This window comes from Marivirga aurantiaca (assembly GCF_016679925.1).
Taxonomy (GTDB): domain Bacteria; phylum Bacteroidota; class Bacteroidia; order Cytophagales; family Cyclobacteriaceae; genus Marivirga; species Marivirga aurantiaca.
Map to the genome: position 1 here is coordinate 1,153,427 of NZ_JAEQBW010000001.1, position 57,671 is coordinate 1,211,097.

At 38.1% G+C, this 57,671-nt stretch carries 37 protein-coding genes and 1 tRNA gene (2 of these 38 running past the window's edge); 31 read left to right on the top strand and 7 right to left on the bottom strand.

Annotation, left to right across the window (positions count from 1 at the left end; all coding sequences use genetic code 11):
* The 7 genes from ku to JKA74_RS04875 form a co-directional block, all read left to right on the top strand.
* Positions 1–425, top strand: the 3' portion of a protein-coding gene (ku, locus tag JKA74_RS04850) for a non-homologous end joining protein Ku (protein ID WP_201430019.1). The gene continues 349 nt to the left of window position 1, outside the view; the window shows 425 of its 774 coding nt (coding positions 350–774); the start codon falls outside the window, past its left edge; it ends in the stop codon at positions 423–425.
* A gap of 3 nt (positions 426–428) precedes the next feature.
* Positions 429–2,888, top strand: a complete 2,460-nt coding sequence (ligD, locus tag JKA74_RS04855; RefSeq protein ID WP_201430020.1) for a DNA ligase D — start codon at positions 429–431, stop codon at positions 2,886–2,888.
* 112 nt (positions 2,889–3,000) lie between these two features.
* The gene (locus JKA74_RS04860) at positions 3,001–3,450 is read left to right on the top strand and encodes a KTSC domain-containing protein (RefSeq protein WP_201430021.1); all 450 of its coding nucleotides are present in this window, start codon (positions 3,001–3,003) and stop codon (positions 3,448–3,450) included.
* 474 nt (positions 3,451–3,924) lie between these two features.
* Positions 3,925–4,053, top strand: a complete 129-nt coding sequence (locus JKA74_RS20855) for a hypothetical protein (protein WP_262895919.1) — start codon at positions 3,925–3,927, stop codon at positions 4,051–4,053.
* Between the two features lie 10 nt (positions 4,054–4,063).
* Positions 4,064–5,242, top strand: coding sequence for an HYR domain-containing protein (locus tag JKA74_RS04865; protein ID WP_201430022.1), 1,179 nt, complete (start codon positions 4,064–4,066; stop codon positions 5,240–5,242).
* On the top strand, positions 5,224–6,507 hold the full coding sequence (locus JKA74_RS04870) for an HYR domain-containing protein (protein ID WP_201430023.1): 1,284 nt from the start codon (positions 5,224–5,226) through the stop codon (positions 6,505–6,507). Before JKA74_RS04865 ends, JKA74_RS04870 begins: the two co-directional genes overlap by 19 nt.
* Positions 6,508–6,510: 3 nt before the next feature.
* Positions 6,511–7,449 (top strand): PorP/SprF family type IX secretion system membrane protein, encoded by a 939-nt coding sequence (locus JKA74_RS04875; RefSeq protein WP_201430024.1) that lies wholly within the window; start codon positions 6,511–6,513, stop codon positions 7,447–7,449.
* Positions 7,450–7,613: 164 nt separating this feature from the next.
* Here the strand turns inward: JKA74_RS04875 and JKA74_RS04880 are convergent, their stop codons facing one another.
* Both JKA74_RS04880 and JKA74_RS04885 read right to left on the bottom strand, forming a co-directional pair.
* Positions 7,614–8,348 carry an SRPBCC family protein gene (locus JKA74_RS04880; RefSeq protein ID WP_201430025.1) on the bottom strand — a complete coding sequence of 245 codons (735 nt, stop codon included), beginning with the start codon at positions 8,346–8,348 and terminating at the stop codon, positions 7,614–7,616.
* Between the two features lie 41 nt (positions 8,349–8,389).
* A complete protein-coding gene (locus JKA74_RS04885) occupies positions 8,390–9,130 on the bottom strand; it encodes an SRPBCC family protein (protein ID WP_201430026.1) in 741 nt (246 codons plus the stop codon).
* 544 nt (positions 9,131–9,674) lie between these two features.
* Between JKA74_RS04885 and JKA74_RS04890 the strand changes: the two genes are divergently transcribed.
* From JKA74_RS04890 to JKA74_RS04940, 11 genes are all read left to right on the top strand, one after another.
* A complete protein-coding gene (locus JKA74_RS04890; protein ID WP_201430027.1) occupies positions 9,675–11,531 on the top strand; it encodes a patatin-like phospholipase family protein in 1,857 nt (618 codons plus the stop codon).
* Between the two features lie 338 nt (positions 11,532–11,869).
* Positions 11,870–13,888, top strand: a complete 2,019-nt coding sequence (locus tag JKA74_RS04895) for a tetratricopeptide repeat-containing sensor histidine kinase (RefSeq protein WP_201430028.1) — start codon at positions 11,870–11,872, stop codon at positions 13,886–13,888.
* 113 nt (positions 13,889–14,001) lie between these two features.
* Positions 14,002–14,757, top strand: a complete 756-nt coding sequence (locus JKA74_RS04900; protein ID WP_201430029.1) for a LytR/AlgR family response regulator transcription factor — start codon at positions 14,002–14,004, stop codon at positions 14,755–14,757.
* A 771-nt stretch (positions 14,758–15,528) separates the two neighbouring features.
* Entirely contained in the window at positions 15,529–20,541 is a 5,013-nt protein-coding gene (locus JKA74_RS04905; RefSeq protein ID WP_201430030.1) for an Ig-like domain-containing protein, read from the top strand.
* 92 nt (positions 20,542–20,633) lie between these two features.
* Positions 20,634–26,726, top strand: a complete 6,093-nt coding sequence (locus JKA74_RS04910) for an Ig-like domain-containing protein (RefSeq protein ID WP_201430031.1) — start codon at positions 20,634–20,636, stop codon at positions 26,724–26,726.
* A 42-nt stretch (positions 26,727–26,768) separates the two neighbouring features.
* Positions 26,769–28,301 carry a PorP/SprF family type IX secretion system membrane protein gene (locus JKA74_RS04915; protein WP_201430032.1) on the top strand — a complete coding sequence of 511 codons (1,533 nt, stop codon included), beginning with the start codon at positions 26,769–26,771 and terminating at the stop codon, positions 28,299–28,301.
* A 607-nt stretch (positions 28,302–28,908) separates the two neighbouring features.
* Positions 28,909–28,979: transfer RNA gene (locus JKA74_RS04920), tRNA-Gln, on the top strand.
* Between the two features lie 643 nt (positions 28,980–29,622).
* Positions 29,623–30,723: a slipin family protein gene (locus JKA74_RS04925; RefSeq protein WP_201430033.1), complete on the top strand. Its 1,101-nt coding sequence runs from the start codon at positions 29,623–29,625 to the stop codon at positions 30,721–30,723.
* Between the two features lie 160 nt (positions 30,724–30,883).
* Positions 30,884–31,423, top strand: a complete 540-nt coding sequence (locus tag JKA74_RS04930; RefSeq protein ID WP_236587503.1) for a tetratricopeptide repeat protein — start codon at positions 30,884–30,886, stop codon at positions 31,421–31,423.
* Positions 31,405–32,826 (top strand): RtcB family protein, encoded by a 1,422-nt coding sequence (locus JKA74_RS04935; protein WP_201430035.1) that lies wholly within the window; start codon positions 31,405–31,407, stop codon positions 32,824–32,826. The genes JKA74_RS04930 and JKA74_RS04935 overlap by 19 nt, the downstream gene beginning before the upstream one ends.
* A 601-nt stretch (positions 32,827–33,427) precedes the next feature.
* The gene (locus JKA74_RS04940) at positions 33,428–33,895 is read left to right on the top strand and encodes a pyrophosphohydrolase domain-containing protein (protein ID WP_201430036.1); all 468 of its coding nucleotides are present in this window, start codon (positions 33,428–33,430) and stop codon (positions 33,893–33,895) included.
* Positions 33,896–34,500: 605 nt separating this feature from the next.
* Here the strand turns inward: JKA74_RS04940 and JKA74_RS04945 are convergent.
* Positions 34,501–36,465 (bottom strand): DUF3352 domain-containing protein, encoded by a 1,965-nt coding sequence (locus JKA74_RS04945; protein ID WP_201430037.1) that lies wholly within the window; start codon positions 36,463–36,465, stop codon positions 34,501–34,503.
* 328 nt (positions 36,466–36,793) lie between these two features.
* Here JKA74_RS04945 and JKA74_RS04950 point away from each other — a divergent pair, with 328 nt between their 5' ends.
* Positions 36,794–37,237 (top strand): hypothetical protein, encoded by a 444-nt coding sequence (locus tag JKA74_RS04950; RefSeq protein WP_201430038.1) that lies wholly within the window; start codon positions 36,794–36,796, stop codon positions 37,235–37,237.
* A gap of 60 nt (positions 37,238–37,297) precedes the next feature.
* On the opposite strand, the gene JKA74_RS04955 is transcribed toward JKA74_RS04950, so the two are convergent.
* From JKA74_RS04955 to JKA74_RS04965, 3 genes are all read right to left on the bottom strand, one after another.
* Positions 37,298–37,639 carry a zinc ribbon domain-containing protein YjdM gene (locus tag JKA74_RS04955; protein WP_201430039.1) on the bottom strand — a complete coding sequence of 114 codons (342 nt, stop codon included), beginning with the start codon at positions 37,637–37,639 and terminating at the stop codon, positions 37,298–37,300.
* 506 nt (positions 37,640–38,145) lie between these two features.
* Positions 38,146–38,520 carry an endonuclease domain-containing protein gene (locus tag JKA74_RS04960; RefSeq protein WP_201430040.1) on the bottom strand — a complete coding sequence of 125 codons (375 nt, stop codon included), beginning with the start codon at positions 38,518–38,520 and terminating at the stop codon, positions 38,146–38,148.
* Positions 38,521–38,769: 249 nt separating this feature from the next.
* Positions 38,770–40,809, bottom strand: a complete 2,040-nt coding sequence (locus JKA74_RS04965; protein ID WP_201430041.1) for a glutamine--tRNA ligase/YqeY domain fusion protein — start codon at positions 40,807–40,809, stop codon at positions 38,770–38,772.
* 229 nt (positions 40,810–41,038) lie between these two features.
* Here JKA74_RS04965 and JKA74_RS04970 point away from each other — a divergent pair, with 229 nt between their 5' ends.
* From JKA74_RS04970 to JKA74_RS05005, 8 genes are all read left to right on the top strand, one after another.
* Positions 41,039–42,415: an NAD(P)/FAD-dependent oxidoreductase gene (locus JKA74_RS04970; RefSeq protein ID WP_236587504.1), complete on the top strand. Its 1,377-nt coding sequence runs from the start codon at positions 41,039–41,041 to the stop codon at positions 42,413–42,415.
* An 827-nt stretch (positions 42,416–43,242) separates the two neighbouring features.
* On the top strand, positions 43,243–43,557 hold the full coding sequence (locus JKA74_RS04975; RefSeq protein ID WP_201430042.1) for a DUF2442 domain-containing protein: 315 nt from the start codon (positions 43,243–43,245) through the stop codon (positions 43,555–43,557).
* Positions 43,558–44,388: 831 nt separating this feature from the next.
* A complete protein-coding gene (locus tag JKA74_RS04980; RefSeq protein WP_201430043.1) occupies positions 44,389–44,640 on the top strand; it encodes a hypothetical protein in 252 nt (83 codons plus the stop codon).
* A gap of 347 nt (positions 44,641–44,987) precedes the next feature.
* A complete protein-coding gene (locus JKA74_RS04985; protein ID WP_201430044.1) occupies positions 44,988–45,425 on the top strand; it encodes a DUF2267 domain-containing protein in 438 nt (145 codons plus the stop codon).
* Between the two features lie 449 nt (positions 45,426–45,874).
* Complete coding sequence (locus JKA74_RS04990; RefSeq protein WP_201430045.1) at positions 45,875–46,918, top strand: S8 family peptidase; 1,044 nt, start codon at positions 45,875–45,877, stop codon at positions 46,916–46,918.
* Entirely contained in the window at positions 46,915–49,101 is a 2,187-nt protein-coding gene (locus JKA74_RS04995) for a hypothetical protein (protein ID WP_201430046.1), read from the top strand. Before JKA74_RS04990 ends, JKA74_RS04995 begins: the two co-directional genes overlap by 4 nt.
* A gap of 26 nt (positions 49,102–49,127) precedes the next feature.
* Entirely contained in the window at positions 49,128–50,021 is an 894-nt protein-coding gene (locus tag JKA74_RS05000) for a hypothetical protein (RefSeq protein ID WP_201430047.1), read from the top strand.
* Between the two features lie 504 nt (positions 50,022–50,525).
* Positions 50,526–51,503: a hypothetical protein gene (locus JKA74_RS05005; protein ID WP_201430048.1), complete on the top strand. Its 978-nt coding sequence runs from the start codon at positions 50,526–50,528 to the stop codon at positions 51,501–51,503.
* Positions 51,504–51,891: 388 nt separating this feature from the next.
* Here the strand turns inward: JKA74_RS05005 and JKA74_RS05010 are convergent, their stop codons facing one another.
* A complete protein-coding gene (locus tag JKA74_RS05010; RefSeq protein WP_201430049.1) occupies positions 51,892–52,299 on the bottom strand; it encodes a TonB family protein in 408 nt (135 codons plus the stop codon).
* Positions 52,300–52,595: 296 nt separating this feature from the next.
* Here JKA74_RS05010 and JKA74_RS05015 point away from each other — a divergent pair, with 296 nt between their 5' ends.
* The 4 genes in view from JKA74_RS05015 to JKA74_RS05030 are tightly spaced (at most 2 nt apart) and all read left to right on the top strand, a layout consistent with a single transcriptional unit that may run on beyond the window.
* Positions 52,596–53,054, top strand: coding sequence for a very short patch repair endonuclease (locus tag JKA74_RS05015; protein ID WP_201430050.1), 459 nt, complete (start codon positions 52,596–52,598; stop codon positions 53,052–53,054).
* Positions 53,051–54,277, top strand: coding sequence for a DNA cytosine methyltransferase (locus JKA74_RS05020; RefSeq protein ID WP_201430051.1), 1,227 nt, complete (start codon positions 53,051–53,053; stop codon positions 54,275–54,277). The genes JKA74_RS05015 and JKA74_RS05020 overlap by 4 nt, the downstream gene beginning before the upstream one ends.
* Entirely contained in the window at positions 54,277–56,472 is a 2,196-nt protein-coding gene (locus JKA74_RS05025) for an ATP-binding protein (protein ID WP_201430052.1), read from the top strand. Before JKA74_RS05020 ends, JKA74_RS05025 begins: the two co-directional genes overlap by 1 nt.
* Before the next feature lie 2 nt (positions 56,473–56,474).
* Positions 56,475–57,671: the 5' portion of a hypothetical protein gene (locus JKA74_RS05030; protein WP_201430053.1), read on the top strand. Its footprint extends 99 nt past the window's final position; the window shows 1,197 of its 1,296 coding nt (coding positions 1–1,197); it begins with the start codon at positions 56,475–56,477; its stop codon lies beyond the right edge, outside the window.

Sequence of the window (57,671 nt, forward strand, 5' to 3'; positions counted from 1 at the left end):
GAAATAAATCCTATAATTTATTGCGTGATGCACTTAAAAAGACCAAAAAATTAGGTGTTGCCACTTTTGTGATGAGACAAAAGGAAAACCTAAGCCTGATAGGAGTATATGAAAACGCACTGGTATTACACGTTATTCGTTTTGCAGATGAGATAAGGCCTACAAAAGAGTTAAACCTCCCTGATACCAAAGTCTCTAAAAAAGAAGTTGACATGGCTCAATCATTAATTGATCAGCATACCACATCATTTGATTTTAAAAAGTATAAAGATGTGTATAATAAGCAGTTAATGAAGATCATTGAAGCTAAGTCAAGTGGTAAAAAATCAAAAGCCAGGAAAGTGGACAGCAAACCCACACCGGCCAAGGATCTTATGGCACAACTAAAAGCAAGCCTGGAAAGGAAAAAATCAAAAGCATCTTAATATATGGGGCTTGAGGAGTATAATCTTAAAAGGAAATTTGATAAAACACCTGAGCCTAAAGGTATTGGTAACAAAGAGAATGCCTCTCGTTTTGTGGTTCAAAGACATAAAGCTTCCCGCTTACATTATGATCTAAGGCTTGAAATAGAAGGGGTGTTAAAAAGCTGGGCTGTTCCTAAAGGCCCGTCCATGAATGCTTCAGATAAAAGACTCGCCATACAAACAGAGGATCATCCTGTGAGGTATTTAACCTTTGAAGGCACTATTCCCAGGGGAAACTATGGAGCAGGAGTAATGCAAATTTGGGATACCGGCATTTTTGAAGTGACCAATGCCAGCACAGAAAAAGAGCTGATTGAACAATATGAAAAAGGAGATTTAAAAATCACTTTCCATGGGGAGAAAATAAAAGGGGCCTTTGCTTTGGTTAAAACCAACAGGTCCGGCAAACAAAACCAATGGCTTTTGATTAAAAAGAAGGATGCATTTGCCACTGATCTGGAATATGATGCCGAATGGTTTACTGATGACAAAGCCACTAAAAGTAGTGAACCTGATAAAAAATCGGCTAAAAAAAAACTTGATCCGGGAAGTTTCATCAAGCCGATGCTGGCATCACCTACTAAAGAAATATTTGACAGCCCGGACTGGATTTATGAACTGAAGTGGGACGGATATAGGATTTTGGCACATATTAGCGAAGGAAAAGCCAGTTTATACTCCAGAAATGGCCTCAATTACAGTCAAAAATTTAGGCCCATTACCTATGAGCTAAGCAGTATCCCTCATGAGGTAGTGTTGGATGGAGAAGTGGTGATTGTGAATGAAGAAGGGCTTCCCGACTTTCAAAAACTACAAAATTACGATCCGGAGACTACAGAAGGGACCCTTAGGTTTTATGTATTTGATTTATTACATCTCAATGGAATGGATGCCATATCTCTGCCGCTGACTGAGCGAAAAAGCTTGTTGCCGGAAATCCTGGAAGACCTTAATCGGGTAATTTATTGTGATCACTTAAATGGCATGGGAAGTGTTTTTTATAACAGGGCAATAGAAGCAGGTATGGAAGGTGTTATCGCCAAAAAAGCTGATTCCACCTACAGTCCGGGCTATAGAAGCGAAAATTGGCTTAAAGTGAAATCTGTGGAGAGTGTGGAAGTATTAATCTGTGGCTATACAGATTCTGTAAAAGGAGGCTCTTTATTTGGTTCACTCATTTTGGGGACATACCGTGAGGGAGAACTAAAGTATGCGGGGAATTGTGGATCAGGCTTTTCCAATGAGGAACAGCGAAAGCTGCTGGACAAATTCAGCAAGCTTGAAACAGAAAAAAATCCATTTGGCAAAAAAATTAACCTGAAGGGAAGGAAACCACATTGGGCAGAACCAAAAATTATCTGCGAAGTGAAATATTCAGAAATAACCAAAAGTGGTTTGATGCGCCATCCCATTTATAAAGGAATCAGGAATGATAAAGACCAGGCTGAATTAGCTCCTCCCGAAGAGGTGGAAAGTCAAGAAAATGAGCTAAATACCACTAAGAATACGCAAGCAAGTGGTGGAAGCCTGGAAATAGGAGGACAGCAAATTACATTAACCAATCTGGAGAAAATTTATTGGCCGGATGAGGGATTCAGGAAGTACGATCTCATTGATTATTACTTGAACATATCTGAAATAATTTTACCTTATTTAGTGGATCGGCCACAGAATATGCATCGGCATCCTAATGGCATAAAAGGAAAAAGCTTTTACCAAAAAGATAATGAAACATTGCCGGGTTGGATTGAAACTTATCCCATCTACTCTAAATCTACCAGAAAAGAAATTGAGTATATGCTCTGTCAGAATGAAGCATCACTTTTATATATGGCCAATTTAGGCTGTATAGAAATTAACCCATGGAATTCCCGGGTTCAGTCTTTGGATTCGCCTGATTTCACTGTGATTGATGTGGACCCCACTGATAAAAACACTTTTGAAGAAGTAATTGAAGTAGCCATGGCAGCTAAAGAAGTACTTGATTTAGCTGGAATAGAAGGTTATTGTAAAACGTCCGGTTCCAGCGGCATGCATATTTATATTCCCTTAGGAGCAAAGTATAGTTATGAGGAAGCAAGAGACTTTACCAAATTGCTTTGTTATTACATACATGCACAAACAGATCCATTAACAAGTATGGATCGGGCAGTAAAAAACAGAAAAGGAAAAATCTATCTTGACTATTTGCAAAACCGGAGAGGACAAACATTGGCCGCTCCCTACTGTGCCAGACCAAAGCCCGGAGCTACAGTTTCTGCTCCGCTTTTATGGGAGGAAGTAAAGCCTGGTTTGGATAGGAGGGATTTTACCATTTTAAGCATGCCTCCAAGAATCGAGGAAAAAGGTGATTTGTTTGCAGCTGTTCTGGAAAAAGGTATTGATATGGAAAAGGCATTGGCAAGGCTGGAGGACACTTGAATGAAACTATAAAAGACGTTGCTTAAACCTTTATTATCCAGTGAATTAAATAAATCTGATAAAGTATGATATTTAATACCTACCTTTGCGCTCGAATTGAAAAGCACCCTTTATGAAGCGTATTAATGAATACAAGAAGTTGTTTAATATAGAAACCACTATTGAATTAAAACAACTCAAAACCACCTATCGAAATTTAGTAAAAGAATGGCATCCTGATAAATTCCAGGCAGGTGATGAAAGAGCTGCCGAAGCAGAAGTGAAAAGTCAACAGATCATTGATGGGTATCATTTTTTGGTGAGCATAGCTCCTGAAACCAAAGCTGCTAATTTGGCCGAATACACGCTTACTACTACAGAATCAGGCATACTGGATTTTAGGCACAAAGGCTTATTATTAGAAGTATCTTTCCAGGATGGAACCACTTATGAGTATTTTGGGGTCAACAAAAATGTATATTCAAAACTTTTGAATTCTGACAAACCTTATCGTTTTGCCAAAAGGAATATCTTCAACAACTTTCTCTATAGAAAGTCTAAAAAGGCTTTGGAAACAGCCTAATTCAAATAATTTACAATATTGACCGGGAATTGATTCTGCTTTCAGGATTAACTCCCGGCTTTTGCCAACCATTTAGAAATCGCCTATTGCTCTTTATCTCCCATATTTGAGCATTTAGCCATAAAGGCTTTACCCTGATTACACATTTCTACAGTCTCAGTTATTATTAAATTTTCGCATTCCATCTTTAAAGATTAATAGTCTTGAAGTAAATCTATTGGCACAACCAATCCGAGAGAAACTCACTAAATTTTCCCATTTAAAAGATGGGGGGCTATTGCAAATCCCATTTAAAATCTGTAAATTAAAGATTGGAATATACGTTATACCATCTAATATAAGGGATATTTTCATCTAAATATGGGATTAATATAAATACTAAATAAAATTGTGTAATAGTATAATAAATAACATGCTTTAAATTTCAATTTTAACTATACCAAAACCTAACAACAAATTCTAAATTTTGGCTCTATGAAAATAATTTACCACTCCGATAGCAGCTTATTAACAGCTTCGCCTTATCATTCTGAAGATTACATCAATTTTCCTGTCAATAATTATTTTGATGTTTCATTCCCTGTAAAAGAAGTAATAAGTTGATTTCCTAATCATGACAATTTCTATCCATAGCTTATTTTTAGTTTATAGAAATAAGCCATTCCTTATTGTATTATTACTATTTTTTGTATATAACTGGTCATATGGTCAGTCCTGTAATTGTGAAAGTCCACCCAGTTGTGGGCCTTGCGAAGGTGGCTTGGTCAGTATTACATTTCAATATACTGGTCCGGATATTGCCCATAGATATTTGGCTTCTGATGAAAGTGGCACTTTGGCAAATGATTTTGTCGATAACAACATTTTTGTTGTCAACAGTAGTGGGAATGGGGCGTTTGCTGGTGATTATCTGACAGTGAATGTAGTTATTCTAGGAAGTGAAAATATCACAGAAATTATTAATGTATCATGTGATGATCCCATTTATCAAGGCAGTGTATTTGGAGATTTGACAGTACTTGCCGGTGAAAGTTTAAATGGTGGCCCACTATGTTGCAATAGCAACGCAATTGACGATGAACCACCTATAATATCCAACTGTCCTTCTGATATTGATTTGACTTTAGATTCAGGCTGTTCAATACCAGCTAATTGGACTGAACCTGAGGCTACTGATGAATGCGGTATTGTTTCATTTGTAAGTTCTCATACTTCCGGAGATGTTTTTCCATTGGGCACAACAGAAGTTGTGTATACCGCCACCGATGATGCCGGTAACACTTCCACTTGTACTTTCAATGTAACTGTAAAAGATGAAACGATGCCGGTTTTCTCCGGCTGTCCTGCAGATATCAGTATTTCCACCACTTCCTCTTGTGAAGCCACAGTAGACTGGACTGAACCTTCTGCCAGCGACAATTGCAGTACAGAGCTTACAGCCACAGGATCGCACAGCCCCGGAGATGTTTTTCCATTGGGCACAACAGAGGTTGTGTACACTGCCACCGATGAAGCCGGTAACACTTCCACTTGTACTTTCAATGTAACTGTAACAGATGAAACAATGCCGGTTTTCTCCGACTGTCCTGCAGATATCAGTATTTCCACCACTTCCTCTTGTGAAGCCACAGCAGACTGGACTGAACCTTCTGTCAGCGACAATTGCAGTACAGAGCTTACAGCCACAGGATCGCACAGCCCCGGAGATGTTTTTCCATTGGGCACAACAGAGGTTGTGTACACTGCCACCGATGAAGCCGGTAACACTTCCACTTGTACTTTTTCAATGTAACTGTAACAGATGAAACAATGCCGGTTTTCTCCGACTGTCCTGCAGATATCAGTATTTCCACCACTTCCTCTTGTGAAGCCACAGTAGACTGGACTGAACCTTCTGTCAGCGACAATTGCAGTACAGAACTTACAGCCACAGGGTCTCACAGCCCCGGAGATGTTTTTCCATTGGGCACAACAGAGGTTGTTTATACTGCCACCGATGATGCCGGCAACACTTCCACTTGTACTTTCAATGTGACTGTAACAGATGAAGCGATGCCTGTTTTCTCCGGCTGTCCGTCAGATATCAATGTTTCCACCACCTCCTCTTGTGAAGCCACAGTAGACTGGATTGAACCCACTGTCAGCGACATTTGTAGTACAGAACTTACAGCCACAGGATCGCACAGCCCCGGAGATGTTTTTCCATTGGGCACAACAGAGGTTGTGTACACTGCCACCGATGATGCCGGCAACACTTCCACTTGTACTTTCAATGTGACCGTAACAGATGAATCAGCACCTAAGATTGAGGACTGTCCTTCTGATATTGTGTACAATACCACCACTTCCTGTGAAGTGAAAGTAAATTGGGACGAACCAACTTTAGCCAATTGTAATAACACGAGTGAACTTACAAGTAATTATCGGCCGGGAGATGTATTTCCTGTAGGTGTAACAGAAGTAGTCTATACAGCTACCAACGAAACAGGAAACACCTCCTGCAGCTTTAATATTACTGTGAAGAATAACAACGAGACAATTATTTCCAACTGTCCAAAAGATGTTACCATACAAGCGGATCAGTCAGGGGAGGTGAGCGTTGATTGGGAAAACCCTACTCTAACAGTAGGGTGCAAATCCATTGTACTTAATGGTTCCCATGAACCCGGGGATATATTTCCGATAGGAACTACAGAAGTGGACTATACTTTTATTGATGAGAGAAACAGGAGTTATAGTTGCTCTTTTAATGTAATTGTTACCTATGAGAATATGGAATTTGGAATTCAAAAAGTATTGACCCCTAATAATGACGGATACAATGATGTTTGGGAGTTAAAGGATATTGGAAAGTTTAAAACCATCAAAATTGTGATTATTGATAGGTGGGGGAGTGAAGTATTTAGCATTTTTGGGAACCACCATGCCAGGCTGGTGTGGGATGGAACCAATCAGAATGGGAAAATGGTATCCGCAGGGACATATTACTATTTCATATCAGTAAGTTATGCTTCTTCAGTGGTAGAAAAAAGTGGATTTATAGAATTAATACGTTAGTATATGGCTAATTCAGGAGGAAAGTTTACCAAGGTAATTGTACTTACTGCCCTTATTTGTACAAGTGTTTGCCTGCAAGAAAGTAAAGGGCAGCAGAAAGTGCAATATACTCAGTATATGTTTGATGGAGCACTAATAAATCCCGCCTATGTGGGGGTTGATGAAGTACTCAGTCTCACTTTTATTCATAGAAACCAATGGTCTGGTGTAGAAGGAGCTCCGCAGTCCCAAACCTTGTCCGGACACACCTTATTCAAAGAGAAACAACTCGGTATGGGATTGATGGTCAATTACGATGTAGTAGGTATTCATAAAGCTGTAAATATATCCACCAACTATGCTTACCATCTAAAAGTAGGAAGAGATCAATTTCTTTCTTTGGGTTTGCAGGCCGGAATTCATAATCGTAATTCAGATTATGCTTCTCTTTTAGTAAGTTCAGGCAATGATCCCAGTTTGGTCAATATCCAAAATTCGGATACCTATTTTGATTTGGGATTGGGCTTATATTATAGGAACCCTAAATTGCACATTGGATTTTCTGTGCCGGAATTCATCCCTCAAAAATTTTCCATTAATGACACAACATCCGTCCAACGTTATCAACTAAATCAGTTTTTATTTACAAAATATAGAATTGTGGTAAATGATAACATAGACCTGGAACCAAGTGTTTTACTTAAATATTGGAGTGGTGTTCCCTTATCATACGACCTCAATTTAAATGCTACTTTTAAGAAAGTTATAAGTGCGGGCTTTTCTTACCGAAGAAGTGAGTCAATAGATTTTCTATTAAGGCTACAAATAACTCCTCAACTGCAGTTTGGATATTCTTATGACTATCCTATTGGCCACCTTGCCAGGTTTGCAAATGTCTCCCATGAAATAATGGCACGTTACATTTTTAAATTTAAATATTCGGATGTTTCTTCGCCAAGATGATATATCAGTAATTATTAGGAAAGTAGTTAGTAAAACAAAAGCCAGAAACACCTCTTATACCTCCAGACTTTCAAGTTGTCGCCAGTGGTGAGCTATTCAGTCAATAGTTTTTCATCTGCTAGTGACCAGGTATTCGATCTTAAGCCTTATTTAAGACAAATAAACTATGCCTTTAAATTTTCTTTTTTAGAACTGGATTTCCCTCTTTCCATGATTTCTTTGAATCTGTCTAAATCATCTTCCACCATTTGTTTAAAGACTGGATTTAACATTTTGGCAATATTGGCGCCTAATTTTCCTTCAGGTGCGCGATAGGAAATAGTAGTTCTTACCACTGTGCCATTCCCCTCAGGGTCATCGTGAAATCTTACCTCTCCGGCATTATCAATTTCCGAGCCTGGTAAAGAGCCCCAAATAATGAATTGGTTCTCTTTTTCTTCAATTATTTGAGCATCCCATTCAACATGAGCGGGAAAAGCTGCTTTCCAATGCGATTGCATTTGATTGGTTTGAGTCACCTCTTCCAAATGTTTCATAAATTTGGGTAAGTTCTCAAGCTTTCTCCAATAGGCATATAATTCCTTTCGAGGTTTATCGATAGTCGAACTGCTTTGAAGTACGATTGAATCTGCCTCTTTCTTAGCCGTGTTTATGCCCAAATATTCATTAAGTCGGCTGTGGGCTGTAATACCTCTATATAGCAATGAGGCACCTGCAAGAGCTAAAGCTACTCCAGCTACCGATTTTTGTTTAATGCCATACCAGGTAAGAAAAGCGCCACCCGCAGCGGAAAGTATTCTATCAATGGTGCCCACATTAATATGGGCTGACTTATTATTTGACACTGCAATTCCGCTGGAATTTAATAGCTTACTTAATGTTGAATTAAACGAGTCCATAATATTTTTAATTTATTGTAATAAGAGATTTTGAATGTGTTTTAAGAAGGTTGTCCATCATGAGGAATATTCTCAAGTGTTTCCATCAACGTTTTGAATCTATTGAGATCTTGTTCTACCATCTTCTTAAAGAAAGGGTTCAGGAGCTTAGCCACATTGGCGCCTAATGCTCCTTCCGGGGCACGGTAAGAAATTGTCGTTTGTACAAGCGTGGTTTTGCCGGGAAGGGTATCCTTAAACCTTACTTCGCCCGCATTGTCAATATCGGAATCGGGTAATGATTGCCAGGCAATCAATTCATTTTCTTTTTCTTTGGTTACTTTAGCATCCCATGCCACTGTTCCTAAATTCCCCGGAATGGGAGCCACCCAATGCGATTGTTTTTCATCAGTTTGCTTTACCTCCTTCAGATGCTTCATAAAGTTGGGGAGATTTTCGAGCTTTCGCCAGTAGGCGTATAATTCCTGACGAGGTTTATTGATCACAAGATTACTGCTCAATAAAATGGATACACCTTCCTTATCAGCCGTATTGCGACCCAGGTATTCATTAACAGGGCAATAGGCTGTTACGCCTCTGTATACCAAATTGGCACCAACTAAGGTCAAAACAAGGCGAGGGATAGAAATTTTTCTTAATCCATACCAGGTAAGCAAGGTACCACCTGCGAGTGAGATCACCCTTTCTGTATTTCCCACATTAATGTGGCTGGAGCCTGAAATCGGAGTGGAAATCCTGGCTGTTCTTAATAATCTTTTGAGCGTTGAATTGAAGGAGTCCATAGTGATAGTTTTAAATTTCTGGTTCAGCTTTAGTTAGCATACTGATTGGTAATTACTTCTATTCCGGCCTCTATTTTAGGCCATTCATGCATCAGTATCATAGTATAGCCATAGCAGTTTTAACGCTGCCACTAAATAGGTGTTACGATTAACTATTTAATTTTTTTATCCTTGCGGGATTGGATAGAGCAATTATGGACAATGCTCTGCTTAAATTGTATTCATCAATTCAAATGCAGAGAGCGAGATCAGTTATTGTTTTGAAATTCAAACTTTTTTATACTTCTTTTAAGAAGCTTTGAGATAAAATCAATAGTTATATTATATTTATAATTACTTGGATAACATACCTATAAATAGGTATTGTCTAATTTAAAGAACCCATTTAAATTTATAGATAATAGTTATTTTAACAAAAATTAAATAGTCATGTCCTTAAATGCACCACAACCAAATTATGCTTTTATCAGACAGTTCTGAAACCCTTTTCAATACACCGACTTAACATCAATTTAAGCCCAAAAAACTTTAAATATTTAACAATATGAGAGATCAAAATACATTTCATTTAGGTTTTACTATGGCAGGAGCTGTTTCGGGAGGATGTTATACTGCCGGAGTGATGGACTATATATTTGAAGTATTAGATAAATGGGAAAAAGCTAAAAAAGGAGAACTAGAAGGAGTCAAGAATGAAGAAGTTCCTCAACATCATGTTAAGATTGATGTGATGGGAGGAACTTCGGCCGGAGGAATGGCTACGATAATGGCCACTTTATATGGTTTAAGAAATGCCATTAATCCGATAACGGATGACCAGGCAGATAATGTTGGAGGTATTCGAAATAATATATTGTATGACAGTTGGGTAACTATGCTTGATGAAAAAAACAAATGGAAAACCTTGAAGATTGCTCTTACTAATTCTGATTTAAAAGACGGAAAAGTTTTTTCATTATTAAATTCTGATTTTATTGATCAACTGGCAGATCGCGCAATTGCTCCGGCATTAGTGGAAGCTGAAGCTAACCGCCCCCATTATTTGGCGTCTGATTTAGAAATGATTATATCGCATACTATGAATAGAGGGATTCCACTCAAGGTGAAATTTCCCAACAACACAAATGACCCTGCACTTCAAGATGCTCCTTACCATACCTCCTTTGAGCATTTTATGATGTCACATTTCAAACTGCCGGATGGTAATTTTACAGACAATAACGAATATTTTAATTTGGACTTAAATAATGCGTTGACATTAAACAGACTTAAAAAAACAGCTAAAGCCACAGGGGCATTTCCTGTAGGATTGCGCTATCGTGAATTTAACAACCAGGATTTTAGCGCAGATTATATTAAAAATACTGTTACCAGAATTATATCCAGAAGATTTGGTGAGGCAAAACCTGAAATTAAGGATAGCGATATTGATTGGGATAATACTACACTAAATGAATATCTTACCACTTCAGTGGATGGTGGTGCCATCAACAATGAGCCATATGGAGAAGTTTTGGAGATTCTCCGTAAAAGAACAAAAGACGCGACAAATGAAGATTTTGTCTGGTCAAAAAATGGAAATGCTACCGACCCTATTTTGAAGCATGACTACCAAAAAGCAGGTGTTGTCATGATAGATCCTTTTCCTGATATCATATCTAAAGATCATAAATATCAACATCCCCAAAATTTAATGAAAGTAGGGGGAGCCATCATTCAGACGTTATGGGACCAATCAAAAATTAAACGGAAGGAAATGGTGGAGCAATTCTCTAACAAAGCCTATATGGGGACTGTTTTTCCTGTGAAACATAAAGAAAAAAATGGTGAAAGTGTCGGGACCTATAAATACCCTCTTTGTTCTGCTTCTTTAGGTGCTTTTGGTGGCTTTTTGGATATTCGGTTACGTCATCATGATTTTTATTTAGGCAGAAATAATGCCCGGAATTTCCTTAGAGCCTTTTTGAGCGTGCCTTATGAAGAAGGAAAAGTAGTACATCCTATTCATAGGGATTGGACGCCAAAAATGATAGAAAGATTCCTGATAACTATAAATGGTAAAAATTACCTACCTGTTGTTCCTGATATCAACTTGATATTGGATGACAAAAAAAGTGATAGTGAAATATACAACTATGCAGTGTCTGATTTTCCAAAATTGAAAAAGGAAGATATTTTAAATGCTTATTTCAAACAAACAAAAGCAAGGGTAAGGGCATTACTTAAAATTGTACGTTCCTATCTCTCTAATAGCAATAGATTTCTAAAATTTGTACTGTTTTTAGCACCTGTAAGATATTTTTCGAAAAAAATATCAAAAACAATATTTGATAAAATTGAAGAGGACCTTCAGGAGAAGGGCTTTTTGGAGGGAAGCAAGAATAAGTTAAATGAAGAATAATAAATATAACCCCACTTTGGCACTGACTTTTAGCTGGTTCAGGTCTGACTATCGTCTGACCTGTGCACTCCAATAGGTCTGACTATCGTCTGACCGCTTTAATAATCATGTCGTTTTCTGATCGATTAAAACTTAAATTATTGCAATAATTCCATCACTTACTAATAGCCTTATCACATTTAACTAACAAACTTAACCATTAATTGTATAAATTTGGATGTTGGTCAAAAAACTGAAATCATGAATGAGCATAAATATTCGAGGGCGAATTTATACCAACCGCCAGATGAATATTTATCGCGAATTCCATGTGGTAACATAAAAACGAACATATACACATGAAAAAATACTTCCTCCTTCTGATTTGCTTCCTCTATTTCTCCACTTCTGGAGTGGCTCAAAACCGAGTACTGGTTGATAGCCTTAAGTCCATCCTGCCATCTGTTTCAGGAAAAGAAAAAGTGAAAGTTCTCAGGGATCTATGTTACTACAGTCGCTCCATTAATTTTGAAGAGGCTGTCTTATATGGAGAGGAGGCTATTTCCTATGCCACTGAAATGATGTATCAAGTTCAATTAGGCGGGGCTTATGAAGATTTAGGATCTGTTTATGTACATACAGGACGATATGAAACGGCACTCAGTTTATATGAAAAAGCCAGGGCAATATTTGTGAAAATGGAAAACCGGAAGGGTGAGGCTTCTGTCATTCATAATATTGGATTGATTCACATGAATAAAGGGGACTATCCGGCTTCATTAGATTACTTATTAAAAGCCCTGGAAATGAGAAATTCATTGGAAGGAGTAAAAATATCAGGCACGTTAAGTTCCATAGGAGAGGTTTATAGGTCTGAGAAGAATTATGATAAAGCACTGGAATACTACTACCAGGCACTAGAAGAAGCCCAAAGAACAAAAGATTTAAAAAATATTTCTACGGCACTCAATAATATTGAGATAATCTATAGGAAAAGAGGTGATCTGGAAAAAGCGCTTGATTATAGAATGCAAGTAATTGCACTTCAAAAAGAGATAGAGGACGATTATGGTCTTTCAGTTAGCTATAACAACCTAGGTGAACTTTATAGTGCTCAAAACAAATTAGAAGAAGCACTTCAATATTTTAATCAATCCCTGGAGATAAAAAAACGGTTAAACAATCGTGCCGGAATAGCCCATACAACTGAGGAACTCGCACTATTACACATCAAATTAGGTAATTTTGAAAAGGCTATTTCTTATGCGGATGAAAGTATGATGATGGCCAAAGAAATTGGTAATCGTAAAAAACAACTGGACGTTTATCTCACCCTTTCACAAATTTATCAAGCCTTTGGTAAGCACAAACAGGCATTGTTGTATCATATTAATTACACTGATTTAAAAGATTCTATCTTCAATACAACTAAAGAGACTTTAATATCCGATATGGAGACAAAATACCAAACTGTTAAAAAAGAAGCAGAGAATGAGATGCTGAAATTGGAAACAGAGCAGCAATTGGCTACTATTGCCAAAAAAAACCGGCTGGTTGCTATTTTTATCATTGGCTCACTAATATTGGTAGCATTGGCAGGTTTGCTTCTTAGAGCCTATCAACAAAAAAACAAGAACAATAAACTATTGGTTACCCAGAAGGATCAATTGACTCAGCTTAACGCCACCAAAAATAGATTTTTTGGCATCATAGCACATGACCTTCGTGGTCCGCTTACTGCCCTGCAGGGCATCTCCGGATTACTGAACTACAACATCAAAAAGGGAAATATGGAAAGCCTGAATAAAATCGCAGTACAGATTGAGGATTCCGCCCTGAAAGTAAATGCACTACTTGATAATTTATTAAAGTGGGCATTAAGCCAGGAAGGAGCAATACCTTACCAACCTCAGCGATTGGCACTCAAACCTTTAGTAGATGAAAGTCTTCAATATTTTAAAGATATGGCAGCAGCAAAGGATATTCGCCTGGAAGTAAATATCCCTCAAGAAACACATGTATATGCCGATAAAGAAACCGTTAGTGCTATTTTCAGGAACCTGATCAACAATAGTATCAAGTTTACTCCCAATGGAGGCGCTGTAAGTTTATTGGCTGTGAACGAGCAGGGAAAGGTGAAAATAAATGTAGTTGATAACGGTACAGGAATGGAAGAAGAGAAAATCCAAAAGTTATTTATTTTAGATGACGCTAAAAGTACGCCAGGCACGGCCGCAGAAAGGGGAACGGGTTTGGGGCTTATCCTGGTGAATGACTTTGTCCGCATGAATCAGGGTACTATTGAAATTGAAAGTAAAGTTAACCAGGGAAGTGTATTTTCAATTAACCTCCCGACAAAATACGCTAAGGCTGGTTAAACAAATTAAATAGAGCCTATTAAGCAATTACACGAGAATCATAGGTATCTACTTGAAAATCAGAATCAAATGATAAGCCTTTGTGTAATTTAATTTTAGAATCCATATAAAAGATGTCTAAAGTAAAAGTTTTTATTATAGAGGACGATTTCATCCATGCCAATCGATTAGAGATGTACCTGGATGAGATGGGATATGAATTGGCGGGGACAGCTGTGGGCGCAAGCCAGGCACTGAATTTAATTGCCGCCACAAAGCCTGACTTGTTGCTGGTAGATATCCACTTAGCCGGTGATCGTGACGGTATCCAAATAGTGGAGAATATCAACAAGAAAAAAGCCATTCCCGTTATCTTCATCACCTCTTACAGAGATAAGGAAACATTTGAAAGGGCTAAGCTGACCGACCCGTATGTTTATATTCTCAAGCCTTATGATAAAGAAACCTTGCAGGCAGCAATAGAGCTGACAGTATATAAAATTTCAAAAATTAATGACACCCAAATACAAAATAACTATCACGGATGGAATAATGACCGACTGGTAAAAGATGAGTTATTTATAAAAAGTAACGGAATTCTCATTAAAATTAAATTAAGCGATATCCTGTATGTAGAAGCAAAAGATAAGATGTGCATCATTGGAATGGCCGAAGAACTCATTGAAACAAGAATGTCTTTACAAAAGCTGGAAGAGAAACTACCAATTGACCGCTTTTTAAGGATCCATCGCTCCTTTATTATCAATACAAAAGAAATTTCACAAATAAACCTTTCCAAAAATGAGGTGCAGCTGGGGCCTTACAAAGTACCTATCGGAAGGTCTTATAAAGAGCCATTTATTAATAGCATTGATTCTAATATTGATTAATAAAATATCCGATTCTTAATATCATAGGGTATTTCATTTGAGTTAAGCTGGATAAAAACCGACCACTATTTTCCTTCATTTATACCTATTGAAATACTAAACAGGACAAAAGAATCTAACACTTTATTGTTAATTAACGCTATATTTCCTGTTTTCTTCGCTAGGACACCCAAATTATCTTAGCCGAATAATTTAAAAGTTTATGGAAACAAGGTAAATGGGATAAAGGTGTAATAGGATGGAATTTATTTGATGAAATCATTAAAGGCTAACTCCCCCAATTTTGCCTTAAGCGAAAAAGCGGGCTGGAGGGTAAAATGGCGGGCCAGCGTTGACATTTGTGGGTAGGAGCATCATTTTACCAAGATTTTTCGCATACTTTTTTATCAATGGAAAAAGTATGAAACATAAACGAGCTTAATAATCCAAAAGCAAGTAATTTAATGCTTATTTCTGTTCTATGGGACACCTTTATAATAAAAAAGTGCCTTTAAACCAAAAAAAATGTAGTACCAAAGTATTACCGAGGAAAACAGAACAAAAGAAACTAACAGGCCAGACTTCCTTTATTGTTGTTTACGCCATATTTCGACTGTCTGCGCCAAAAATTGAATAAATCATCTCATTTTATTTTTCTTAGTAGTTGTTTTACCATTTTTAAAACTTTTTCACCACTTAATTCAGGATTTATATCATTCAGATAAGGATGTGCCAGGTCATGAATTAGATAAATTAAGACATGATAAGTCATTTGCATTAACTCACATGTTTATGAAAAGAATATTTTTGATTTTTTTTACTTCAGTAACATTTTTATTTATTTCTATTACGGTTGATGCACAACGACCACCGGTAGTAGCTGGTTTTACGGAATCACCATCAATTGGATGCAAATTAAATCATACAGTGTTCTTTACTGATTTATCAGAAAATCCCGATATCTGGTTATGGAATTTTGGAGATGGATCTACATCAACAAGTAAAAATCCAATTCATCAATATACCTCAGCAGGTAGTTTTAATGTCAGTCTTTTTGTTCAAGATACGATCAATGGTGATTCCGATGAAATTTCAAGGATTATAACTATTGGGGTTTCTACAGTTGACTTTAATGCTTCTTCAACATTTGGATGTGGCCCTGTTACAAGTAATTTCACCGATGCATCCAGTATAGACGGGGCCGGATCTATAGTGTCCTGGTTATGGGATTTTGGTGATGGAACAACCGCTACTGAACAAAACCCTTCCCATACCTATAATACCCGAGGTACTTATACGGTTGCTTTAACCATAACATCTTCTCTGGGGTGTACAAAAACCAGAACCAAAACAAATTACATACAAGTAATTGGGCCTGATGTTAAATTTACAGCCAGTCATACAGGTGATAATTATACCTTTATAAATGCCACAATATCCGGAGCTCCGGTAGTTAGCAGTTTGTGGACTTTTGGAGATGGCGCAACTTCTACTGATTTAAATCCTACCCATACTTATACCACAACTGGGGTCTTTGATGTGAGCCTCACTGTCCAGGATCTTGATGGATGTTCCCGTACATTGACCAAAACTAATTTTGTAAATACGATTTCCGGAGCTTTTGATGTCTCTCAGGCCATTTTCACAGGCGCTCATGAACGATTTTCAGTAGCTGCTGAAGTATCTGGCCCCAGTTCTTTGGCTTTTAATCCTGATGGCACAAAAATGTTTGTATTAGATGAGATTAACAGTTTTATCAATGAATACAATCTATCCTCTGCCTATGATGTTTCAACAGCCGTTTATGCCGGAGATTCAGAACGTTTTTCAGTAGCCGCACAGGAGGCAGCTCCTAGTTCTGTTGCTTTTAGTACCAACGGCAATAAAATGTTTGTGATGGGGTTTGGTGGAGATGATATCAATGAATATCATCTGGCTACTGCTTTTGATATATCAACGGCTGTTTATGCAGGAGATAGTGAACGGTTTTCAGTAGCAGCACAGGACACTCACTCTAACTCTCTTACATTCGATCAGGATGGCACCAAAATGTATATGGTGGGAAGTGATGATGATGAGGTTAACGAGTATACCTTGTCTGCGGCCTTTGATGTTTCGACAGCTGTTTACCAAACTACACTTTCGGTAGGTGCACAGGACGGATCTCCTCAATCAATAGCTTTTGTAGGCAATGGATTTAAGTTATTGATGATGGGATCAGCAGGAGATAACATTAATTTATACAATCTTACTACTGCCTTTGATATTTCCACTGCCAGTTATTCCGGAGATGCAGAACGTTTATCCATAGCAGGGCAGGAATCCCAGCCAACTTCTTTTGCTTTTAATGCAGATGGAACTCAATTGTATGTTATTGGGCAAGTAGGGAAAGATATTAATGTCTACTCTCTTGCCAGCCCAGTCATTACAGGAGCAGCTGCCAACCAGGCAGTAAATGACACTTCCTCCATTAGCCTTTTTTCAACTATCACAATTCAAGACCCTAATGGTGATAATGTTTTGGTCACTATTACTTTAGATGATAATGCCAAAGGAGTATTGACTGGCACAGGATTGAGCGGTACAGGCCCTTATACTTTAGCTAGCACAGATGCAGCAAGTTTGCAAGCAAGTTTAAGGACTTTGGTTTTCAGCCCTACTGAGAACAGAACAACTACATCTGAAACTTCCACATTTACTCTCGAAGTAAGCGATGACAGCTTTAGTGATACTGATAATATTACCACTGTAGTTTCCAGCGCTGTGGCACCTTCTGTAGTTATTTCAAGTGTGGACACTGACCCTATAAATGGGACATTTACCGCAACTTTTACTTCCTCGGAAAATGTAACAGGTTTTGAGATCAGTGATATCACAGTAGGAAATGGAACAGCCAGTGATTTCACAGAAACCAATGCTTCCGAATATACAGCTTTGATCACTCCAATAACAGATGGAGCAGTCACTATTGATGTGGTAGCCAATGTAGCCGAAGATGCAGCCACAAATGGTAACACTGCCGCTGCCCAGTTCAGTATTGAAGCAGATTTGACTTTGCCAACAGTAGCTATAACGAGTACTGCCCCTGACCCAACCAGTGCTGCTTTTACGGCAACTTTTACTTTCTCGGAAAATGTAACAGGTTTTGAAATAGGAGATATTACGGTAGGCGATGGAACCGCCAGTGATTTTGCTTCGACCAGTGCAAGTGTTTATACAGCTTTGATCACCCCAACTGCTGATGGAACAGTCACTGTTGATGTAGCAACCGATTTGGCACAAGATGTAGCCACTAATGGAAATACAGCAGCTACTCAGTTCAGCATAGAGGCAGATTTGACAGCCCCAACACTTACTATTACCAGTGCAGCTGCTAACCCAACAAATGGAGCATTTACCGCTACTTTTATTTTCTCAGAAGAAGTAACCGGTTTTGAGGTGGATGATATTACAATAGGCAATGGAACCGCCAGTGATTTTGCTTCGACCAGTGCCAGTGTTTATACAGCTTTGATTACTCCAACAACTGATGGAACCGTAACCATTGATGTAGCAGCGAATGTAGCGCAAGATGCCGCTACTAATGGCAATACAGCAGCAGCTCAGTTTAGTGTGGAAGCAGATTTTACTGATCCCACCATAACAATAACAAGCCTGGTAGCTGACCCAACCAATGGTGCATTTACAGCCACTTTCACCTTCTCGGAAGAGGTAGCTGGGTTTGATGTTACTGACATCACTGTGGGCAATGGAAACGCTGGAAGTTTTGCTGCCACTAGTGCTTCGGTATACACCGCTGAAATCACACCTACTAGTGATGGAACGGTGACCATTGATGTGGCAGCCAATGTAGCACAAGATGCAGCCACCAATGGAAATACGGCAGTAACCCAATTTAGCATAGAAGCTGATTTGACAGCTCCAACAGTAAGCATTACCAGTGCTGCTGCCGATCCAACCAATGCTGCTTTTACGGCAACTTTTACTTTCTCGGAAAATGTAACAGGTTTTGAGATCGGGGATATTTTGGTAGGTAATGGAACGGCAAGTGATTTCATAGCAACGAGTGCTTCGGAATATACTGCATTGATTACTCCAACAACTGATGGTACAGTCACTATTAATATGGCAGCCGATGTAGTTGAAGATGCAGTCACCAATGGAAACATGGCAGCCGATCAATACAGTATAGAAGCAGATTTGACTGCACCGACTCTCACAATTTCCACTGAGGCTACTGATCCGGTCAATGGAGCTTTTATAGCTACTTTCACCTTTTCAGAAAATGTCACAGACTTTGAGGTGGCAGATATAAGTGTGGGTAATGGAACGGCCGAAAATTTTGCTTCGACCAGTGCAAGTGTTTATACAGTTTTGATCACTCCAGCAACAGATGGAACGGTCACTGTTGATGTAACAGCCGATGTGGCACAAGATGCAGCGACTAATAGAAATACAGTGGCAACCCAATTCAGTATAGAAGCTGATTTGACAGCCCCAACACTAAGTATCACCAGTGCAACTGCCGATCCAACCAATGCTGCTTTTATGGCAATTTTCACTTTCTCAGAAGAAGTAACAGGTTTTGAAATCGGGGATATCACGGTAGGCAATGGAACAGCCAGTGATTTTACTGAAGTCAGTGCTTCGGAATATACGGCTTTGATCACCCCAACTGCTGATGGAACAGTCATTATTAATGTGACAGCCAATGTGGCTCAGGATGCAGCCACTAATGGAAATAGTGCGGCAACCCAGTTCAGTATTGAATATGATGGTAGTGTTGCTGAAATTATCTGTCAGGACATTACCGTACAATTGGATGCCAACGGTATCGCCAATATTGAAGCTTCGCAAATCGATAATGGGTCTTCCGATAATTACGGAATAGCCAGCATGGCATTAGATATCACTACTTTCGATTGCAGTAACATTGGCGATAATGAGGTGGTTCTTACAGTGACTGATTTCAATGGAAATACAGGCACCTGCCTTGCGGTTGTCACTGTTGAGGATACAAGCCCTCCAATAGTGGTAGTACAGGACATCACATTGCCCTTAAATACAAATGGACAAGCCTCCATTACTGTTGACGACATTGATAATGGCAGTAGTGATAATTGTGGTATAGCAAGCAGAATCCTTGATGTATCTGCTTTTGATACACCTACAACACCATCGATCATGGTTACATTAACAGTAACCGACTTTAGTGGCAATACTGCTTCGGCTTCGGCCACCATAACTTTTGGGAAAGTAGCCCAAGCCATTTTGTTTGAACCATTGGCAGATAAAAAAGTAGGGGCGGATCCGGTCACGCTCCAGGCAACGGGTGGCGGGTCTGGTCTGCCGGTTACATTTTCAATATCAACAGAACCTGCGACAGGCGTGGCCTCTATAATAGACAACATGATCATTATAGAAGGCCCTGGCATGGTTACAGTGACAGCAAGACAGGCCGGTAATGATGTGTTCGAGGCTGCACCAGCTGTATCTCAAACTTTTGAGATACAATCCAATGAGCTCTTCCTGCCTACACTTTTTAGTCCGAATAAGGACCAGCTTAATGACAGGTTCATTGTACGAGGTGGGGGAAACGTTGACACAATTGAGCTTAAGATATTTGACAGGGACAATAACCTGGTTTTTAGCTCCAATAGTTTGACGGATCTCTTTCAGATGGGTTGGGATGGAGAAGAACAGCCCCAAGGAGTTTATATCTGGGTGGTAAAAGGAAGCTTTACGGATGGCGCCCCGGTACTTATTAATGGTAAAAATACCGGTATCATCAGGTTGATTAGATAAATAATTATGGAGCTCAGTAGTTTTATTCAGGTCATAATCATTTGTGGAATTAGATCAGGGTATTCCAGAGTGTTGAATTAGAAAAATAAGATATGAGAAGTGAATTATTGGACAACATCCAAAAGAACAAGCAAGATTATAATAAAGAAGGTTCTTTAAGGCTTTTTGCCCACAGGCTAGCGCTAATTGCTTTTTTCTCTCTGACCCCTGTATCATTTATTTTTGCCCAATACGAATACGATGTATCCAAAGCGGTCTATAATGGAGATGCGGAACGTTTTTTCATCGGCACTCAGGAGGCTACGCCATACACGATGGCATTCAATAATGATGGAACAAAAATGTTTGTCACAGGATCATCTAGATTCATTTATGAATACAATCTGAGTGTTGGTTATGATGTTTCTACAGCCACATATGCCGGAGATGGGGAACGATTCAATCTCGCAACCTGGATTAATTCTCCACGAACCTTGCGCTTCAACGGTACGGGTATGAAAATGTATGTATTGGACTATGGAAATGAGGATATCACTGAATTTGATCTTACTGTTGCATACGATGTTTCTACTGCTTCCTATAGCCAGGAGTTCGATACAGCTCCCCATTCGATATATCCGTTCTCCTTCACCTTCAGTACTGACGGAAGCAAAATGTACGTTGTAGAGTTTGCAAATGAAACCATTATAGAATATACGCTTTCCACCAATTTTGATATTTCTACTGCCGGTCACAGTTTTACCAAAAGTATTTCCGCTCAGGAACCTTTTCCGTATTCAATCAGGTTTACACCGGATGGCACCAAAATGTATGTAACGGGACAACGATATGATGCCATCTCTCAATTTTCTCTCTCCACAGCATTCGATCTCTCAACGGCTACCTACGATGGGAATGCAGAGCGATTTTCCATTTTAGCTCAGGAATCCCAGGCCACTTCTATGAATTTCAATTCGGATGGCTCCAAACTGTTTGTCCTTGGACTCAATGGTAAGGATGTAAATGAATACCTGCTAATTAATTTCGCTCCCGAAATTGGTGGTACGGTAGCTGGCCAGTCGGTAAATGACAACGAACTTATTAGTCCTTTTAGCACAGTAACCATTGCAGATGCAAACAGGGATCAGGTTTCAGCAACTATAGAGTTGGATAACTATTCGAAAGGAGTACTTACAGGTACGGGATTAAGTGGTAGTGGGCCGTATACTTTATCAAGTGCAACTGTAGCCAACTTGCAGGCGGGCTTACGGGCTTTGGTGTTTAATCCTACAGATGGCCGGGTGACTTTTGAAAATACAGAAACTACCAACTTTTCGCTTACAGTATCTGATGGTACTTTGAGCGATGTGGATAATATTACCAATGTGGTATCTACATCTGCCACTCTTTTTCTTTCAAGTATTGAGGTTTCGGGTAACCCGGTAAGTACAGCCAACACCGTAGATTTCATAATCAGCTTTAATGGAGCAGTAACAGGCGTAGATCTTAGCGATTTTACTTTGGACAATTCTGCCGGAGTAAGTGCCAATCTGGCGAGCATAAGCGGCAGTGGAGACACCTATACAGTGACAGTAGATAATATCACTGGCCATGGCATACTCTCCATTGATTTGAAAGATAGCGGTACCGGAATTGCCTCTGGTGGCACACCCATAAGTGGTGGCTTTACCAACGGTGCCTATCATGAGGTGGGAGATGCCTTTGACGTTTCCAAAGCCATATTTGACGGTGATGAAGATCGTTTTTCTGTGGCTGCTCTGGGCTCGGAGCCTACTTCGTTTGCTTTTAATAACGATGGCACCAAAATGTTTGTATTGGAAGCTAGTGGAGACGACATTAACGAATACACACTTTCTACCGCTTTTGATGTATCCACTGCCATTTACGCAGGAGATGCAGAGCGGTTTTCAATAGCCGCACAGGAAATATTCCCTGCTTCGTTTGCTTTTAATAACGATGGCACCAAAATGTTTGTATTGGGAGTTTCTGGGAAGGACATTAACGAATACACACTTTCTACCGCTTTTGATGTATCCATTGCTGCTTATGCAGGTGATGGTGAACAGTTCAATGTGTCCATCCAAGAGACAAGTCCCTATTCATTAGTCTTTAATAATGATGGAACTAAAATGTTTGTATTGGGAGTTTCTGGGAAGGACATTAACGAATACACACTTTCTACCGCCTTTGATGTATCCACTGCCGTTTACGCAGGAGATGTCGAACGGTTTTCGGTGTCTGCGCAAGAAAGTTCACCTCTTTCGCTTGCCTTCAATAACAGTGGCACCAAAATGTTTGTCATGGGAGCTGATGGAGACGATATTAATGAGTATGACCTGGCCACCGCCTTTGATGTATCTACAGCGGTTTATGCAGGTGATGGTGAACAGTTCAATGTGTCCATCCAAGAGACAAGTCCCTATTCATTAGTCTTTAATAATGATGGAACTAAAATGTTTGTAATGGGGCAATCGGGCAGAGACATCAACGAATATTCCTTGGCAGCACCTGTAGTTACTGGAGCGGTGGCCAATCAGGCAGTAAATGATAATGCCACCATCAGCCCCTTTGGAGCCATCACCGTGGCAGATCCCAATGGAGACAATGTCTCCGCCACCATTACTTTAGATGATGATACCAAGGGTGTTTTAACTGGAACCGGATTAACAGGAACCGGCCCTTATACCTTGGCCAGTACCGATGCGGCCAGTTTACAAGCTGCATTAAGAGCACTTGAGTTTAACCCAACGGACAGCAGAGTTGCCCCAGGCAGTACAGAAACAACTACATTTACTTTACTCACCAGTGATGGGATATTTGACGATATAGACAGCAGGACGACAGTGGTGTCAAGCCCTATAGCCCCAACCATTGTTTGGAGTAGCCTCGCAAGTTCGCCAACCAATGCTTTTAGTATTACCGCCACTTTTAGTGAGCCTGTTACAGGTTTTACCATAGATGACCTGACAGTAGGTAACGGGACTGCCAGTAATTTTGTGGCCACCAGCTCTAGTGTTTATACCGCCACAATAACTCCTATTGCCGATGGAACAGTCACAGTTGATGCGGCAGCAGGTGTTGCTCAGGATGCTGGAGGAGTAGATAATATTGCGGCCTCCCAGTTCAGCATTACTGCCGATGTAACAGTTCCTACAATTACCATTTCCAGCTCTGTGGCTGACCCAACCAATGACGCATTTATAGCCACTTTCACTTTTTCAGAAGATGTCACAGGTTTTGAGGTGGATGATATTACAGTAGGCAATGGAACCGCCAGTGATTTTGCTTCGACCAGTGCTAGTGTATATACAGCTTTGATCACCCCAACTGCTGATGGAACAGTCACTGTTGATGTAGCAGCCGATGTGGCACAAGATGCTGCCACCAATGGAAATACAGCAGCTACCCAGTTCAGTATAGAGTTTGACATTACTGCACCAATAGTAAGCATCACCAGCGCAGCTGCTAACCCAACAAATGGAGCATTTACTGCTACTTTTACTTTCTCAGAAGAAGTAACAGGTTTTGAGATCGGGGATATTACAGTAGGCAATGGAACAGCCAGTGATTTTGCTTCGACCAGTGCCAGTGTTTATACAGTTTTGATTACTCCAACAACAGATGGGTCAGTCACTATTGATGTGGCAGCCGATGTGGCACAAGATGCAGCCACTAATGGAAATACAGCAGCTGCCCAGTTCAGTATAGAGTTTGACATTACTGCACCAATAGTAAGCATCACCAGCGCAGCTGCTAACCCAACAAATGGAGCATTTACTGCTACTTTTACTTTCTCAGAAGAAGTAACAGGTTTTGAGATCGGGGATATTACAGTAGGTAATGGAACCGCCAGTGATTTTGCTTCGACCAGTGCCAGTGTTTATACAGTTTTGATCACTCCAACTGCTGGTGGAACGGTCACTATTGATGTAGCAGCCAACGTGGCACAAGATGCAGCTACCAATGGAAATACCGCAGCAACCCAGTTCAGCATAGAGGCCGATTTGACAGCTCCAACAATTGCTATCACCAGTCCAGCCACTGACCTAGCCAATGGAGCTTTTACAGCAACTTTCACCTTTTCAGAAAATGTCACAGACTTTGAGGTTGGCGATATTTCCGTGGGAAATGGAACGGCCAGTGATTTTGTTTCGACCAGTGCCAGTGTTTATACAGCTTTGATCACTCCAACAACAGATGGTACAGTCACAGTTGATGTGGCGGCTAGCGTAGCACAAGATGCAGCCACCAATGGAAATACAGCAGCTGCCCAGTTCAGCATAGAGTTTGACATTACTGCACCAATAGTAAGCATCACCAGTACTGCTGCCGGCCCCACCAATACTGCTTTTATGGCAACTTTCACTTTCTCGGAAAATGTAACAGGTTTTGAGGTTGGCGATATTTCTGTTGGCAATGGAACGGCCAGTGATTTCATGGCAAATAGTGCTTTAGAATATACAGCTTTAGTTACTCCTACCGCTGATGGAACTACCACTATTGATGTAGCAGCCGATGTGGTACAAGATGCAGCCACCAATGGAAATACAGCAGCTGCCCAGTTCAGCATAGAGTTTGACATTACTGCACCAATAGTAAGCATCACCAGTACTGCTGCCGGCCCCACCAATACTGCTTTTATGGCAACTTTCACTTTCTCGGAAAATGTAACAGGTTTTGAGGTTGGCGATATTTCTGTTGGCAATGGAACGGCCAGTGATTTCATGGCAAATAGTGCTTTAGAATATACAGCTTTAGTTACTCCTACCGCTGATGGAACTACCACTATTGATGTGGCTGCCAACGTGGCACAAGATGCCGCCACCAATGGAAATACTGCGGCCACCCAGTTCAGCATTGAGGCCGATTTGACAGCTCCAACACTTGCTATCACCAGTCCGGCCACTGACCCAACCAATGGAGCTTTTATGGCAACTTTCACTTTCTCAGAAAATGTAACAGGTTTTGAGGTGGACGATATTTCTGTGGGCAATGGAACAGCCAGTGATTTCACAACAACTAATGCTTCGGAATATACGGCATTGATCACTCCAGCAACTGATGGAACGGTCAATATCGATGTGGCCGCCAATGTAGCACAAGATGCTGCCACCAATGGAAACACGGTAGCTGCCCAGTTCAGTATTGACTATGATGGTAGTGTTGCCGAGATCATTTGTCAAAATATTACCATACAATTGGATGCCAACGGTATTGCCAATATTGAAGCATCTCAAATCGATAACGGTTCTTCCGATAATTACGGAATAGCCAGCATGGCATTAGATATCACTACTTTCGATTGCAACAACATTGGTGATAATGAGGTGGTACTTACAGTCACTGATGTCAATGGCAATACAGGTACCTGCCTTGCGGTTGTTACTGTAGAGGATGTAACGCCTCCGGAAGTAATTGTCCGGGACATCACACTTCCATTGGCCCCAAATGGGCAAGCCTCTATTACCATAGACGACATTGATAACGGCAGTAACGATAATTGCGGCATAGCGAGCAGAATCCTTGATGTGTCTGCTTTTGATACACCTACAACAGCATCGACCATGGTTATATTAACAGTAACCGACTTTAGTGGCAATACTGCTTCGGCTCCGGCCACCATAACTTTTGGGAAAGTAGCCCAAGCCATTTTGTTTGAACCATTAGCAGATAAAAAAGTAGGGGCGGATCCGGTCACGCTTCAGGCAACAGGTGGTGAGTCCGGCCTGCCCGTAACATTTTCAATAACTACAGAACCTGCGACAGGCGTGGCCTCTATAATTGACAACATGATCATTATAGAAGGCCCTGGCATGGTTACAGTGACAGCAAACCAGGCTGGCAATGACGTATTCCTGCCAGCTGAAGAAGTATCCCAAACTTTTGAGATACAATCCAATGAACTCTTCCTTCCCACACTGTTCAGCCCAAACAATGACCAGGTCAATGATAGCTTCGTCATAAGGGGCGGGGGAAACATTGCCACAATCGAGCTGAAGATATTTGACAGGGACAATAACCTGGTTTTTAACTCCAATAGTTTGACAGACCTCTTTCAGATGGGTTGGAATGGAAATGAGCAGCCCCAAGGGGTTTATATATGGGTGGTAAAAGGAAGCTTTACGGATGGTGCCCCGGTACTTATCAATGGCAAAAATACCGGTATCATCAGGTTGATTAGATAAATTAGGATGAATCAAGTTATGGAAAATTTAAAATCAAATTTTATGATGTTTAATAAGAAATTACTCCCTTTATGTATGGTGGTTTTCATGTTTTTAAACTTTGAAACACATGCACAGGAGCCTAATTTTAGTCTGTATCACTACAGTCCGACTTTCACCAACCCCGGAAGGATAGGTGCTGAAGAAGATGTGCGTATCATGTTCAATTACCGTAATCAGGCCATAGACCTGGATAAAAACTTTACTACTTCCTCTTTTTCAGCCTACTATCCGGTTTATATTGGAAGACACAGGTTGGTGGCTGCAGCCAGTTTTTTAAATAATCAATCTTCTGATATCCTCACCATCAATGGTGGGATGGCGGGTCTGGCTTATAGCCTTCAGACTACCACCACCTCGGCACTTAGTCTGGGTATCCAGGCTGGATATTTTCAACGAAATCCGGGTGACAATTATACCACTGACGATCAATATGTGGATGGGGTTTTTAATCCAGGAGCAGTTTCAGGGGATGCTGCCTTACAGGTGAGAAAGGCCTATCCTGCTTTTAGCGGAGGGCTCTACTATAAAGTAAAAGATGGGGCAGGCTTGGAAAAGGCATTTATTGGGGCTTCCATATTTAATATCAATAAACCCAATGTATCACTCGCCAGTAATGAAGGTGATGATTTGCCTATGATATTTAAAAGCACAGCTGGCTATAGAGTCTACCATAATACACTTTTTTCTGTAATACCTAATGCAAGGTGGGTTGGCCAGGTCGGTACCCACTTTTTCAACCTGGGTTCAAGATTTGGTTATGAGCTAAACAAAAAAGGTACTCATAAAATAGAGTTGGGCATATGGTATAACACCAACCATTTAGGTGTGTTTTCCCTGGCATACGAGCAACCCCACTTTACCATTGCCGCAAGTTTTGACCAACCAGTAGGTACAGACCTAAGCAAAGCACAGAATAGCATTGTGGAACTGGCCATTTCATACAGATTGAAGAAGAAAAATAAACCTTCCTTTGACAAAAACAGTCAGCCAATAGCTGAACCTGTAGAGAAGAAAGAGGAAGAAATAACAGAAGAAGTGGTTGTAACAGAACCACAAAAACCTCTTCAAGAACTTCCAAAAAATGATGAGGATGTAGAAATACCTAGTAGCATAAGGGAGCAATCCGAACAGGAAACATTCCCAATATCCCCTGATACTAAGCGTAGAGAAAGTCTGACCGTAGCTGAAGAAGCCGTTCTCGCCCGGACTGTAAAGTTTGACTTTAATTCAGAAAACCTGGATAACGAGTCAAAAGCATTTCTTGATGAAGTGGTCACCATTTTAATAAACAAGGAAAACTTCAATATAGAACTGAAAGGCCATAGCTGCAACCTGGGGCCGGAAAACGTCAACCAGGAACTTTCATTAAAAAGGGCAGGGATAGTAAAGGAATACCTAGTGAAAAGAGGAGTGGACCAAGATAGATTTACAGTAATGGGAATGGGTGAATCCGACCCCTTGGAAGATAACAGCTCACAGGAGGGCCGGGAACACAACAGAAGGGTGGAGTTTAAGGTGGTTTATGAAAAATAAAATGGTGATTGTATTCAATATATAAATTAATAGGTAATTTAATTATCTGGACTAATTCCAAAAAGAATAAAAATCAAAATAATATTTTGTTTATTGAAAAATCTTTCCGAACATTGCAGCGTAATAAAAAAGAGATATGCGTCAATATATACAACATAACATTTGTTTAGAACTACCCAAAAGTAATCCGTTTGCGGATTTGGGGAGGTATTGGCTTGGATAGAAGTAATTTACTAAAAATAAATTAAGAAACCCGAGCCATATGGTTCGGGTTTTTTTATTTATAGCTCATTTATGCTTATGGATAAATACAGAAGAATATTTGGTTTACGTGATTTTAATCAGGGGAGAGGTATGTCCTCTTCAAAACAGGAAAAAGTATTTCTGCAAGATCAAATCATATATGAATTTTCAGGATAACGAGGTTTTACAGTAACTGCTGTATAAAGCCCTGTCCTGAAAAGGATGGGGCTTTTTTTATGCTCAATTTTTAGTAAAGTAACCAATTGCCTGGTGGGCAAATACTAATAAGTTAAGCTTTGTTTAAAGCCCCATCCTTACATCCTTCCCCAAAGTGAGAAGGAGAATGGTCTTAACTTATTAGCAATGCCTGGTGGTCTAATGGTAGGACATCGGTTTTTGATATCGGTAATCAAGGTTCGAATCCTTGCCGGGCAACTTCATATGAAGCAAAAGGCTTCAATAAAGATCTTCTCACTCTGAAAGGGGTAGAAGTAGTGGAAAAGTGAAAGTTAAAGGTTTATGGGATGTGTTTCTGTAGAGCACCCCGGTGCACATACCTTTTAGATATGTGTATACCGCTTTTAACTGGCGCATTTTTCACCACGCTGTGGGTCGAAGGTTCGAATCCTTCTCCCAATAGTGATATTGGGGTAGTTCAGTGGTAGAACAACAGAGTCAATGTGGGTTCGAGTCCCACTCTGTCGTAAGGCAGATGGCGGAATTGGTATACGCAATGGACTGAAAATCCATCCGATTGAAGTAGCCTGCTTCTAAAACAAGGCACCTAAAAGCAGCTAAAGTGTATGCTTTTGTTTACTCGCCAAGATGAGCAAACTCAAAAAGTTGGAAATGGCTTTGAAGCCTGAGGATACCGTGAGAGGAACTTTTGATCCTTCTTTCAACCCAAGATAAATGTGTAGTTGAATAGTGGGGTAATTGGGAAAAAGGAACGATCAGAAATTACGATTACTCAATCAGACTTCCGCTTTAACCGATAGCAGAAGCTTTAGTTGCTTTATTAAATGAAATTATTGGACCAGTGATTATATAAAAAGTGTAAAAGCAAAATTGATTAAAAATGCAAAGGAAAAGAATCAATACAGGAAAAGTGGGCTTGGTTTTCCGTAATGGAGACTATAAGCGAGTGCTCACTGAAGGCACATGGTGGATTTCACCTTTTGAAGAGCTGGTTCAATACAACATGACCAGGCCTTTCCATTCAGCTATATCGCTTAATATTCTCTTGCGAGATGAGAAGCTTGCTGAAATGTTGGAGGTAGTGGAAGTACAGGATCATGAAATTGCTCTTCAATATGAAGATGGAAAGTTCCAAACTGTATTAACAGTAGGTAAATATGCTTTCTGGAAAGGTGTAATAAACTACACTTTCACCAAAGCTGATTTGAACAAGGTGGAAATCACTGAAAAAGTAGAAAAATCAGTGTTGGAAAGGAGGGAAGTACTTCCATATATCAGGGTTTATGTGGTAGAATCGTACGAAAGAGGCGTATTGTACATTGATGGAAAATTTGAGAAAATTTTAGCCAATGGTACGTACATCTTCTGGAAAAACAGTACCCCGGTGAAAGTTGATAAAGTAGACTTGAGACAGTTGCAATTGGAGCTTGTCGGTCAGGACATCCTCACAAAAGACAAAGCCGCATTGCGGGTAAATTTTGTGGCACAATACAAAGTGGTGGACATTGAAAAAGCTATGATCGTCAATAAGGACTTTGAAAAGCAATTGTACACCATTACCCAACTGGCTTTGAGGGAGTTCATCGGTACATTTACTTTAGACGAATTGCTTGAAAATAAGGAGTCAGTCGGAGGTTTTGTGATGAAATCACTAGCTAGTAAAGCAAAAGCTTTGGGTGTGGAGGTAATGGATTGTGGTGTGAGGGACATCATTTTACCTGGAGAAGTGAAAGAGATCATGAACCAGGTTTTAGTAGCCCAAAAGCAGGCGCAAGCCAATGTAATCATGAGAAGAGAAGAGACAGCTTCAACCAGAAGCTTGCTTAACACTGCTCAATTGATGGAAAGCAACGAAATGTTGTTCAAGTTGAAAGAAATGGAGTATGTAGAGAAAATTGCTGATAAAATTGGAGAGATTACTGTTTCCGGAAACGGTCAGGTACTCGATCAATTGAAAAGTATCTTTGCTCCAACTAAATAATTAATTGGCTGAGTCTTATTTTTAAAATTGGACTCAGCTAATGTTCTGTAAAATTTAAGTTAATGTTTTGTAGTTAAGGCCAACCTCCTTCTCACTTCGGAGAAGGATTAAGGTTGAGGTTTTAACCAGTTTCTTAACTAAAAACATTAACATATAAAATGTGAAAAAATGTAAGAAAATGGTAATTAATGACGAAAGCATTGAATACTTGATAAGCCTTGCTGAGGATGCCGTATTTGAAGGTGATTACAATCTGGCTTCCCGATTATTATACAATGCTTTATATGATGAACCGGGTTATGCAAAATTGCATTATACCCTGGCATGGATGTATCACTATTATCAATTCAATGAAGTAAAAGCCATTAGGCATTATGAATTGAGCCTGTACTTTGACCCAACCTGTGATTATGCTTACAGGCAACTGGTTGAATTACTGATGGATAAAAAGAGATACGATGCTGTAAACAGCTTATTGCAGAAAGCTGAAAATGCTGGCCACCTTGACAAAGATTTCATTTACGAGACTCTTGGAAACCTGGCTGAAAAACAGGCTGATTTTGGCTTAGCAATAAAATATTACAGGAAAGCTTTAATGCATAGCATGGATAACAATGCCAGCAAAGAATTAAGGCAAAATATTAAAAGAACGAAGTTTAAAAAATTTAAAACAAATTGGAGATGGCAACGACAAAACTAACAGGCAAAGACCTGCGACAAATCGGCTATCCTGAGGGCAAAGTGATTGGCTTTGCCATGAAAGCGCTGGAAGCGCATTATAAAGGAAAGAGTAAAAAGTTTAAACTGGAACTGCTCCAGAGGGTAATTGAGAGTCCTGCTTTATACCTGAAACATGAGCAATTAGGTGCTGTAGCTAAATCCTTGATCATAAAAACTGAGCACAATGAAACCATTGATTTGCTTAAAAACAGGATTGATTATCCTATATATGGTCGGGAGGGGATAGAGCCGGGTGCTCTGAACCAAATGGAAATAGCCATGAAACTACCCGTAACAAGGGCAGGTGCTTTAATGCCAGATGCTCATCAGGGTTATGGCTTACCGATTGGAGGTGTTTTGGCAACAGAAAATGCAGTGATTCCTTATGCCGTAGGTGTTGATATCGGATGTAGAATGTGCATGACTTTGTATGATCTGGCTCCGGTTTTTGACAGGGTACAAGTGGATAGGTTGAAGGGAATGCTGATGGAAAATGCCAAATTTGGTAATGCAGTATTTAAGAGACCTAAAGAACATGCTGTGCTGGATAGAAATGAATTTAATGAAATCAATATCTTGAAATCATTGAAAGACAGGGCTTTTACTCAGATCGGTTCATCCGGAGGCGGAAACCACTTTGTGGAGTTTGGCATAACTGAATTGTTGAGTGATGAAAATGAATTTGCATTACCGGCAGGAAAATACCTGGCAGTTCTGACGCATTCAGGTTCCAGAGGTTTGGGTGCCAATATTGCAAGGCACTATACCAAACTGGCTATGGATACATGCAGGCTTCCAAGTGAAGCTAAGCATTTGGCATGGCTGGATTTGGATACCGAAGATGGTCAGGAGTATTGGCTGGCTATGAATTTAGCAGGTGACTACGCTTCGGCCTGTCACCACCAGATTCATGAAAGAATGGCGGCTTCTCTGGGTGAGCAACCCTTAGCAATGATTGAAAACCATCACAATTTTGCCTGGAAGGAGCAAAATGCAGAAGGTAAAGAGCTCATTGTACATAGAAAAGGAGCCACCCCGGCAGGAAAAGGCGTGCTTGGAATTATTCCGGGATCTATGACCTCACCGGGCTTTATCGTGAGAGGAAAAGGTGAGCAGGTCTCCTTAAATTCTGCTTCACACGGTGCGGGAAGGGTGATGTCCAGAAGAAGGGCTAAGGAAACACTTTCTAAAAGAGAGGTTTTGAAGCACCTGAATAATGCAGGTATCTCCTTAATCGGCTCAGGCTTGGATGAAGCACCTATGGTCTATAAGAACATTCATGAGGTGATGGCCCAACAGCAAGACCTGGTGGAAGTAGTAGGCCAGTTCACGCCTAAAGTAGTAAGAATGTGTGGAGATGAACGCTTTCAGGAAGTGGATTGATAAATTGTAAATAAAAAAGGCTGTCTCTGCTGAGACAGCTTTTTTTATTGAAAGTTTGATTAAATAGGGTACTATTGATAAATGCTCCAATGTTCGAAAACCAAATAAACTTTGCTCGAGAAAGTGGGTGGGGGGACAAAAAGGCGAGGAGCGCGTAGAATTGCAGCGTAGAAGCATCTTTTTGTCTTGATTTTTTCAATCTTTTGTATCAAGACAAAAGATGAAGAATAAAATTTGGTTTAAAAATGTATAAAATTTACTTTAAACCTTAATATTAAATGAAATTCCTGTTTTTTGAGGTTTTGTACTTAGATTTAAATTTTTACACACACTCATAAAATCAAGGATATGCAGTTTATAGGTGAAATTTATTCCTCATGAGGAGCCTAAATAAAGTAGTTAATTATTCCTCAAAAGCCACTGCTTCATTATTACCTTCAGAATTGAGTTTTCTAAGGAAGAATGATTTTCTAAAATTCTTATTCAGTGATTTTTTTCTGCTTAAACTCGTGATATCTTAAAATGTTTCTTCACTCATTCCATTGGATAAATCAGTTGAAATAGCTTATTTTAAGCTTTCATTACTTTAATTATTATATCAATGCAAGAAGCTGAAGCATTAAATTCCGTAGCCCAATTCCATACTACTTTTAATCACCCTATTTTAGATCAGCCACAAATACCAGATAAAAAAAGGGCACAGTTAAGGATTAGTTTACTTAAAGAAGAGCTGGAAGAATTGGAAGAAGCCATTGCCAATAATGATGTGGTAGAAGCTGCAGATGCTTTATGTGATTTGCAATATGTATTGTCAGGTGCTATACTTGAATTTGGTATGGGGGCAAAATTTTCAGTGCTTTTTGCAGAAGTGCAACGTTCCAACATGAGCAAAGTATGCCACACTGAAGAAGAAGCTAAAGCCACTGTTGCACACTACGAAGCCAAAGGACAGCCTGCTTTTTTTGAACAAAAAAGTGACTGTTTTTTAGTCTACCGCAAAGCTGATAACAAGACTTTGAAATCTATCAATTACTCAGAAGTAGATTTAAAAAGTATTCTGGATGAATAAGGTCGAAATCCATCTTCTGCGAATTGAAGTGTGCAATTACACTTTTAAATCGACTCTTCAATTCGCAATTATCCATCACTCTATTTTTTCATAAGCTGACTTTAAAAGCTATTTCTTCCCCTTTTCTAAAGGGTCATTTGGGGTAGCCTTGATAAATACTCCAATATTTGAAAACCAAATAAACTCCCGACTTACCGGGACAAGTTTTGCTCGAGAGAGCGGGTGGAAGGACAAAAAGGCGGGGAGCGCGTTGAATTGCAGTATGGGAGCATCTTTTTGTCTTGCCTGTCCCGCAACAGCGGGGATTTTCCCCGAAGGGATGCCTTTGGCATTGTTTCTTTTGTATCAAAACAAAAGAAAGGAGAAGAAAATATGGTTTTAAGAGGTGTGAAATTTAAGTGAAAACCTCAATATTCAGTAAAACTCTTATTTTTCGAGGTTTCATAGGCGAGTTTAATTCCTATATCTACTGATTAAAATAACTTAATCTAGTTTTTAAATGAAAATTTATTTTTCATGAGAAGCCTCAAGTAGTTACAAATGATTCTCGTGTAATTGCCTAATAGGCTCTATTTTTATATTATCCCTTTAAAAGGGTGTCTTCATCAGAACCTTTCCTTCCTCAACAACTCCCCGGTTTTATCATAATATCTCCAGGTTCCCTTTTTCTGATCTTCTTTATACCTCCCTTTTACCAATAAGTTACCTGCGCTGTCATATTGATAATAGCGGCCATGCTTTAAACCATCTTTGAGTGATACTTCAAACTTTAATTGCCCATTTGAATACTCCTCGGTAAAGGATTTGCTGTTAAGGTCTTCAGGAAGAATGTCTTCAATGGAAATAATATCCTCATCGGAAGTTTCAGCACTGTCCAATTCCTGGACCTCTTTAAAATTACTCTGCTCCACCAGAGCACGCCAATCACTTATTTGCTTGTGGTTGAGATAATTCGTTTGCAATTGGTGGCGGATGAGCTTGCCCTTTGTGGTGAACTGCAATCCCATCATCGGGAAGCTTTTAAAATAGGTTTGATGAGGAGTTAAAGCTTCCCAGCTCTCTTTGTCCAACAGTCGTTTTGCATCACTTAATAGCTCTTCTGAACTCAGGTAAATAAATAAATTGGATTCATAGTTAAACTTTTCCATGAAGTTAGCATACTCCTGGCTATGGTCAAGGGTGCTTTTTTCTACCACAGCAGTAATGATTTTCCCTAATGTTTTAGGCGAATTACTGAAAACCACATAATCCTCCATAATAGTATAGTAGGGTTTATCGATATCGGCAAAAGCTTTTCCAAATAACATCTTGAAAAATCCTTTGATAGACAAATAATGAATTTCATGCCCTTTATAGCTTATGCCTTTGAATTTAACAGGTGTCTTTTTTCTGATCTGTTGTTTAATAAAATCCAGGTGCTCCCGGGCTTCATCAGCTCCCTGGTGTTTGAGGGCCACGGCCAGCTCTACCTTGTTTTTGTCACTGTTGGAATTAAGCTGAATCAAAGCAATTTCATTGTCTATCCAGCTTAAAAAATCATCTTTGATTGAGATTTTAAGAAACTTCTCAATTTTTTGCTTGCTCTCCAGATAAGACTCCCCATCCTCTGCTTCGGCCAGCACCTTTTCCATTTCATTATAGAAATGCAGTGCCTCTTTAAAGCCTAGGCTCATAAAATAGGAAACATTATCCGGCACGATGGTACCCACAGAAACATCACCTTCACCTGAATTGATTAAGGCAGTCAGTAAATTAGCTTGCTCCCTACGAATGGTTGAATAACCGCTGATTGAGATGTATTCATCCGTAACATCCATTGTTAAACTACTGTACTTTAACGCATCAAGCATAGTGGGATTTTCTTCTTCTCCAGGCTCCATCCATTGCTGCATGAATTTGGAGAAGGGCGCATAATTCACATACATTTTAATACCATTGCCATCCAGCTGCTTGCTTACATCTATAAAATCAAGATCCCGGATCAACACAGGTTCGCCCATTTGATCTATGGATTGTTCAATTAAAGTGTGAGTAGAAGAAACCGTCAGCAGGTTCTCATGGATACTCAGGTAATAAGTGGTAGGATCATCTTCAAAAGCAAACTCCAGGACTTCCTGCCCATGGTATGTGCGGTTAAATACTTTATGAATATCTTCACTTAATTCACCGATATAATTTTTGATAAAATCGAATTGCGTAGCACGCTGTAAATCTATAGTGTACAAAAAATCATAGTCGTTGGGTCTGGTTTGATGCACCGAAATGACCATAGGCCTGCCCATCACTAACTCCCAAAGCGTTTCATTAGCCTTCATTTCGGCATTCATGCTGTCTATGCTGTGGCCCATTTCCAGGAAGTAGGGATTGGTTTTGAGGTATTGCCAGATTTTGTTGTTGGTGATATCATGCCATTGCTCAAAAGGATTGTCCATCTGGATAATCAGGCTGGCTTCAGCCGGCACCGCCATTAATGGATTGTTCTTTTTTATCGTTTTGAAATGAAAAAAATAGAGATAGGCTGAAATTAGGATAATGAATAAAATGGAAATTCCTATGATGATTTTTTTCATAAATATTACTGATCAAGCTATGGGATTCAAAAATTAAGAAACATTTATGGGTATTGAAACATTAGTTGATATTTTAATTGCTTGACATATCTCCTCTAGGCGTCAGACGGTTATTAATACTGTCAAAATACCGTCAGAAGCCTTGTGAAAGGCTCAAACTGTTAGTCATTGGCAGAAATGAATCAATCCAAAGATAACATTTATCAATTTAAATACTATTGTCATCAATTCAGCAATGCCAGCCTAAATCATTTTTAGCACCTTGCAATTAAATGGCGGATGCTGAAAAGCCAAAAAAGAGTAAGCCAAATTTCAATCAAATATTATTATGAAAACTATTAAATCTACAGTATGGGTATTTTTACTCATCGCTCTTACCACCATTCTTTTTACTGGATGCGGTAATGAAGAAGAATTTGCACCGGCACAGGAAGCGATGGAAGACAAACTATTGGAAAGTGTCAATGCAAGGACATCCGATGTGATAGAGTTTAGCCTGAAAGGTGTTGAGGATGGCCGACATCAAATAGCAAAAAATTCTTCTACTGGAAGCATTATGTATGTTGCTGTGCAGCGTGGCACTATTTCTTCTATGACAATTATTAGAAGAGACGGCAGTGCCCATACTTTTGATGATTTCTCCGATACCAAACCCTACTCAGGTTGTCGAGATGGATTTCAGAAATGTTTTTATCACCCAATCTGTGGTTATATTTGCCTTCGGGTCTGTGTTGCGGCTAATTTGACCATATCAATAGGACAAGATTGGTAGTAACTAAAAGAAGCTCTTCGGAGCTTCTTTTTCATATTTCCCCAACAATTTTAAATAAGCTTAAGCCTTCTTTACGAACTCTGATTTCAAAGCCATAGAACCAAAACCATCAATTTTACAATCAATATTATGATCTCCCTCGGTAAGTCGGATATTTTTGACTTTGGTGCCTGCTTTTACCGGCTGTGGAGCACCTTTTACCGGCAAGTTTTTAATTACTACAACGGAATCACCGTCTTGCAGCCTGTTGCCATTGGCATCTTTTACAATTAAACCTGTTTCTTCAATTTTCGGCTCTTCAGCAGGGTTCCATTCATGATTACATTCCGGGCAGATCATTAATAAGCCACTAGGGTAAGCATATTCGGATCCACAATTGGGGCAAGGTTGTATTTCTGACATTATGAGATTAATTTTTGGCAAAGATAGGGAAATTTGAGTAATCAAGAGATAAGGTAAAATCCCCCTTAATCCCCCTTTAAAAAGGGGGAGCGTAGAGTCACACTTTGAAATTTATCTTCTATTCATAAATTATCTATGACTCAGCGTCTTTTATTACCTGAATTTAAATGTTTACGAGATTTCTCCCCCTTAGAAAAAGGGGCTGGGGATTATGTCATTCGAAGATAATACCAAAAATTATGTAAAAGGGTTGAAATTCTACTCCACCATGGATTCAGGCAGGTAATATTAAAAATGGATTTTCATATGAGTAAGCAAGAATCCCCTTTAAGAAAGGGAGAGTCAGTAGAAGTTTCAAAATCTCTTTTAGACCGCAGTTATTTTTAGCTGATATATTATTTCTTTAAAACAACTTCGAAATTGTACGGGAGCACTCCCCCTTAGAATAAAGGGGGCAGGGGGGATTATGACAATCTGAAGACCAATCAAAAATTAAGTCTCAGCACCTAATCAACCATGGACTCAGGCAGGTAAGCTTCTAAAGTTCTAATTACATTATTCATGTCATTGTGCACTTCAAATTCTGAAAACCTGATTACTGTGAATCCTAGCTCCTTTAGAATCAAGTCTCTTTGCCTGTCTTCTTCCTGTTTATATTCATGCGACTTACCATCCAACTCAATGACAATATGTAATTTCCTACAGATAAAATCTACTATGAAGTTATCTATTGGAAATTGTCTGTTGAATTGATAACCATAAAATTGCTTTCTACTTAGTAGGTTCTTCCATAAAACTGCCTCTCCCGGTGTTCCATACGTGCGAAGTTCTCTGGCGAAAGGTTTAAGCTTTTTATTATAATTTGAATAGGGCTTTTTCAATGAATGAGGGTATTGATTGGTATTAAAAATATGGATTTTTATTTAAGTAAACAAGAATCCCCCTTCATCCCCCTTTAAAAAGGGGGAGCGTTTAATTACACCTTGAAATTTATCCCTCCATTCGTAAACTACCCATGCCTCAGCGTCTTTTTATTGTCTGAATTTAAATATTTACGAAACCTCTCCCCCTTAGAAAAAAGCCTGTCCCGACCGCATCGGGAGGGGCTGGGGGATTTAACCCCAAAACCTCTATTCAATACCCTTCGCCTCCTCCACCAACAACTCATTGCTATCCTGCAAACCGGCTTCAATAAAGGCCTCAATGGCGGCATTGCGTTCCTGACCTTTTTTCAATAATACACCCAAAGCAATCATCACACCAATACGGGTACCGACTTTCTTGGCAGCGGTATTAAAAAGCGGTTCCAGTTCTTCATAAGCTACCTCTTCGGCTAATTTGGCAATATTGGTCCTGGCCGTCTCTAATTTATCACCCGACAAATTAGTGTACTTCTTACTGATCTTCTGGATTTCATTAATAGCACTTCTTTGTCCTTGGTGTTGGCTTTGATTTTGCTGAGCAGCAGGCTGCTTCTGCTGTTCTGCTTGAGGTTGTTGCTTCGCCCAGGAATCCTTTAAACCCACCGTTTTATTGAAAATCAATTGTCCGGCTTGAGCCTCTTTATCCAGAGTGAAGTAACCTAAACGCTGAAACTGAAATTTATCATCTAATTTCGCTTCCTGCAAGAATGGTTCTACAAAAGCAGTTTCCACTATTTTTAAAGATTCAGGATTCACGAACTCCATGAAGTTTCTATCCGAATAACTATCAGGAGCTTCATCAAAAAACAGCCTGTCGTACTCACGAATTTCTGCTTTTACAGCATGCTGAATAGACACCCAATGCAAAGTGCCTTTTACTTTTCGCTCACTGGATTCAGTACCACTTCCAGATCGGGAATCCAAATCACAAGTACAATGAATTTCTATGATATTACCTGCATTATCCTTCACTACAGACTCAGCTTTAATAATGTAAGCATTTTTTAAGCGTACTTCCTTCCCAATGCTGAGTCTAAAAAATTTATTGCCTGCAGATTCTTTAAAATCCTCTTTCTCAATATACAACTCACGGGAGAAGGGCACTTCATGCGTTCCTGAATTTTCTATTTCAGGATTATTCTCTGCAGTAAGCATTTCCACTTTCCCTTCAGGGTAATTGGTAATGATTAGCTTCACAGGATCTAAAACCCCCATTACCCTTGTGGCATTTTTGTTTAAGTCTTCACGGATGCAAAATTCTAATAAAGAAACATCGGTGACACTATCACGCTTGGTAATACCTGAAACTTCACTGAATTTCCTAATTGATTCCGGGGTATAACCTCTTCGTCTTAAACCTGAAATGGTAGGCATCCTGGGATCGTCCCAACCGGAAACAGTTTTACTTTGCACCAATTCCAATAATTTACGCTTACTCATCACAGTATAGCTCAAGTTTCGTCTGGCAAATTCCCTTTGCTTCGGACGTAATCGATCAGGGTCAGCAATTTGATCCAAAAACCAATCGTATAATTCCCTGTGGGATTTAAACTCCAAAGTACAAATAGAATGGGAGATCGACTCCAAATAATCCGATTGGCCATGTGTCCAGTCGTACATAGGGTAAATGCACCAGTCGTTGCCTGTTCTGTGGTGAGCCTTTTTTACAATGCGATATAGCAAAGGATCGCGCATCAGCATATTTGGAGAAGCCATGTCTATTTTAGCACGCAAAATATGTGTACCAGGCTCAAATTCACCCGCTTTCATTCTTTGAAATAAGTCCAGGTTTTCTTCTACACTTTGGTTGCGGTGTGGACTTTCCACACCGGGACTTGTAGGCGTTCCTTTTTGCTCCGCCATGGCTTCGGCAGATTGCTTATCTACATAAGCTTTACCACTTTTAATCAGCTCAATAGCCCAATCGTACAGTTGCTGAAAGTAATCAGAAGAATAGCATTCGGTGGCCCACTGAAAGCCCAGCCATTCAATATCGTGTTTAATGGCATCCACATATTCCTGCTCTTCCTTAGTGGGATTGGTATCGTCAAATCGTAAATTAACAGGTGCATTATATCGCTCTCCCAAACCAAAATTGAGGCAAATAGAAGCCGCATGGCCAATATGTAAATAGCCGTTAGGTTCCGGTGGAAACCTGAAACGCAACTGCTCTTTAGGCAAGCCCGCTGCTAAATCCTGTTCAACAATTTGTTCTATAAAATTAAGTGATTCTGAGTCTTTCGCCATGGTAATAAAATTGAAACGCAAAATTACGGTAATTGCATTCAATTACAATAGGGGTGATGGGATTTATAAAATAGGCCTTAATAATAGTTGAGCATAAGCTAAAATTTTTTAAGAATAGTTATTTCAGTGTTAATATTAGGTTGTGCTATTACTCTGACCTCTTATGAATTTCATGAATAATGTTAGTGCAGATCATACTTACTGTAATGCATTCTGAAATTAAATTATTATGCTTGAATCTCATCATAAATCCCCCCTGCCCCCTTTTAAGGAAAGGGGGAGAGATCTCATTCAGATTAACACACACGGGAAAATTATCCATTCAAACTTCTTTTCATTCTGGCGCATCATCCATATTTATGCTTACTTTTGGCAATATATGCCAGAATATGATTACGACATCATCATTGTTGGAGCAGGTCCTGCCGGTTGTGCTTGTGCTTATCAATTGAGGGATCATGAGCTTAAGATTGCTCTGGTGGACAAATCTGTTTTCCCGAGAGATAAAATCTGTGGTGATGCCTTAAGTGCGGATGTGGTGAATCAGCTTTACCGTATGGATGAAAAGCTGGCCCTGGAATTTGAGCGATTCCCCCAAAAAATTGATTCCCACGGAATCCAATTCTATGCACCCAATGGAAATTCACTGAGTGTCGATTTCATCAATCCCAACCACCATAATGCAGCAGGATATATTTCCAAACGTATGGATTTTGATGCCTTCCTTTTTAAACAAATTGAAAAATTGCCCAATGTAAGCATTTTAACCGGTGAAAGGGTAGAGGATGTACAATCCAATGAGCAAGGCGTTGAAGTAAAAGTGGGAAATCAGGTGCTGAAGGCTCAAATGGTGATCGGTGCAGATGGCGCCCAATCCATAGTGAATAAAAAATTAGGGCAGATAAAGGTAGAAAAAGACCATTATTCTGCCGGTTTAAGGCAGTACTATGAAGGTGTGGAAGGTTTTCACCCGAAAAACTATATTGAACTTCATTTCTATGATGGTGTACTGCCCGGTTATTTCTGGATTTTTCCATTGCCCAACGGGCAGGCTAATGTGGGCCTGGGCATGCTTTCCAGTGAAGTAAGCAAACGAAAGATTGACCTTAAAAAGAAGCTGGATGAGTTGATCCATACCCATCCAAATATAAAAGAACGCTTTAAAAATGCGCAACCTTTAGAAAATATACAGGGTTTTGGTTTACCCATAGGTTCCAAAAAAAGGCCTATTTCAGGCAACCGATTTCTGTTATTGGGTGATGCCGCCAGTTTAATTGATTCCTTTACAGGAGAGGGCATAGGCAATGCCATTCGTAGTGGAAGAATTGCTGCAGATCACCTCGTAAAGGCCTTTGATAATCAGTGTTTTGATGCCAGGTTTAATAAGCATTACGATAAGGTGGTTTATCAAAAAATGTGGAAAGAATTAAGGGTAAGCAGAGCCTTACAAAAGCTCTTACAATATCCCAAACTCTTCAATTTTGTTATTAAAAAAGCTAATAATAATTCATCCGTAAGAATCTTGTTAAGCTCCATGCTGACTGATGTGGATCTCAAAAAAGAATTGCTTAAACCCGGGTTTTATTTGAAGCTGTTTTTTAGGTAAGCAAAAAAAACTCGTCATTCCGGAATTTCACGAGGCACGAGGGAAATATCCGGAATCTCCCGGCTTTTGGTCAGGCTGCCTGTTTAAGAACAATTTCGAAAGATTTCGCCCTTTCAGGACTTTGCTAAAAACAAAACATTTAATTGAAGCGCTCTGCACTTCGCTGTTGATATTGCCCTTTCAGGGCTGGGATAACCATAGCCATGCCAGCCTGATGTCGGCACGTTATAAAAGGTCAGACATCTAAATCCCCGCCTTAGCAAGTGTTGAGGCAGAATAGTCGATAGCTCTAAGGTCAGACCATAGGCCGGTACCGGACTGGCTCCAAAGCAAAAGCCTCTTCTTTAGACGGTCATCTTATTGGAGTTACTCCAACAGTTTTGGTTTTAAGAACCGGTACTGACCTGCGGGCAATGGTTGAAAGCCCATGCCAGGATTTGTAATCCTTTTTCAAATTTTACTTAAACCTCAATACATATGAGATCGAGCCCCCTCTCTTCCAAAGAGAGGGCTTGGGTGAGTTAAATAGAACGATATGGGCTGAAAAGGTCAGACATTTTCTGCCTAATGACAGACCTTAGCAGGATGCAGGTCAGGCCGGTATTTGTAAAACAATATTTCAGTCAAAGACTGATTAGCTTTGGATGAAATTGTATTTTTATTGTTGATCATGTCATAATTAAATTTTAAAACTAATAGATAATTTATGCTATCTTAGAATAACATTTGAAACCAAAATATTATAATTTTATGTTATGCCTACAATACTAAAACATAGAAGGGTATAGGTTTTATTTTTTCTCAGATGAAGGCAATCGAAAAATGGAATGAGTACTTCGGAAAATAAAATAGAAAATAAAAAAAGTTCAGATCCTATTGATCAGCTTATTTTTGAAGGTGGTCTTAGGATTAAAAGATTATGGGTGGATAAAGAGTTGGACTTAATTATTGTATTACTGAATAATAAAAAAATTCTTAAACGTCCTTTATCAAACTTCGATAAATTAAGTAAGGCAAATCCAGAAGAGTTGGAAAATTTTGAAAATGATGGAATCGGTATTCATTGGCCAGATCTTGATGAAGACTTGAGCTTACGTGGGTTTATTAAATATGAACTTTCATCAATGGATTTGGTGGCATAGTTATATACATACAAAAAACTAAAAGAGATTGTAATCCTTTTGCAATCATATCTAAACATGAGAAGGATATGGTGTATTGTTTCTTAAAGCGACTCGCCCCAAATCTCGTCATTCCGGAATTTCACGAGGCACGAGGGAAATATCCGGAATCTCCCGGCTATTGAGCAGACCGCCTGTTAAGAACAATTTTAAAAAGATTTCTCCCTTTCAGGGCTTTGCTAAACTATTTATTTAAGCGAAGTGCCCTGCACTTCGCTGTTGATATTGCCCCTTCAGGGCTGATTGTTCTTAGCAAACTAATTCCCCGCGTTTGCAAGCTGTGGGGGCAGAATTAGCAGATAGCTCTAAGGCCAGACCATAGGTCGGTACCGGACTGGCCCCAAAGCAAAAGCCTTTTCTTTAGACGGTCATCTTAGTGGATTTACGACAACAGTCAGCCCCCGGTCGGTGGCGCACCGACCGGAAGCAGAAAGTTAGCTATTTGAGTGAGATGGTCGGTGCGCCACCGACCATGGAATCATTGTGCTTAAAAACCTGCCGGATGCCATTATGTTTCAAATGTTAGTTGTCCAATAAACCTCAATACTTACTAGATCGAGCTCCCTCTCTCCCGGCCAAACCGGGAGAGAGGGCTGAGTTATATAGAACGATATCGGCACCATTCAAATCAGATATCCTAATCTCCAAAAATGTCTGACCTCTTTGAGGTACCGACATTGGTGCTCATATTGATCAATTAAACGGATTCATATTAGAAAAATCTTTGTTTCCAAAGCAGGGAATGCATAATTTGCTGCTCATTAGTATCAATCATTTACACCTAATATTCATATGTTTGACGGTTCATCATTCCCTCAACCCCTGGAGGAAGATATTTTTGAGCTTTGGCTGGAAAAAGGCAGAGAAAGTAAGATCGGCTACCACTACTTATTGGTAGTATGGGATGCTTTTGAGGAAGCCTATCTGCCGGTTTATGTGGAAGAGCGCGACAAAATTAGTGAGTATGAGAAATACGAATCATCCACCGGCCGTGAGTCTTTGGTGGCTGCTTATGATTTGTATTCGGAGAGTAGGGTGGGTTGAAATGAGATCTATGAGAAACATTGGTTTGTTGCTTCCAAAGCAATAAGTCTGCGCTACTAATCTCAGAACTTTCCTAAACCGGCCATTTCGAACCTTCTAAATTTTAACTTTGAAGATTTAAGGAGAAGGAATTTATTTTAGAGCTAGTGTTTCGTGAGACACGAACCACGGCTAAAAGAAAAGTTTTAATTTTCCTGCCTGTGACCATCGGAAAATGTCAGATGAACCAGACCCTGCATACTCAATCCCTTATTTATTTTTCAATGACATTTATCATGCATTACGCTAACATTCCTTAGTGTTTTCAGACAGTGAGCTTCCTATTTTAGAGAAATAAAAAAGCTAACATGATGAAGTTTGATAAATACGTAGAAACCGCCAACAAAATCATAAAGGAAATAGCCGAAGAATTAGGCTTCCCTGAGGATAGAGAGCTAGCTGGAAGAGTATTAAAAGCTGTATTGCATACATTACGATCCAGACTAACCATTCAAGAGTCTTTTCAATTAATGGCTCAATTGCCAATGTTGCTGAAGGCGATTTATGTGGATGGTTGGAAATACCAGGAAAAGCCACTTAGAATAAAGCATATAGGTGAATTTGTAAGGGAAGTAATTCATGAAGACAAGCCGTTAGGTCACCATGATATCAGCACTTCAAAGGACGGTGAAAATGCCATAAGAGCTGTTTTTAAAGTAATAAGAAAGCATGTAAGCGAAGGTGAGATAAATCATATTCTGGTGAATTTACCCCCTGATTTACGTCCGCTTTGGGGAACAGTATAATACTCATTTGTAGGTGCCGACATGGACGAATAGCTCCAACTTTGCTCCCCATGGTTATTGCGAGCATGCTATTCCGTGCCAACGGAATTCATGTGAAGCAATCTGTTGGCTAAGAATTGCGACCCTCGCCAACTGTCAATTCTAATTTTCCTAAAAACAAAAGCCACTTCTTTAGTCAGAATTTTATGGTACCCGGCCAGGAGTTTTGGCCCCAGTTTTATCTTCAAATATAATGGTTTATAAATTTGGCTAAATACCTATTTATGGGTATTGTAATTAAATCATATTTATTGATAAATTGCATTCATGAAATGAGCATAAATTTTAGAATCCTTAACATACCAACCAAGGATGAATAAAATTTATTGAATTCCATGTGACCTATAGAAATAAATATATACACATGAAATAAAAAGTAGCTTAATTTTAAGCTTTATTAATTTTCAAAAGTGAAAATAATTACAACCAAATACCTTAAAGTCAGAGTCGGAAAACCCAGGCTTAATGCACCGAGTTACCAATACCTTGCACCTGAAAGCGAAGTAGAAGTTGATGGAAAGCTATATGCCGGAGATGAAACTGATGGAAATGATCAATGGTATAAAGATAGAGCCGATAATTATTATTGGAGTGGTGGGGCTAAGGCCGCTGTAAATACTAATCAGCCAACTTCAATTGAATTTGATAAGCTTATAGATTACACCCAAAGGATTCAAACAAAAGTGCAACTTCCTAGATTAGAGGGAGATGGAATTGTAGTAGGCTTGCTCGACTCTGGTGTGGACGAAAATCATCCTAATTTGAAAGATAGTGTGATTTTCTCAAAATCTTTTGTCCAAAATGAAGCCATTGGTTCAAATGATACTGGACATGGAACTATGATGGCAGGTCTAATAACTGGAAATACTAATAGTGGTGTTGGAATTAAAGGAATTGCTAAAAACAGCAAAATTCTTGATTTAAAAGTTATCAAAAATAATGGAAGTACTGATATCAATGCGTTAAAAGAAGCACTGATTTATATTATCGAAGATAAAGTATTAAAACCGAATATTTTGAATTTGAGTCTATCTATACCCAGTATTTCTCAAATCAAAGAATACTTAGATGAAATCATTCAAAAAGGCATTTTAATAGTTGGTGCAGGTGGTGATAGCAATATTTTTAATTATAATAAAACTTCAGTCCTTGCTCAACATGCTGGCATAATTGCAGTTGGGGCAGTAACAAAAGCCTATATGAAAAATAGAAATCCAATTTTTCCAGAAAATCTGGATTTCTATTTTCATAATTCTTTGCAATGGTCAACAAATAAAGCACCAAAGCTTTATGAACAAGTAAAAGGTGATAGTATATATACAGCTATAGTAACTGGATTACTTGCAAGACAATTGGCCTCTTACCCTAAACGAAATTATTTAGAGTCTCTTAATAAATTAGCATTTTCTAAAGCAGATTTTCAATCAGAGTTTTTAAAATTATATATCCCATGAAAAACCTAACCTCAATTATTTTAGTAAACTTTTTATTGTTTAATATTTATGCACAAAATCCATTTCAGGATGCAATTATTTTATCAGATTCAGCAGAATTAAATGGTGACAAGGTAGAGATTGACCTCAATGATCTTAATGAGGAATACTTACAAATATTTAGTAAATACATTGAGGTTGATGATATAGAAGCCCAGTTTAATATTATTAGTAATAATCCATTTATTTCAATAGTAGGAAGTCAGCAAAGTGATATTAGTTTACAATTAGAGAATAAAAGTAATATTTTTACTGATTTTGGCTCATTAAACGCAACAAACATCGCAGATGGTCTTGCCAAATTTCTTGTAGAAAGAACCAAGCAAGAGCTCTCCATAGCCTTTTTTCAAAAGTTTTATAAAACCTTAGACGAGCAGGATCAACTAGGAATTCTATTTCCCTCTACCTATAAAACCCTAAAGGTTATTGGGGATGAGATCTATATGTTTTCAGGTTATATAGAAATGCTGCGTCAGGCATTTCAAAGGGATTTGGCGACACTTTTGCCAAATCTTAGAACATTGATTGATGATACTAGCATGGATCAGGTTTTTGTGGCACTGCCCGAATTAAGAACTATACTGTCGGACGGTATTTATCTGGCTATTCAGCTGAAGGATGGTAAACACATTGGAGATGCATTAAACAATTATGTAAACTCTGAACTTGATTCCTCTAGGCTTCATTCAATAAATGAAAACCTTTACACATCCATTGTTTTACTCAACGTTTTCTCACAGTCGCTAAGAACAAAGGAAGGATCAGATCACTATTGGATTACTTCAAAACAACTTGAAGAACTGCATAATGAAAAAACACTTAAATTATATCTTGGGCTCATTTATCAACAAATTCATTTATTTGAAGAAGAAAACAGTGGTTTACTATTAAATAATAAACCTGTATTAGATATTATGAGGATGGGGTCTGAGGATTTTACCAAATTTAAGGAAACGACCTTATCTGTTTTGCAACCTATTATTGATAATGGAAAAAGTATTGATGAAAAATTCACCCAGATTAAAAATCTTCAAAATCAAGCCGATGCTGAGCCGGGTTATAATGAATATTATGAGCTTTTTAATGCGTCACTCAACTTTGTAGAAGTTATGAATGTAGCATATACTTCTTTAAGCGGAAGTGCAGCATCCAGCAACTTTGATAATTTTATTAGCTCATTCAGATCGCTAGGCAATATTTATATTAATTTAAATCAAAAGCAGTATGTGTCAGCTGTTGCAGAACTGGCCTATTTATACAATGAAATGATTGTTTCAAGGTATGACCAAAGGGAAAAACTCTTTACTGAACTTTTGGAGATTGTCAAGGATAATAAGGAGGAGGTGAGTGTGATGCTAAAGCAAATACAAGTCTTAGAAATTAAATTTGATCCATACTTCAATGTTGGAGAAGAAGTTTACGACAACATTAAAAATCTTGAGTCTGTTGGTGCCATCAAATCGGAAATTAAGACTAAGCAGGAAAATATCTTAAAAGGTGAAAAGGTTTTGTTAGAAGAACAGGAAGATATTCTTACCAACCTCATCAAATATGGAAATTTTGCCGCATTAGTGGCAAAAGCAGAAAATAGTGAACAAGTAAAACAAGCTATTGAAGCCGTAGCCCTACCAGCCGGAAGTGCATCAATCAAAAAGCATTCTAAATTTAATCTGGCACTCAATGCCTATGCCGGCTTATTCTATGGTAATGAATATATAAAAGACTATGAACAAGGATGGGCTAATATTTATGGGGTAAGTGCCCCAATAGGAATAGCGGCCTCATGGCCGATAAGGTTGCCACGTGGAAAGTTTCAGATCTTTTCATCATTTTCATTATATGGATCATTAGTGGATTTGGGTGCAGTAGTATCCTATCGCTTCAAGGATGACGATACTGAAAGTCTTCCCACAATAAGTTTGGAAAATATTTTTGCTCCGGGTATTTATGGCGTACTAGGTTGTAAAAACATACCTGTTTCACTGGGTTATGGCTGGCAACAAGGGCCTCAGTTAAGAGGAGTGAACATCGAAGACCCTGCAAATCCCGGAAGCTTTATAAACGAAACAGTCAATGGCTATCGCTGGTCAATATTTATTGCTGTTGATATCCCAATTGTTAACTTCTATACTAAATCAAGATAATTATTTAATACTCAAACTTAAATGTCATGCCGGATAAATCAATCACCATAAAAATTATAGAATCGCTTAAAGAGCGCCCCGCTTATATTCTCGTCTTTAGTATATCTTTTATATTTTTATCAAGTTCATTTATCACTTCTATTGTTGGAGCTATTAAAAGCAATGATTATTTAGCCTTTTTAGCTTTGGGAGTTTTTATTATAACTTTAATATCTATGATCTTAGTTGTTTATAGGGTAGAGCCTAAAACAGAAAAGCAAAAGACAATCAGAAAACCTATTAGCGAAATTGAAAACAAAGAAATTAACGATGCCATAAACTCCATTTTAGATAATATCGAGAATGGGATAGACAAAAACAATGTCTTTTTAAATGAAAGAATTCAAGAAGTAACATCGAAGTGGCGAGCTATTTCAGGAAATTGGAAAGACGGGATGTTTGTAGCTATTAGAGAAGAATATAATAATGTCTTACTTTCTGTTTACAGAAGAGCTAAAAGCGATATTTTTTCAACAAGTACTGAGCAATACAATAGTACTTGGAATAGGGAACTTGGAAAAGCAATTGTTAAAGCACATGAAAATGGAACTGCAAACGTTACCAGGGTATTTCTTTTCGGAAAAAGATCCGAAATCAATGAAACCCACCTAAAAAAAATGAAATATCACAATGACTGCGATAAGGTAACGGTGAGGGTTTTTATCGATGATGAAGCACCATTTAATTTCCCCCCTGAAATAGCCAAGGATTTTACTATTATTGATAATGGCATTATGATAGGGGTGACCCAACGTTTTGACCCTGAGGATTTATCGGCTACCTGGTATTGCCAGAATGAAAATAGAATAGATACATTCAATAGGGTTAAATCAGAGTTAATGAGTAATAGTAAACCCTTAAAAGAAATATTGGAGGGTTAAAGTCAAAAGCTTTAAAGATAGGGGAGTAGATTTTGATCATTCTCTCAATCCTCCCAACCCCAAAGTGTTTTCTTAGATTCTTTTACATCAGTTAAGGTTACTTTTACCACTTCTGCTTTACAAGCATTTAGGGAGCTCATGATAAATACTATAATGTCAGAAAACCAAACAATATTTGCTACGAACGGGCGGGCTGGTCGACAAAAAAGCGGGGAGCGCGCTGAATTGTAGCGTGGGAGCTTTTTTTTGTCCCGAGTCCCTCGGGACAAAAGATAAAGAATAAAATTTGGTGTTAGTAATCTTTAATACTTAAGTTAAACCTAAATATGCAGTGAAATTCTAGTTTTTGAGGTTTTGTTACTAGTTTAAAATTTTAAAAACAGCAATTCAACATAAGGAGAACCGGTTTTTAAGTAAGATTTATTAATAAGGAGTAGTTTACATCAATTTTTAAAATCGAACTCAGGTTTAAAAGGTTATTTAAACTACATAAACGATAAAAATATGTCAAATTTTGGAACGCTATTAAATGAAGCAAAAAGGTTAACAAGCGGAAGTAATAAACAGATGAAAAAGCTGTTGGATGCCATGTCGAGTTTGTCAGAAAAACCAAATCTAACTGACCAGGAAAAACAAATTATTAACTTGATGAAAAGTTCCTATCAAGAACATGAAAAACGTACTTCTATTCACTTTAAAGTAGTCTATATGTTTTTAATTGTGAGCTTTGGAATATTGATATATAGCTATTTTAATGACAAGAATTTAAGAGAGGATAAAGCATCAATTGAAAGAATTAGAGAAGGTAATTTCCCGCTTTCATTGGAACCCATTAAAGAAGCCAGAGGCTCAAAAGTGAAATTTGGTGGTTTGATAGATGAAGAAAATGCTTCGGTAGCTGAAAAAATTAAAAAGACATTAAATTCAATAGGATATTTTAAAAATATTGGGCCAAGGCAAAAATTAAAAAGAATCCCGTCCCCACAAGGAGATCATAAAAAGATTATTATTTTAGCGGAAAAGGATACGCTGGGATATTTGGAATCGGATGTTAAAATACTTACTGCAAATTTACCGGCTAACAAGCTTGAATATTATCCTGATAAAAAAGAATCTAAAATTTTCGAATATCAAGATGCGGCTGGTAATACGCATTTATATGGGAAAATAGAGAATATTAAATATACTGAAAAAAAACTAGTGGGTTATAAAGAGGAAATCGACTACCCTGATATTCGGAATTGCAGGGGTGTGAATGATGAGAGTATCTTTAAATATACCCTTGTCATCAGCACAGATTCTGTGACATGGACTTCAGGAAAAGAATTTCAAAAGAGCATAAATGGACAACGCAATGAATCCTTTAAAATAAGTCATGAGCGCTTTGATTTTCCTTATCTAATTGAAATTGCTGCAGGTAAAGTTTGTGATAATACTATTTTTAATTTTTCATCTTCTGGTTATAAAATTATTGTAGAATAAATAGATGGTTGTTTGTGCATTATATCCTTACGCCTTATTTCAAGATACTATAAAAGGAATAGGTAATTTTGTAATTCTCCTTATGATTGAAAGAAAGTAAAATATTGAAGTATTGGCTCCCCATGGTTATTGCGAGCATGCTATTTCGTGCCAACGGAATGCATGTGAAGCAATCTGTTGGTTAAAAGATGTGTTCCATGCCAACGGAATTTATGAGAAGCAGCCAAGAGGTTTGGCTCAAAACGGTCTGATCTGCGGTACTGACCTACCTGCAATGGTAAAAGCTGAAAGAACTCTTTATGTAAAGCTTATTAACAGCACAAAAAATCAATCTATTGCTTGGCCAACTTTACCTGGTTTGCTGTGGGTTTTATAAGATAATGAGATTTTATTCTTTTGTCGTCAGAGAAAACCTTATTGGGATTACCATAAAATGGGAAATAGGGTTTCCATCACATTTTCCAGGGATCCAATTTGACATGTTGGAAACTAAACTAAGAGCTTGATTATCAATGTCGGTTTTAATTCCTTTAACGACTCTGGCATTTGTAACTTGCCCTGATGCCTCGACAACAAAGCCTATGTAAACAGCACCTTCAATACATTCTTGAGGAAAAGTCAGCTTACTTTGTATATATCTTTCCAATGAATCTGTATGTGAAGAAAATTTTGGCGGTTCATCTGAAATATTATAAACTATTCGACTTTCTGAGGAGTCTGAAATAATACCGCATCCTGACTGAGCAAGTGAATCCAGGCTAATAAAAAATAGGCTTATAATTAAAAGGTAATTCATATAGAGATACTCGCAAACATCTTACTATGTGGACATATAGCTACATTACATAGTAAGCAATCTAAAGATTTTTTTTCGTTTTTTAAAAGTATTGGTTTCACAATAGAACTGGGATTACCTGTTTCCACTAGTTTTGGGCACAAAGCAGACCTGAATAACCCAAAAACTACTTTTATGAATGAAACGGGGATTGTATATGCCACTGATACTTGAATTTTTTTAGCAGTAACGCGGTTTATTAAAACCAACCTCGCTATATGGATGGGGATAATTTATCAATATTAATTTAAACACTTTTGGCAGACGTTCACGAACCAGCTATCCGTAGCTATAACATGAGCCAGATAAAGGGGAAAGACACCAAGCCTGAGATATTGGTAAGGAAATTTCTTCATAAACATGGCTTTCGCTTCAGGCTTCATTCTAAAAATCTTTCTGGCAAACCAGACATCGTACTACCTAAGTACAAAACAGTGATTTTTGTTAATGGTTGCTTTTGGCATGGACATGAAAACTGTAAATATTTCAAATTACCAAAAACCAGAACAGAATGGTGGGAAGAGAAAATAAATGGTACAGTTCTCCGAGATCAAAAAAATTATGGAATACTTGAGAAGGAAGGATGGAAGATTATTACAATTTGGGAATGTGAGTTAAAAACTAATAAAAATGATATGATTAGCAATAAGTTAATAGGTATTATAAAAAAAATGCAATTGCAGAAAGGAGATTTTGTGCGATCTTCACGATTGTGAATTTTATAGATTTATTTTCAGGAGCAGGTGGCTTATCAGAAGGCTTTATAAGGGCAGGATTCAATCCTATTGCTCATGTTGAATCAGATAAAGCTGCATGCAAAACTCTCGAAACGAGAATGATTTTTCACCGACTGAAAGGAAATGATAAAGAAGATCATTATTATGATTATTTGAGGGGATCAATAAATAGAGAGAAATTCGTTGATTTATATAGTGATATAGAACTTAAAAATTCAATTATAAATGCTTTTATTGGTGGCTCAGAAAATAAGCAGATTTTTCAAAAAATAGACTTTTTATTGAAAGGCCAATCCATTGACTTAATTGTTGGTGGCCCACCTTGTCAAGCTTACTCTTTGGTAGGACGTTCCAGAGATGCTAATCGAATGGTAGGCGACCCAAGAAATCATCTCTACAAGGAATATGCAAAGTTTTTAAAATATTATAAGCCTAAGATATTTGTTTTTGAAAACGTTATAGGACTAATATCTGCAGATGAAGGTTGGTATTTTAAAAATATGCAAGGGTATTTTAAAGCAATTGGGTATAAGCTTGATTATAAAGTATTGAAGTCTGAGGAATTTGGAGTGTTACAAAAAAGAAGAAGAATAATTCTTATTGGATGGCAGGAAGATATGGATTTTAAATACCCGGAATTTGAAAAAAGAACTCATAATTGGACAATAAAGAATTTATTAGATGATTTACCGTCATTAAAGCCAGGGGAAGAAATGAAACTTTCCAAGTATTTAAAAAAAGACTCTAATTCTTATCTAGAATCTTTTCAACTTAAAAATGGAGTTGATTTTGTAACACAGCATATAGCCAGGCCACATAATTCAAGGGATTTGGAAATATATAAAATAGCTACTAATAAGTTCTTGAACAATAATGAAAGACTGAAATATCCTGACCTTCCAGATTCGTTAAAAACACATAAAAATCAGAAGTCATTTTTAGACAGGTTTAAAGTAGTTGATATTAATGGATTGTCACATACAATGGTGGCTCATATAGCTAAAGATGGTCATCATTACATATATCCAAGTCAAGATCAAATTAGGTCTATCTCTGTAAGGGAAGCTGCAAGGATTCAGTCTTTTCCAGATGATTTTTATTTTGAAGGTGGAAGAACTGCCGCATTTAGACAAATAGGAAATGCAGTCCCACCGTTAATGGCTAGAGAAATTGCAAAAGAAATCAAAGTACAACTTGAATAATGGGAAACGAAAAACATTTTAAACCAAAAGCTCACATTTTAAGGCTATTAGGTGAGGAACTGATAAAAAGTCCTATTATGGCAATTTATGAGTTGGTGAAAAATAGTTATGATGCAGATTCAAGCTATGTAAATGTGGCCTTTTCAAACATTCAAAACATAGGAAGTGCAAGAGTGAAAATTGAAGACAATGGCACTGGGCTAACAAGTGAAGTAATTGAAAATGTTTGGCTTGAACCAGGAACAGACCATAGAAAACCTATAGACGAAGAAGGTAATCGCATAATTAATAGAAGTCCTATTTTTAATAGGGTACCGATGGGCGAAAAAGGTGTAGGAAGATTTGCCGTTCACAAGCTAGGAAATACAATTAAACTCATTACAAGGCCTGCAAATGTAATAAAATGTCTAGACGATGAAGGTAAATGGAAGAAATATCTTTTAGACTATGAAATTACATTAACAATAGATTGGAAAAGTTTTTCTCAATCCAAGTATTTGGAAGACATACCGATATCTTGGGTAACAAATACAGATAAATCAAAATTTCACTTCAAAGAAGACTCTGGAACACTTATAGAAGTTACTTCTCTAAAGGAGCCTTGGACAAGAAGAATGGCAAGAAGCCTTAATAGAAATGTGGTTTCTATGGTTTCTCCTAAAAGTGATTTACGCATTTTTAAAATAAACTTAGATTTTGGTAATAATTGGCTTGAAGGCTTTCCCGATGCTACCGAGGTTTTAAAAATTGCACCGTATCATTATACTGCAATTTTAGACGAAAACTACAATCTAGAGGTAGATTATGAATTCAAACTTAATTTGAACCCTGAGATAGGAGAAAACATTATTAAAGGGGAGAAGGAAAATATAAAAGGTCTGTTAAGGCCTAAAATTAGGGATAGGATGCAAGAAGATATGGTAGAAGTATCTGAGATTAATGCAGCATTAGAAAACCTAGAGAAAGTAAAAAATCCTTTTGGAAATATTATGGTTGAGATTCATTCTTATGATATGGATTCTGATTCTTTTAAAGATTACACTTATGATTCTAAAACAGTTAAATCAGTTCTAAAAGAAAATTCTGGTATAAAAGTTTTTAAGGATGATATGAGGGTTTTTAATTATGGAGAGCCTGGAAATGATTGGTTAAATATTGATATAGAAAGAGTACAAAACAAAAAATGGTTTTCTAATAATCAAGTTATAGGCACAGTTTATCTTGACTCAATAAGCTCAACCAAATTGATTGAAAAAACCAATAGAGAAGGTTTTGTCGAAGATTACTATTTCTCTATTTTTTATGATTGTATTCGTTTGATTATTGAAGACTTTAAAGTCAGGAGGCAAAAAGACCGTGAAAAATGGTTAGCGTTTAATCACAAAGAGACACCTCAAAAGTATTATCAAGACCAAACCTCTTTGTTCAATGAATTGATAGATTCTACGGATTTTTCAGATGAAGAAAAAAAGCAGAAACTGAAAAAAGAGGCTGAGAATTTGCAAAAGGATTTTGAAGAAAAAAAAGATACTCTATTGATACCTGCTGGTGTTGGTATGACTGCTTCAGTTGCTCTACACGAAATTGAAAAACTAGTACCTAGAATGAAAGAAGTTGTAAATGCAAATCCTTTTATTCCAGCATTAGGCAATGAAAAGGTTGATGAATTAGATGACTATGTTCAGGGCATTTTATCTGTACTAAGAAAAGGGGGAAGCAAACCAATTAATCTTAATGAATGTATTGAAAAAGCAGTTTCAAATTACAGTTATAAATTAAAAACTAGAAAAATTGAACCAGCTACTGATTTTGATAATTCTATAGAAACCATTAAGTGTGATAAAAGATATTTTATCACAATGATTATGAATATAATCGATAACAGCATTTACTGGCTGGATACTATTCACAAACAAGATAAGGGTATTTACATTAAAACATATTTAAGAAACGAATTTCCAGTAGTAACCATTGTTGATAATGGTCCGGGCTTTAAAGATGCAATTACTGACTTAGTAAGACCATTTTTCTCAAGAAAAGATGATGGGATAGGTATTGGACTTTACTTAATTGACACTATAATGATGAAGTACGGAAAATTTGAAATTCTTGAGAATTCTGAATTAGATGATATTGAGGTGCCTGAAAAATATAGGGGAGCAGCAATTAGATTAACTTTCAATAAAAACCAATAAATATGCTATCGTTTGAGCCAAGTATAGTGATCGTTGATGATAAATATGATGAAATTAGAGGAATACTTGAACAATATCAAAAAAATGGAATTGGTATAAAATATTTCAATGCAAATCTCATAGATTCTGACCCAAAGCCATCCACCCATTTTTCTGATTTGAATTTAATTTTCTTAGATGTCCATTTCACTGAAAATCTTGCTGATTATGACCCTACACATTGTGCTGCTTGGATTGATAGTTTAGTTTCCGAATATTCATTCTACATCTTAGTATTATGGTCTAAAGAAACAGATAAAAAAGATGAAATATTAGAAGAATTGAAGAGAATTAACAAAGAGCCTTTTTTATTCTTTACCGAACAAAAAACAGAATATCAAATTGAAAATGGTTGGGATTTTGAAAAGCTTAATGATTCTATAAATTCTAAACTTGATAATTATCCCGAGCTAGATGAACTTTCAATTTGGAAAAAAAGTATTCTTAACTCTTCCAATATTGTTATTGGTCATTTGTCTAGTAACATAGATAATGACGCATTTAGAAAAAAATTACAAAAAATAATTATCGGTCACGGTGGTGAATACCTCCTTGGTTCAGAAAAAGAATCTTTAAAAAGAGAGGTCTTGTTTGATGCTCTGGACAATATCTTATCATCTAATTCTAAAATAACAAGACCCAACCAAACTGTATCCCAAATTAACAAAGAAAATCTCTATAGTATACCTATTTTTCCTAAAACTGATATTGATTCAAAGTTAAACTCTTGGTTTCATTTTAAGTTGATAGAAAGCAGTTTTGAACCAAACTTTATTACATCAGGGTTAGTCAGTTTTTTTAAGAATGATTCTTTAAAGAAAAATTATAGTTTATTGAATGATGAGAATGTAACGAAATACCTAGAATATCAATTGGGTGCGGAAGAAAATAAACCTGATATAGAAGATATAGCAGTTATTATTTCAAGACCTTGTGATCTTGCACAGAATAAATTTGGAAGAAACTTAAAGTTACTAAGTGGTCTTTTGATTAATAAACCAATAAGAAATACTAAGCATAAATTTAAGGGTAAAGACACAAATCCTTTATCAATGAAGATATATGATCATCTATCTTTATCCAAAGAAAAAACAGATTGTGCACTGTTATTTGATTTTAGATATGCATTTTCATTACCTCCTGAAATATTTGAAGAGAGA

Bases quoted from the DNA above. Each gene is read 5' to 3' on its own strand.
- ligD (WP_201430020.1), top strand. From the start codon at position 429: ATGGGGCTTGAGGAGTATAATCTTAAAAGGAAATTTGATAAAACACCT.
- JKA74_RS04860 (WP_201430021.1), top strand. From the start codon at position 3,001: ATGAAGCGTATTAATGAATACAAGAAGTTGTTTAATATAGAAACCACT.
- JKA74_RS04900 (WP_201430029.1), top strand. From the start codon at position 14,002: ATGTCTAAAGTAAAAGTTTTTATTATAGAGGACGATTTCATCCATGCC.
- JKA74_RS04970 (WP_236587504.1), top strand. From the start codon at position 41,039: ATGCTTGAATCTCATCATAAATCCCCCCTGCCCCCTTTTAAGGAAAGG.
- JKA74_RS04935 (WP_201430035.1), top strand. From the start codon at position 31,405: ATGGCAACGACAAAACTAACAGGCAAAGACCTGCGACAAATCGGCTAT.
- JKA74_RS04945 (WP_201430037.1), bottom strand. From the start codon at position 36,465: ATGAAAAAAATCATCATAGGAATTTCCATTTTATTCATTATCCTAATT.
- JKA74_RS04985 (WP_201430044.1), top strand. From the start codon at position 44,988: ATGATGAAGTTTGATAAATACGTAGAAACCGCCAACAAAATCATAAAG.
- JKA74_RS04875 (WP_201430024.1), top strand. From the start codon at position 6,511: ATGGCTAATTCAGGAGGAAAGTTTACCAAGGTAATTGTACTTACTGCC.
- JKA74_RS05025 (WP_201430052.1), top strand. From the start codon at position 54,277: ATGGGAAACGAAAAACATTTTAAACCAAAAGCTCACATTTTAAGGCTA.
- JKA74_RS04905 (WP_201430030.1), top strand. From the start codon at position 15,529: ATGAAAAGAATATTTTTGATTTTTTTTACTTCAGTAACATTTTTATTT.
- JKA74_RS04880 (WP_201430025.1), bottom strand. From the start codon at position 8,348: ATGGACTCGTTTAATTCAACATTAAGTAAGCTATTAAATTCCAGCGGA.
- JKA74_RS04995 (WP_201430046.1), top strand. From the start codon at position 46,915: ATGAAAAACCTAACCTCAATTATTTTAGTAAACTTTTTATTGTTTAAT.
- JKA74_RS04925 (WP_201430033.1), top strand. From the start codon at position 29,623: ATGCAAAGGAAAAGAATCAATACAGGAAAAGTGGGCTTGGTTTTCCGT.
- JKA74_RS04965 (WP_201430041.1), bottom strand. From the start codon at position 40,809: ATGGCGAAAGACTCAGAATCACTTAATTTTATAGAACAAATTGTTGAA.
- JKA74_RS05005 (WP_201430048.1), top strand. From the start codon at position 50,526: ATGTCAAATTTTGGAACGCTATTAAATGAAGCAAAAAGGTTAACAAGC.
- JKA74_RS04955 (WP_201430039.1), bottom strand. From the start codon at position 37,639: ATGTCAGAAATACAACCTTGCCCCAATTGTGGATCCGAATATGCTTAC.
- JKA74_RS04980 (WP_201430043.1), top strand. From the start codon at position 44,389: ATGTTTGACGGTTCATCATTCCCTCAACCCCTGGAGGAAGATATTTTT.
- JKA74_RS04895 (WP_201430028.1), top strand. From the start codon at position 11,870: ATGAAAAAATACTTCCTCCTTCTGATTTGCTTCCTCTATTTCTCCACT.
- JKA74_RS20855 (WP_262895919.1), top strand. From the start codon at position 3,925: ATGAAAATAATTTACCACTCCGATAGCAGCTTATTAACAGCTTCGCCT.
- JKA74_RS04975 (WP_201430042.1), top strand. From the start codon at position 43,243: ATGAGTACTTCGGAAAATAAAATAGAAAATAAAAAAAGTTCAGATCCT.
- JKA74_RS04910 (WP_201430031.1), top strand. From the start codon at position 20,634: ATGAGAAGTGAATTATTGGACAACATCCAAAAGAACAAGCAAGATTAT.
- JKA74_RS05000 (WP_201430047.1), top strand. From the start codon at position 49,128: ATGCCGGATAAATCAATCACCATAAAAATTATAGAATCGCTTAAAGAG.
- JKA74_RS04915 (WP_201430032.1), top strand. From the start codon at position 26,769: ATGATGTTTAATAAGAAATTACTCCCTTTATGTATGGTGGTTTTCATG.
- JKA74_RS04950 (WP_201430038.1), top strand. From the start codon at position 36,794: ATGAAAACTATTAAATCTACAGTATGGGTATTTTTACTCATCGCTCTT.
- JKA74_RS05010 (WP_201430049.1), bottom strand. From the start codon at position 52,299: ATGAATTACCTTTTAATTATAAGCCTATTTTTTATTAGCCTGGATTCA.
- JKA74_RS04940 (WP_201430036.1), top strand. From the start codon at position 33,428: ATGCAAGAAGCTGAAGCATTAAATTCCGTAGCCCAATTCCATACTACT.
- JKA74_RS04885 (WP_201430026.1), bottom strand. From the start codon at position 9,130: ATGGACTCCTTCAATTCAACGCTCAAAAGATTATTAAGAACAGCCAGG.
- JKA74_RS04865 (WP_201430022.1), top strand. From the start codon at position 4,064: ATGACAATTTCTATCCATAGCTTATTTTTAGTTTATAGAAATAAGCCA.
- JKA74_RS04890 (WP_201430027.1), top strand. From the start codon at position 9,675: ATGAGAGATCAAAATACATTTCATTTAGGTTTTACTATGGCAGGAGCT.